The organism is Aeromonas hydrophila subsp. hydrophila ATCC 7966, from assembly GCF_000014805.1.
Lineage (GTDB): Bacteria > Pseudomonadota > Gammaproteobacteria > Enterobacterales > Aeromonadaceae > Aeromonas > Aeromonas hydrophila.
In genome coordinates this window covers 4,567,415-4,625,085 of the sequence record NC_008570.1, presented here as the reverse complement: position 1 = coordinate 4,625,085, position 57,671 = coordinate 4,567,415, and the positions used below count along the sequence as shown (strand labels likewise).

General features: G+C 54.7%; 54 protein-coding genes and 1 tRNA gene (2 of these 55 running past the window's edge). 37 read left to right on the top strand and 18 right to left on the bottom strand.

Features of this window, described 5'->3' with window-relative positions:
- From AHA_RS21080 to AHA_RS20970, 23 genes are all read left to right on the top strand, one after another.
- Positions 1–296, top strand: partial view of an AMP-binding protein gene (locus AHA_RS21080; protein WP_011707831.1) — the final stretch only. The gene continues 1,075 nt to the left of window position 1, outside the view; 296 of the gene's 1,371 nt are visible here — the last part of the coding sequence; the start codon falls outside the window, past its left edge; its stop codon occupies positions 294–296.
- A complete protein-coding gene (locus tag AHA_RS21075; RefSeq protein ID WP_011707830.1) occupies positions 296–1,354 on the top strand; it encodes a LuxE/PaaK family acyltransferase in 1,059 nt (352 codons plus the stop codon). Before AHA_RS21080 ends, AHA_RS21075 begins: the two co-directional genes overlap by 1 nt.
- The gene (locus AHA_RS21070; RefSeq protein WP_011707829.1) at positions 1,351–2,538 is read left to right on the top strand and encodes an acyl-CoA reductase; all 1,188 of its coding nucleotides are present in this window, start codon (positions 1,351–1,353) and stop codon (positions 2,536–2,538) included. The genes AHA_RS21075 and AHA_RS21070 overlap by 4 nt, the downstream gene beginning before the upstream one ends.
- A 170-nt stretch (positions 2,539–2,708) precedes the next feature.
- Positions 2,709–3,653, top strand: coding sequence for a glycosyltransferase family 2 protein (locus tag AHA_RS21065; protein WP_164927770.1), 945 nt, complete (start codon positions 2,709–2,711; stop codon positions 3,651–3,653).
- A 36-nt stretch (positions 3,654–3,689) separates the two neighbouring features.
- Positions 3,690–4,790 (top strand): glycosyltransferase family 8 protein, encoded by a 1,101-nt coding sequence (locus AHA_RS21060; protein WP_011707827.1) that lies wholly within the window; start codon positions 3,690–3,692, stop codon positions 4,788–4,790.
- Positions 4,791–6,096: 1,306 nt separating this feature from the next.
- Positions 6,097–7,143, top strand: coding sequence for a glycosyltransferase (locus tag AHA_RS21055; protein WP_237701933.1), 1,047 nt, complete (start codon positions 6,097–6,099; stop codon positions 7,141–7,143).
- Positions 7,144–7,176: 33 nt separating this feature from the next.
- Positions 7,177–8,481: a nucleotide sugar dehydrogenase gene (locus AHA_RS21050; protein ID WP_011707825.1), complete on the top strand. Its 1,305-nt coding sequence runs from the start codon at positions 7,177–7,179 to the stop codon at positions 8,479–8,481.
- Positions 8,482–8,504: 23 nt separating this feature from the next.
- Positions 8,505–9,338 (top strand): glycosyltransferase family 2 protein, encoded by an 834-nt coding sequence (locus AHA_RS21045; RefSeq protein ID WP_011707824.1) that lies wholly within the window; start codon positions 8,505–8,507, stop codon positions 9,336–9,338.
- Between the two features lie 41 nt (positions 9,339–9,379).
- The gene (rfbF, locus tag AHA_RS21040) at positions 9,380–10,153 is read left to right on the top strand and encodes a glucose-1-phosphate cytidylyltransferase (RefSeq protein ID WP_011707823.1); all 774 of its coding nucleotides are present in this window, start codon (positions 9,380–9,382) and stop codon (positions 10,151–10,153) included.
- The gene (rfbG, locus tag AHA_RS21035) at positions 10,114–11,217 is read left to right on the top strand and encodes a CDP-glucose 4,6-dehydratase (RefSeq protein ID WP_164927769.1); all 1,104 of its coding nucleotides are present in this window, start codon (positions 10,114–10,116) and stop codon (positions 11,215–11,217) included. Before rfbF ends, rfbG begins: the two co-directional genes overlap by 40 nt.
- A complete protein-coding gene (locus tag AHA_RS21030; RefSeq protein WP_011707821.1) occupies positions 11,214–11,777 on the top strand; it encodes a dTDP-4-dehydrorhamnose 3,5-epimerase family protein in 564 nt (187 codons plus the stop codon). Before rfbG ends, AHA_RS21030 begins: the two co-directional genes overlap by 4 nt.
- A complete protein-coding gene (locus AHA_RS21025; protein ID WP_011707820.1) occupies positions 11,774–12,997 on the top strand; it encodes a methyltransferase C-terminal domain-containing protein in 1,224 nt (407 codons plus the stop codon). Before AHA_RS21030 ends, AHA_RS21025 begins: the two co-directional genes overlap by 4 nt.
- Positions 12,994–14,100 (top strand): DegT/DnrJ/EryC1/StrS family aminotransferase, encoded by a 1,107-nt coding sequence (locus AHA_RS21020; protein WP_011707819.1) that lies wholly within the window; start codon positions 12,994–12,996, stop codon positions 14,098–14,100. The genes AHA_RS21025 and AHA_RS21020 overlap by 4 nt, the downstream gene beginning before the upstream one ends.
- 19 nt (positions 14,101–14,119) lie before the next feature.
- Entirely contained in the window at positions 14,120–14,899 is a 780-nt protein-coding gene (locus AHA_RS21015) for a cephalosporin hydroxylase family protein (RefSeq protein ID WP_005306683.1), read from the top strand.
- Between the two features lie 112 nt (positions 14,900–15,011).
- Entirely contained in the window at positions 15,012–16,091 is a 1,080-nt protein-coding gene (locus AHA_RS21010; protein WP_011707818.1) for a class I SAM-dependent methyltransferase, read from the top strand.
- A gap of 137 nt (positions 16,092–16,228) precedes the next feature.
- A complete protein-coding gene (locus AHA_RS21005; RefSeq protein WP_237701928.1) occupies positions 16,229–18,097 on the top strand; it encodes a nucleoside-diphosphate sugar epimerase/dehydratase in 1,869 nt (622 codons plus the stop codon).
- Between the two features lie 101 nt (positions 18,098–18,198).
- Complete coding sequence (locus AHA_RS21000; protein WP_011707816.1) at positions 18,199–19,155, top strand: hypothetical protein; 957 nt, start codon at positions 18,199–18,201, stop codon at positions 19,153–19,155.
- A 47-nt stretch (positions 19,156–19,202) separates the two neighbouring features.
- Entirely contained in the window at positions 19,203–19,724 is a 522-nt protein-coding gene (locus tag AHA_RS20995; RefSeq protein WP_011707815.1) for an adenylyl-sulfate kinase, read from the top strand.
- Positions 19,724–20,299, top strand: a complete 576-nt coding sequence (locus tag AHA_RS20990) for a hypothetical protein (RefSeq protein WP_011707814.1) — start codon at positions 19,724–19,726, stop codon at positions 20,297–20,299. The genes AHA_RS20995 and AHA_RS20990 overlap by 1 nt, the downstream gene beginning before the upstream one ends.
- Entirely contained in the window at positions 20,296–21,018 is a 723-nt protein-coding gene (locus AHA_RS20985) for a formyltransferase family protein (protein WP_011707813.1), read from the top strand. Before AHA_RS20990 ends, AHA_RS20985 begins: the two co-directional genes overlap by 4 nt.
- Positions 21,015–23,411: a PEP-utilizing enzyme gene (locus tag AHA_RS20980; protein WP_011707812.1), complete on the top strand. Its 2,397-nt coding sequence runs from the start codon at positions 21,015–21,017 to the stop codon at positions 23,409–23,411. The genes AHA_RS20985 and AHA_RS20980 overlap by 4 nt, the downstream gene beginning before the upstream one ends.
- Before the next feature lie 5 nt (positions 23,412–23,416).
- Positions 23,417–24,046 (top strand): gamma-glutamyl-gamma-aminobutyrate hydrolase family protein, encoded by a 630-nt coding sequence (locus AHA_RS20975; protein WP_041216839.1) that lies wholly within the window; start codon positions 23,417–23,419, stop codon positions 24,044–24,046.
- A 6-nt stretch (positions 24,047–24,052) separates the two neighbouring features.
- On the top strand, positions 24,053–24,808 hold the full coding sequence (locus tag AHA_RS20970) for a phosphocholine cytidylyltransferase family protein (RefSeq protein WP_011707810.1): 756 nt from the start codon (positions 24,053–24,055) through the stop codon (positions 24,806–24,808).
- Positions 24,809–24,936: 128 nt separating this feature from the next.
- Here AHA_RS20970 and pseC read toward each other — a convergent pair whose 3' ends face one another.
- The 11 genes from pseC to AHA_RS20915 form a co-directional block, all read right to left on the bottom strand.
- Entirely contained in the window at positions 24,937–26,070 is a 1,134-nt protein-coding gene (pseC, locus tag AHA_RS20965; protein WP_011707809.1) for a UDP-4-amino-4,6-dideoxy-N-acetyl-beta-L-altrosamine transaminase, read from the bottom strand.
- Positions 26,067–27,071, bottom strand: a complete 1,005-nt coding sequence (gene pseB / locus AHA_RS20960) for a UDP-N-acetylglucosamine 4,6-dehydratase (inverting) (protein WP_011707808.1) — start codon at positions 27,069–27,071, stop codon at positions 26,067–26,069. The genes pseC and pseB overlap by 4 nt, the downstream gene beginning before the upstream one ends.
- Positions 27,072–27,293: 222 nt before the next feature.
- Complete coding sequence (gene malZ, locus AHA_RS20955) at positions 27,294–29,123, bottom strand: maltodextrin glucosidase (protein ID WP_041216836.1); 1,830 nt, start codon at positions 29,121–29,123, stop codon at positions 27,294–27,296.
- Between the two features lie 5 nt (positions 29,124–29,128).
- Positions 29,129–29,977, bottom strand: a complete 849-nt coding sequence (locus AHA_RS20950) for an HDOD domain-containing protein (RefSeq protein WP_011707806.1) — start codon at positions 29,975–29,977, stop codon at positions 29,129–29,131.
- Positions 29,978–30,047: 70 nt separating this feature from the next.
- Positions 30,048–30,467: an META domain-containing protein gene (locus tag AHA_RS20945; RefSeq protein ID WP_043160193.1), complete on the bottom strand. Its 420-nt coding sequence runs from the start codon at positions 30,465–30,467 to the stop codon at positions 30,048–30,050.
- A 154-nt stretch (positions 30,468–30,621) separates the two neighbouring features.
- The gene (gene yegD, locus AHA_RS20940; RefSeq protein ID WP_011707804.1) at positions 30,622–32,001 is read right to left on the bottom strand and encodes a molecular chaperone; all 1,380 of its coding nucleotides are present in this window, start codon (positions 31,999–32,001) and stop codon (positions 30,622–30,624) included.
- 91 nt (positions 32,002–32,092) lie between these two features.
- A complete protein-coding gene (locus AHA_RS20935; protein WP_011707803.1) occupies positions 32,093–33,082 on the bottom strand; it encodes a 2-hydroxyacid dehydrogenase in 990 nt (329 codons plus the stop codon).
- 77 nt (positions 33,083–33,159) lie between these two features.
- A complete protein-coding gene (locus AHA_RS20930) occupies positions 33,160–33,639 on the bottom strand; it encodes a CreA family protein (protein ID WP_011707802.1) in 480 nt (159 codons plus the stop codon).
- 21 nt (positions 33,640–33,660) lie between these two features.
- Complete coding sequence (locus AHA_RS20925) at positions 33,661–34,107, bottom strand: Mpo1 family 2-hydroxy fatty acid dioxygenase (protein WP_011707801.1); 447 nt, start codon at positions 34,105–34,107, stop codon at positions 33,661–33,663.
- Positions 34,108–34,158: 51 nt separating this feature from the next.
- Positions 34,159–35,016: a type 2 periplasmic-binding domain-containing protein gene (locus AHA_RS20920; protein ID WP_011707800.1), complete on the bottom strand. Its 858-nt coding sequence runs from the start codon at positions 35,014–35,016 to the stop codon at positions 34,159–34,161.
- 170 nt (positions 35,017–35,186) lie between these two features.
- A complete protein-coding gene (locus AHA_RS20915; protein ID WP_010635769.1) occupies positions 35,187–35,573 on the bottom strand; it encodes a TraR/DksA family transcriptional regulator in 387 nt (128 codons plus the stop codon).
- 468 nt (positions 35,574–36,041) lie between these two features.
- Between AHA_RS20915 and AHA_RS20910 the strand changes: the two genes are divergently transcribed.
- From AHA_RS20910 to AHA_RS20870, 9 genes are all read left to right on the top strand, one after another.
- Positions 36,042–37,373 carry a glutamine synthetase family protein gene (locus AHA_RS20910; protein WP_011707799.1) on the top strand — a complete coding sequence of 444 codons (1,332 nt, stop codon included), beginning with the start codon at positions 36,042–36,044 and terminating at the stop codon, positions 37,371–37,373.
- A gap of 187 nt (positions 37,374–37,560) precedes the next feature.
- Positions 37,561–38,922 carry an aspartate aminotransferase family protein gene (locus tag AHA_RS20905; protein ID WP_011707798.1) on the top strand — a complete coding sequence of 454 codons (1,362 nt, stop codon included), beginning with the start codon at positions 37,561–37,563 and terminating at the stop codon, positions 38,920–38,922.
- Positions 38,923–38,976: 54 nt separating this feature from the next.
- Positions 38,977–40,074, top strand: coding sequence for a polyamine ABC transporter substrate-binding protein (locus AHA_RS20900; RefSeq protein ID WP_011707797.1), 1,098 nt, complete (start codon positions 38,977–38,979; stop codon positions 40,072–40,074).
- A gap of 141 nt (positions 40,075–40,215) precedes the next feature.
- Positions 40,216–41,277, top strand: coding sequence for a polyamine ABC transporter substrate-binding protein (locus AHA_RS20895; RefSeq protein WP_219255756.1), 1,062 nt, complete (start codon positions 40,216–40,218; stop codon positions 41,275–41,277).
- A gap of 75 nt (positions 41,278–41,352) precedes the next feature.
- Positions 41,353–42,507, top strand: a complete 1,155-nt coding sequence (potA, locus tag AHA_RS20890; RefSeq protein ID WP_011707795.1) for a polyamine ABC transporter ATP-binding protein — start codon at positions 41,353–41,355, stop codon at positions 42,505–42,507.
- Positions 42,504–43,409 (top strand): ABC transporter permease subunit, encoded by a 906-nt coding sequence (locus tag AHA_RS20885; RefSeq protein WP_017409743.1) that lies wholly within the window; start codon positions 42,504–42,506, stop codon positions 43,407–43,409. The genes potA and AHA_RS20885 overlap by 4 nt, the downstream gene beginning before the upstream one ends.
- A complete protein-coding gene (locus AHA_RS20880; protein ID WP_011707793.1) occupies positions 43,406–44,248 on the top strand; it encodes an ABC transporter permease subunit in 843 nt (280 codons plus the stop codon). Before AHA_RS20885 ends, AHA_RS20880 begins: the two co-directional genes overlap by 4 nt.
- Positions 44,249–44,293: 45 nt before the next feature.
- Entirely contained in the window at positions 44,294–45,004 is a 711-nt protein-coding gene (locus AHA_RS20875) for an MOSC domain-containing protein (RefSeq protein WP_011707792.1), read from the top strand.
- A 147-nt stretch (positions 45,005–45,151) separates the two neighbouring features.
- Positions 45,152–45,228, top strand: a tRNA-Pro gene (locus AHA_RS20870).
- A gap of 329 nt (positions 45,229–45,557) precedes the next feature.
- Here the strand turns inward: AHA_RS20870 and AHA_RS20865 are convergent.
- Positions 45,558–46,085 carry an AbiTii domain-containing protein gene (locus AHA_RS20865; RefSeq protein ID WP_011707791.1) on the bottom strand — a complete coding sequence of 176 codons (528 nt, stop codon included), beginning with the start codon at positions 46,083–46,085 and terminating at the stop codon, positions 45,558–45,560.
- A gap of 124 nt (positions 46,086–46,209) precedes the next feature.
- A complete protein-coding gene (locus tag AHA_RS20860) occupies positions 46,210–46,674 on the bottom strand; it encodes a thioesterase family protein (protein WP_164927768.1) in 465 nt (154 codons plus the stop codon).
- Positions 46,675–46,807: 133 nt separating this feature from the next.
- Between AHA_RS20860 and recQ the strand changes: the two genes are divergently transcribed.
- Positions 46,808–48,643: an ATP-dependent DNA helicase RecQ gene (recQ, locus tag AHA_RS20855; RefSeq protein ID WP_011707789.1), complete on the top strand. Its 1,836-nt coding sequence runs from the start codon at positions 46,808–46,810 to the stop codon at positions 48,641–48,643.
- 68 nt (positions 48,644–48,711) lie between these two features.
- On the opposite strand, the gene AHA_RS20850 is transcribed toward recQ, so the two are convergent.
- The gene (locus AHA_RS20850; protein ID WP_011707788.1) at positions 48,712–49,011 is read right to left on the bottom strand and encodes a c-type cytochrome; all 300 of its coding nucleotides are present in this window, start codon (positions 49,009–49,011) and stop codon (positions 48,712–48,714) included.
- A 103-nt stretch (positions 49,012–49,114) separates the two neighbouring features.
- On the opposite strand from AHA_RS20850, the gene AHA_RS20845 reads away from it, so the two are divergent.
- The 3 genes from AHA_RS20845 to AHA_RS20835 all read left to right on the top strand — a co-directional run bounded on the left by AHA_RS20845 (position 49,115) and on the right by AHA_RS20835 (position 51,647).
- Complete coding sequence (locus AHA_RS20845) at positions 49,115–50,542, top strand: protein adenylyltransferase SelO (protein ID WP_011707787.1); 1,428 nt, start codon at positions 49,115–49,117, stop codon at positions 50,540–50,542.
- A 10-nt stretch (positions 50,543–50,552) separates the two neighbouring features.
- Positions 50,553–50,840, top strand: coding sequence for a DUF3630 family protein (locus tag AHA_RS20840; protein ID WP_164927767.1), 288 nt, complete (start codon positions 50,553–50,555; stop codon positions 50,838–50,840).
- A 132-nt stretch (positions 50,841–50,972) separates the two neighbouring features.
- A complete protein-coding gene (locus AHA_RS20835; RefSeq protein ID WP_011707785.1) occupies positions 50,973–51,647 on the top strand; it encodes a 7-cyano-7-deazaguanine/7-aminomethyl-7-deazaguanine transporter in 675 nt (224 codons plus the stop codon).
- Between the two features lie 268 nt (positions 51,648–51,915).
- On the opposite strand, the gene rraA is transcribed toward AHA_RS20835, so the two are convergent.
- On the bottom strand, positions 51,916–52,401 hold the full coding sequence (rraA, locus tag AHA_RS20830) for a ribonuclease E activity regulator RraA (RefSeq protein WP_005306574.1): 486 nt from the start codon (positions 52,399–52,401) through the stop codon (positions 51,916–51,918).
- Positions 52,402–52,547: 146 nt separating this feature from the next.
- Between rraA and AHA_RS20825 the strand changes: the two genes are divergently transcribed.
- Positions 52,548–54,401: a methyl-accepting chemotaxis protein gene (locus tag AHA_RS20825; protein WP_011707784.1), complete on the top strand. Its 1,854-nt coding sequence runs from the start codon at positions 52,548–52,550 to the stop codon at positions 54,399–54,401.
- 57 nt (positions 54,402–54,458) lie between these two features.
- Here the strand turns inward: AHA_RS20825 and mgtE are convergent, their stop codons facing one another.
- The 3 genes from mgtE to nirC form a co-directional block, all read right to left on the bottom strand.
- Positions 54,459–55,883, bottom strand: coding sequence for a magnesium transporter (gene mgtE / locus AHA_RS20820; protein ID WP_039213006.1), 1,425 nt, complete (start codon positions 55,881–55,883; stop codon positions 54,459–54,461).
- 132 nt (positions 55,884–56,015) lie between these two features.
- Positions 56,016–57,422: a siroheme synthase CysG gene (gene cysG / locus AHA_RS20815; protein ID WP_011707782.1), complete on the bottom strand. Its 1,407-nt coding sequence runs from the start codon at positions 57,420–57,422 to the stop codon at positions 56,016–56,018.
- Between the two features lie 12 nt (positions 57,423–57,434).
- On the bottom strand, positions 57,435–57,671 hold the 3' portion of the coding sequence (gene nirC, locus AHA_RS20810; RefSeq protein ID WP_011707781.1) for a nitrite transporter NirC. 576 nt of this gene lie beyond the right edge of the window; 237 of the gene's 813 nt are visible here — the last part of the coding sequence; its start codon lies off the right edge, out of view — the gene reads right to left on this strand; it ends in the stop codon at positions 57,435–57,437.

Sequence of the window (57,671 nt, the reverse complement as noted above, 5' to 3'; positions counted from 1 at the left end):
GCGGCCGGCTCAGCCGTTTTCTCAAGCTGTTTGGCAAGCGGGTCAGCCTGGCGGAGGTCGAGAGCCAGCTCCATCGTTGGGGCTGGACAGGGGCCTGCGGCGGGCGTGACGACTGCCTGCTGGTGGCTATCGAACCTCGCGGTGACCAGACGGCCGACGGCTTGCAACGCGAGCTGGCGCAGTGGCTGCAGGCCCCGCCGCGCGCGGTGCTGGTGGTGCAGGTGCCACAACTGCCGCGCACAGCGAATCACAAGATTGACTACGCCGCCCTGGCCAGACTGGCGAGGGAGGCGTGATGGAGCACTTGCTGAGCGCGCCGGTCTTCGCGCTGCCCCAGGCTGCCAAACAGGCGCAGCTGCTGGCGCGGCTCAACGCGTTGACTGCGCACCATCAGGCGCACTGCACGGCCTATGACAATGTGCTGCAAGCCTTCGGCTGGACGGCCGCGGCGACCGACTACGATGCGCTGCCCTACCTGGCGGCCCGGCTGTTCAAACTGGCCCAATGGCAGAGCGTGCCGCAGAGCGAGGTGTTCAAGGTGCTCACCTCGTCGGGCACCACGGGCTCGCCATCACGGATCGTGCTGGACAGGGAGACCGCCGCTCTGCAGAGCAAGGTGCTGGTGAAGATCCTGCAGGAGTTTGTCGGCAAGCAGCGCCTGCCCATGCTGCTGGTGGAGCAACCCGCCCTGATCCAGAACCGCAGCGGCTTTTCGGCGCGCGGCGCGGGCGCGCTGGGGCTCTCCTTCCTCGGCCGTGACCATACCTATGCCCTCGACGAGCAGATGCGGCCCAACTGGCCGGTGATAGAGGCCTTTTGTGACAAATATGCCGGCCAGCCGGTGCTGCTGTTCGGCTTCACCTTCATGGTCTGGCAATGCCTGCTGGAGCCGCTGCGTGAGCGCGGCCTGCAACTGCCGCTGACACAGGGCATTTTGTTTCACAGCGGCGGCTGGAAAAAGCTGCAGCATCTGGCAGTGGACAATCCCGCCTTCAAGGCCCGCTGCCGTGAACAGCTGGGGCTGGGTCGGGTGCACAATTTCTACGGCATGGTGGAGCAGGTGGGCTCCATCTTCGTCGAGTGCGAGCAGGGTCACCTGCATGCTCCTGTGTTTGCCGATGTACAGGTGCGCGATCCGCTCACCCATCAGCCGCTCGGGATTGGCAGTCCAGGCCTGCTGCAGGTGCTCTCCGCCATTCCCGGCAGTTATCCCGGCCACAGCCTGCTGAGCGAGGATCTCGGCGTGCTGCTGGGAGAGGATGACTGCCCTTGTGGCCGCCATGGCCGTTATTTTCACGTAGCGGGACGCCAGTACGGCGCCGAGGTAAGGGGATGCAGCGATACCTTCGAATGACCCCGTCCGGGGTGACCACCGGGCACTGGCAGGAGGGGCCGGCGGTCAGCTTCGTGGCGCCGGCTGCGGGCTGGCCAACCTTCTGCCCGCAGCCGCTGCCCTGCTTTGCCCCCGTCATCTGCGACTTCGTGACGGCGCTGTCGGCCCGCCTGCAACAGGAGGGGCGTCGTCATCCCGATCTGGCCGCGTTCGGTTTCTGGCTGCGGCCGCGCCAGCTGGCCAGAGAACAGCAGCGCTTGCAGGGACGGGGGCCGCTGGGGGTCACTTTTCACCTGGTGCCCTCCAACGTGCCGACGGTGGCCTTCTACTCCTGGTTGATGGCTCTGTTGATGGGCAATCCCTGCGTGATGCGGCTGTCGTCACGCCGCGATCCGCAGCAGGAGGCCATGCTGGCGATCCTCAACGAACTGTTCAGCCTCGGTGAATGGCAAGAGATCGCCGCCCGTACCCGCTTCATTCGCTATGACCACGATGAGGGCATTACCGCCTGGCTGTCGGCGCGCTGCCGGCTGCGCATCATCTGGGGCGGCGATGAGACCATTCGCCAGGTGCGGGCCATTCCCCTGGCACCCACGGCGCAGGAGGTGGTGTTTCCGGACCGCCGCTCGATGGCGGTACTCGACAGCCGCTGGCTGGCCGGGCTGGAGCCGCAAGAGTGGCAACGGATGCTGGATGCCTTGCAGCAGGACTGCACCCGTTTCAACCAGCAGGCCTGCGCCTCGCCAACCACCCTCTGCTGGCTGGGTGAGCCCGACGAAGGGCTGCGCCACCGCTTGCTGGAAGCCCTGTTTGCCCCCTTTGCCGCCGATCCCGCCCTGGCGATGGAACGACTGATCCACAGTCAACAAAATGCCGCCGAGCAGGGGGCAATGAAGGTGACCGGCTTGCCCGGCGTCACCTTATTGACTCCGACCAGCACGTTGCGGCTCGCACACGTCGGAGGAGGTACAGTTGCCGAATTTGTGGCCGATACCCTGAATGAGCTGCTGGCACAGCCCTGGGACATGCAGACCTGCGTCTGGGTTGGCGGTGACAGGGGCGGGGTCGAAGCGGCGCTGCCGACTGCCCCCACCTGCCGGATTGACCGGGTGGTGGCGCCGGGACAGGCGCTCGCATTCGAATGGCACTGGGATGGCATCGACATGCTGCAACTGTGCAGCCGTGGCCTCAGCCGACGCGAATAATCGGGTGTGGCTCACATAAATCCAGCAGCTTCAATGGATTAGCTTGGTCAGGCATACCTCTTGCAGTAAAACCTGACAGAGAGGGAGAAGGGTTGACAGGGACCGTGCGGTAGCCTTGCCCATTTTCTCCCATCCGCTTCTTTTCTATTCATTTTCCCTTGGATTTCCCTATGAAAGTCAGCGTATTGGTGCCCGTCTACAATCTGGCGCGCTTCATCGAACCCTGCCTGCTCAGCCTGCTCGAGCAGCAGACGGATTTCGAGTTCGAGGTGATCGCCATCGATGACGGCTCGAGTGATGACTCCTGGTCCATCATGCAACGGCTGGCACGGCAGTGGCCGGGATTGCGTATCTTGCAAAACAAAAAAAACAAAGGGGTGTGCCTGACCATACGTGCTTTGCTGGAACAAGCTCGGGGAATGTACATGGTTTATGTCGATGGAGATGATTTGGCTCTTCCCGGCAAGCTGCAGGCGCTGACCAATCATCTGGATAGGAATCCCGATTGTGGTTTCGTTTATCATGAGGCTGAAGTATTTGATAGCGACTCAAATCGTACCACCTCGCTATTCAGCAGGGATTACTACAACGCGAAATATATCCCTGTGCGAGCGGGTCCGGAACACCTAGTCCAGTACGGACTCTTTTTCAATACCAGTTCCTGTGCTTTCCGTCGGCATGAAAGAATGTTGGATGCAGTGAATCTTGATTGCCATGTAGTGAACGATTACTCCTGGCATATTCTCAATTCATTTTATTTGGGAGGAAGAATAGACCGTATTTCACAGGTGTATGGGCGTTATAGAGTCCATAGCGACAGCATTTGTGGAACTATTCGTGCTTCAGATGAACGTCGTAAGCTTGCCTTGCAAGATATGTTGGCCGCGTGTGACTTGGCATTTGAGGTAGGAATGGATGAGTTGTTGGTGAAAAAGGGGAAAAGCCATCTTTTATTTTCCACTGCGCTGTATTTTTTACGCGCCAGAAACTGGGCGTTGTTTGATTCGCTCATCACGGACTCTGTTCAGTCTCAGTGGTTCTTTGATGAGCGTCATGAATTTGCATGGCAGCATAGGAATGAACCGGAACGGGTGTTTAATAAAGTTTTTGGCTAATTTGACATTGTTTCAATAGCTGAGTTAGGTAATGATATGAGAAAAATAATTCATTCTGCTTTCTGTATTGATGATTCTTTTGCTGTTCACCTAGCGGCCCTAATACATAGTTTAGGAAAACACCTCAGTCATGACCTTCAACTACAATGTCATGTTCTAGCCAGGCTGAGTGAGACAAATAAATTTAAGCTATCAAAGCTAGAGTCAGAAAACTTAGTGATTAAGTTTTATGATAATCTACCAGATTATAAAGATATTCCCATCAGCAACCTCTATAATAATAGGTTGAATGAAGTCACCTATTATAGATTTGCGATTCCACATATTTTGAAAAGCATTGATAAAGTTTTATTTATCGATTCCGACATGATTGCTCTGGGAGATATCAGCCCGCTTTGGTCGATAGATATGGGGGATGCAATCGTTGCCGTTGTATCTGATCACATATTGGGATGTGATAAGAAAAAACAACTGATGCGAGGAATATCCTCAGGAAAGTATTTCAACGCAGGCTTTATGCTAATGAATCTCGATAAATGGAGAGCCAAAAATATCAGTGAACAAGCATTGCGCTTACTGATTGAGAATAATGGCTTTGAGCATAATGATCAGGATGCATTAAATATTGTTTTAGAAAACAAGACGGTTTATATCGATAACAAATGGAATGCCCAGCCCAATCATCTTGCGCAGAATAATTTTCTACCCATTTTGGTTCACTTCTGCGGTCAGGAGAAACCTTGGCATATATATTCTAATCATCCCTTTAAAGGTAGTTATTTGGTGAGTCGCAGAGAGACTGATTATGCTAATGAACCGTTGCAGTCATACCTTGATGATCATGACATTGAAATATTGTCTAGGTTGAGGCTTTCATTCCCTGATGGAGCACGTATAGGTGTTTGGGGAGCTGGGCAAAGAGGGCGTAGGTTGTGTCATGAAATATTAACAAATATGACATCATATTCTATTGAATGCCTTGTCGACAAGGTTGTAGTTGGCGATTTTATGGGGGTAGGAATAAGGGCGTGTCTTGTCGATATAAGTTCAATTGATGTGGTGATAGTAGCATCACTTCCGCATCGTGAAGCAATAATAGAAGAAATTAAATCGAAGTTTGGAATTTTGTATATATGAGAAATTGTCCAATGGCGGGTCAATAAATTAATATTTATCGTTGAGTGTCAGATTGAGCTAATATGACAGTTGTCATCACCTTTGTTTTATTAAGAGTTATTAATTCTCGAAGGAGTTTCAGTGACATATCGTTCAATCCGTTATCTAAGTTTAGGGGAGAGATTCCCTCAGCTATAAACTAGTTTTTGCATGAAGAGCGTTTATCAATGAGTTGTTATTTTTACTTGCCAGTACTCATCTCATGTGGGCCTTGGTGGATCAGAGTAAGAGTAATGAAGGCAGCACCTTTCTATTAGTGTATTACTTTTCTTACGCTCCGCTTCTGTCAGTGCAAGAGGCATATCAACAGTGGGTAAGCTCTGTTAGAGCAGTGAGATGGTTGGAGTTATCTGGTTTTAATTATTGGTCATCATAGCCGTAGGTTACTTTGAGGAATCTGAAATAGATATTAAAAATGAGTCTGCAAGACTATGGAATAATACCTGATTTGTTAGGCTTGGATAGGTGATATTATTATCTACTCTACATTGCTATAATAATATTTATGAGTAGCTGCCACATGTTGTTCATGGTCACCGAAGGCACTACTTATAGAGACTCTGCTATTGAGCAGCTGGGACTATTAGAATCTCAGCTGCATGTAATGAAAAGCTTCATTAATTAATTGCTTCGATGATGGCGTATACCAAGCTCTAAAAGTAACAGCACAAGCAGCAAGGCCGGCGATATTAATTAACGCATATCCAAGTGAGGTTCGACAGCTCACCTCATTATTAATACCAATAGTTATCAAGGCCCATGATGAAGACAAATTAAAAATTCACAAGCATGAGGAGGAGACGAGAGTAGCAGACAACGGTTTCTCAAATCATTGTAACTCATGATAAAATAGGTGAATATTTGATGGTTATAATAACGCCAAGATCTGTCATATGCTACTGTAAAAAGAAGAAGGATCAAGCTATTATCTGCACCATCTCAGTAAAGCATGCTCAATATTTACCACATTGTTCATCATACATATAAGCAAGTTTATGGAACGTTTTTAAGAGCACAGTAAGCTTATTGTTGTGATCCCACTTCGCTTATCGTTTTCTCATGATAAATGTTGGATTCCCTTATATTTTATAAGACAGTCTGCCAAGGATTCAGGGATGTAGCGATTATCTATTCTAGATAAAGCTTTATTTTGTTGTTTGAAAACTTTAGAGGTGTTATGTTAAATATATGCGTAATTGCTTGCGTTAATCTAAAGACAAAAGGTCTAATTGGTGTAAGAAAAAAAGTTTACGCGCAGAGCATTCATATGTCAAAGAATAACGTAAGCATTTCTCTATTGTGTATGGATGGCTCGGACATTATCTTGACTGATTTTGTTGATGGGAGAGAAACAGGGCGGGAAACGCTTTATCGTCATACCCCATATGGGGATGAAATTTTTTTCGAGAAGGTTGTGTATTTAATAAGAAAAGGAAAAATAAACGCCGACAGATGGTATATACGATACTGTGTTCTTAATGATCACTCATTGGCATTGCTTTCAAAAGTTGCAGCCGAAAAAGCTACTGTTTATTTTGAGATCCCAACATACCCATACAATGGTGAGCTGACAGATGAACAATTAGTAGTTGATGTTGAAAATCAAAAGATGATAACACCTTATGTTACGGGTGTATTTTCTCCTTCATGTGAAGATGGAGATGTTTTTCTTGGCAGAAAAATAATAAAAACAGGAAATGGCGTCCAATTTCTTGATTTTAACACAAGCCCAGTAAGAAAAAAAATTGATAAAGAGTTTAATCTTATTGGCGTAGCCTTTCTAGCTTTCTGGCATGGCTATGACAGAATAATTAAGTCACTCAAAGATTTTAAAATTAAAGTGCCAGATGTGCGATGTCGTTATTATGTTATTGGTGAAGGACCAGAAAAAAATGAATTAATCAGAATTGCTGAGAAATATGATGTTATGGACATGGTTGAATTTTGCGGTTCTGTAGATGGTGATGATTTAATTGAACTTTATAACAAAGCTCATTGTGGTGTTGCATGCTTAGGGTTGCACCGGCGACAAGGAAGAAATATTAAAACAGAGCCGCTAAAGGTCAGGGAGTTTATGGCTGCTGGACTACCATTTATTCTAAGTTATCAAGATAGCATCGATTTCTCAAATCTCCCAGGTGTTTATCGTGTAAGTGATGATGATGCTGACGTCGATTTGGTTAATATATTTAATCAATGTAAATCCTTTTATATATCAGATGCAGAACATATATTACGAGACTTTGCAAAAAACAACTTCGACTGGGGGGTTTTCATGAAGAATCAAGTTGATCGGATTGTTAATAACCAATAGAGATCTTGACCAATTATTTTTGGGTGGTTGGAAATGAAATATTCACTGTTGAAAAAAATTTATGATAGAGATGCTATCGTTGCTATTATTGGCCTTGGGTATGTAGGTTTGCCACTGGCGCTTTGTTTCTGTAATAAAGGTTTTAAAGTGATCGGGTTTGATGTTGATCATGAGAAAACTGACATGCTTAAAAATGGGTTTAGCTATATTTCTCATATAAAAAGCTCAGAGGTAGTAGCCGCCGTTTCTGATGGCCTAAGCATATCTAACGACATCAGCGATACTCGTATTGCTGATGTCGTTATAATTTGTGTTCCTACGCCATTAAATAAACATAGAGAACCTGATATATCTTTTGTCATTAATGCGATTGATGGAGTAAAACCTTATCTGCACAGCGGCCAGTTAATATCTTTGGAGTCAACAACATACCCAGGTACTACGGAGGAAGAGCTACAGCCTAGAATAGAGTCGAGGGGGCTAACAATAGGGGAAGATATTTTTTTAGTGTTCTCTCCAGAACGGGAAGACCCTGCCAATCCATTTTATACTACCTCTACGATTCCTAAGGTGTGTGGGGGAATAACAATACATTGCTTAGACGTTGGTGTTGCCCTCTATCAGTCGATAATAGAAACAGTGGTCCCTGTATCAAGTACCCGTGTAGCAGAGATGACAAAACTATTAGAAAATATTCATCGAGCGGTCAATATCGGTTTGGTTAATGAGATGAAAATAGTTTCAGATAAAATGGGTATTGATATATTTGAGGTGGTTAAAGCTGCGGCAACCAAGCCGTTTGGCTATGCTGCATACTACCCTGGCCCTGGTTTGGGAGGGCATTGTATACCTGTAGATCCATTTTATCTTTCATGGAAGTCAAAGGAGTATGGGATACATACAAGATTTATTGAATTAGCTGGGGAAGTGAATGCCGCAATGCCCGATTGGGTTATTAGTAAAATTGTATTTGCATTGAATGAAAAATTTAAGTCCATTAAGGGTAGTAAAATTTTAGTATTGGGCGTTTCTTACAAAAAAAATGTAGATGATATAAGAGAGAGTCCGTCAATCCACCTAATGGATAAGCTATCTCGTCTGGGGGCTTTAATATCATATAGTGATCCTTATGTGCCGAAAATTGAGAATATTAGTGAGTATCAAGTGGCTATGAGTAGTATAAATTTATCGGCTGAATCCATATCAGGCTATGATTGTGTTTTGGTTGCCACTGACCATGATGATTTTAATTATGATATGATAAAAATGTGCTCTCAATTAATCGTTGACACCAGAGGCCGTTTTATTGAAGATGGTGATTTGGTTATACGAGCATAAATATAAAAGATAAGTGGGGCTTTATGTTTAAAGGGAGCGTAAGTGTTGGTCTACCAATTTTCAATGAGTATGAGTATATTGAGGAAACTATACAATCTCTTAAGCGACAGTCATGGAAAGATGTTTGCTTTTTGATATCTGATAATTGTTCAGATGATGGCACATTTGAGTTATGTCAGCAACTAGTTGCTGGTGATGCTCGTTTTAAATTATATAGGCAGGAAAAAAACATTGGTGCAATAGCTAACTTTGAGTTTCTTTTTAGAGAGGCGAATACAGAATTTTTTATGTGGCTTGGTGGACATGATTATATATCAGATGGGTATATTGAGCGTGCAGTCCTTATGCTGATGGAACATGATGAGTTAAGCATGGTTTGTGGTGTACCATGTGCTGTTCGTGATGATGACGAAGTTGATGTAATGAGTGCGGCTATCTATCGTTTCAGCCCCAAAATAATTGGTCGATATCTAGAGTCGGTAAGGTATATCAACAATTGTACTTTTTTTCATTCTGTCTTTAGACGTAATAACCTTGTTAATTTCGAATTTAGAAAAAAAACTGGAGTTGACAATGTTATCATTAGTCACCTTCTATGGTTTGGCAATGTCCATTTTATGGAAAATGAATTCTACTATCGTCGTTATTTTGAGCATAGGGCTGAAACTCAATCAAAAAGAATGTCTGGAGATGATGAGTATCTAAGCAAATATGATTATATTTGCTATTATCTTGATGATTTCGCCACGCTTTACCATGGAGATGAACGGATGAAATCTTATGTTGAGAATGAAATAATACATGCACTCCAGAAAAATCTTGGTGTACAAGCTTTAATGCCAAATGATTTAATCTAACCAGGTTGTAATTTAAATTATCTCATTCTAGGTGGCATTTTATGAAAGCAATCATTCTTGCCGGTGGGTTAGGAACTCGAATCAGTGAGGAGTCACATCTTCGCCCAAAACCCATGATTGATATTGGTGGAAAGCCTCTCCTTTGGCATATTATGAAAATATATTCACATTATGGTGTTAATGATTTCATTATATGCCTTGGCTACAAAGGCTATGTTATCAAAGAATATTTTGCCAATTACTTCTTACATATGTCTGACGTCACCTTTGATATGCAGAATAATCGCATGGAGGTGCACCATAACCACGTAGAGCCCTGGCGCGTTACTCTAGTCGATACAGGTGAAGAAACTCTTACCGGTGGAAGGTTACGACGTGTGGCTGAATACGTAAAAGACGAATCGGCTTTTTGTTTTACCTATGGTGATGGGCTTAGTGATGTTGATATCGGTCAACTAATCGATTTTCACCAACGTCACGGCAAGATGGCGACCGTGACAGCCGTTTCCCCTCCTGGACGTTATGGTGCTCTGACCCGAGCGGGTGACTTGGTGACAGGTTTTTCTGAAAAACCGCGTGGTGATGGGGGGTTGATTAACGGTGGTTTTTTTGTGCTTTCTCCAGAGATATTTCAGTTATTGGATGGTGACCAGTGCAGTTGGGAAGGACAGCCACTGGTAACGTTGGCCAATATGGGGCAGTTGATGGCATTTGAGCATCAAGGTTTTTGGCAACCAATGGATACGTTACGGGAAAAGAATCAACTGGAGGAGTTATGGGCCAATCACAAGGCCGCTTGGAAGGTTTGGGTATGACACGGGGTGTTGATGCATCCTTCTGGAAGGGGAAGCGGGTGCTCGTTACCGGTCATACCGGATTCAAAGGTAGTTGGCTGACTATATGGTTACATCGTCTTGGGGCTGAAGTGACGGGAATTAGCCTAGCACCCCCTTCAACACCAAATTTATTTGAAGCTGCTGAGGTAGCGAAGATCTGTCGGCACCATATCTGTGATATCTGTGTCCCGGGGCAATTTGGGCCTCTGATTTTGGAGTCACAACCCGAAGTGGTATTCCATTTGGCTGCGCAATCTTTGGTACGCGGAGGATATGCTGAACCTGCTCGAACATTCGAAACCAATCTGATGGGCTCCGTCTATCTGTTAGACGCGCTTCGGTCGTCAGATTCGGTCAAGAGTGTTGTCATGGTGACCACGGATAAAGTCTATTCCAACTTGGAATCCATCTGGCCTTATCGTGAGACAGACCGTCTGGGGGGGCATGATCCTTACAGTGCGAGTAAGGCGGCTAGCGAGCTGGTAATCACCAGTTATCGTGATGCGTTTCTGGCGGCCCGAGGTGTTGCGGTTGCAACTGCTCGGGCTGGTAATGTCATCGGTGGGGGCGATTGGTCCGCAGATCGCTTGATCCCAGATGCCGTGCGGGCCTGGCAAGTCGGTCAGACGTTAGCTATCCGAAGCCCCCAGGCGGTCCGTCCATGGCAGCATGTATTAGAGCCTATTGCGGCCTATATGGTCTTGGCACAACGTCTATATCACGAGCCACGGTTGGCCGGGGCTTATAACTTTGGCCCAGATAGCCGGGATGCGGCGAGTGTGGCGCAGGTGGTTAATTTGGCTGCGCTCAGTTTTGGTCTATGCCAGGAGGCTTGGCGCTTGGTGGGGGATCCTGGGCCTCATGAGACTGGTTGGTTAGCTCTGGAAACTGCCAAAGCGCGTCATGCTCTGAATATTTTACCCCGCTGGTCATTGCCGCAAGCCATTGAACAGACTATGTGTTGGTATCGTGATTGGTATCAGGGAACGGACGCTCGGGAGTTGTGTGAGCAACAAATTAGAGCCTATGAGGCTCAGCTATGAGCCGTTTTACCCTATTGTCCGAACCTTTACCTGGTGCCAGATTGTTGCAGCGTGAAGTATGTGGTGACTCACGCGGTACCTTGAGCAGACTGTTCTGTGCCGAAGAGCTGGCAATGTTGGGGTGGAAATCATGTATTGCTCAGGTCAATCTGACATATACGTCGCGCTGTGGCACGATTCGAGGACTGCATTATCAACATCCGCCATATGCCGAGAAAAAGCTGGTGACTTGTATTCAGGGACGTATCTGGGATGTGATCGTCGACATTCGAGCGGATTCTCCGACCTTTCTGCAGTGGTACGCTGAGGAGCTCTCTGATGATAACCACCGTTCTTTGTTGATTCCAGAAGGGTTTGCTCACGGCTTTCAGACGCTGAGTGACGAAGTTGAAATTCTCTATTGTCATTCGGCGGTTCATGTTCCTGCCGCGGAAGGTGGACTCTGTCCACTGGATCCACGACTTCAGATTTCATGGCCGCTGCCGATAACGGAAATATCCGCACGTGATCACCAGCATCCTGTATTAAACGATAATTTTCAGGGAATAGTAATTCAATGAGATGCCGACACTGCGATGCACAGTTGGTTCATAGTTTTCTCGATCTGGGCTTTGCTCCGCCCTCTAATGCATATTTGTCTTCTGATGATCTCTCTCGGCCCGAGGTGACGTTCCCATTACGTTTGCGAGTGTGTGACCAGTGTTGGTTGGTACAAACTGAGGATTTTGCCTCGGCAGATCAAATTTTTCATGCCGATTACGCATATTTTTCAAGTACTTCGAGCAGCTGGTTGGCTCATGCCGCTCTGTATTGCACGCGCATGCTCGATGAGTTATCTCTGACGCCCAAGAGTCATGTTGTTGAGATTGCTGCCAACGATGGTTATTTGCTTAAGAACTTTGTAGTAGCAGGTATACCTTGTCTCGGGGTTGAGCCTACCGCTGGCACTGCTGCCGTCGCAGAATCGCTGGGTATCCCGATCATCCGGGAGTTTTTCTCTGCCGAATTAGCCGAAAAGATGTGCATACATGGTCAAGGTGCAGATCTGCTGATCGGCAACAATGTTCTAGCCCATGTTCCCAATATCAATGACTTCTGCCGTGGTTTGAAGCGATTGTTAAATTCTGGTGGAACCTTGACGCTGGAGTTTCCGCATTTGCTGCAACTATTGTTGCAGGTGCAGTTCGATACAATTTATCACGAGCATTTTTCGTATCTGTCATTGCGAACGGTGCAGCAGATTTTGGCTTCGGTTGGCTTGCTCGTGTTCCATGTCGAGTCTTTAGCGACCCATGGAGGAAGCTTACGCATTTTCGTCTGTCATGCTGATGAACAACGAGCCATTACTACGGCTGTTTCTGAGTGTTTGCGGCAGGAAGCCGTGGCTGGATTGTATCAGTTGGAGAGCTATCAGACATTTCAAGCTCGGGCGGACTGCATCAAAAACGCTCTGCTTTCTTTCTTATTGGCGCAGCAAAAATCTGGAAAAACTGTGGCTGCCTACGGTGCTGCGGCTAAAGGTAATACCTTGTTGAACTATGCGGGTGTTCGTCCTGATCTAATGCCCTATGTTTGCGATGCCGCTAGATCGAAACAAGGGCGCTTCTTACCTGGCAGTCATATTCCAATTATGTCTCCGGATGTGCTGATGGCTAATCCACCAGATTTTGTCCTGATTTTGCCTTGGAATTTGGCGGATGAAATCTGCCGCCAGCTGGCGCCACTGCGTTCTGCAGGTACTCGTTTTGTCGTCGCTGTCCCGAGTTTGGAGATTTTATGAGTGAGCGAATTTTATATACCAAGCCATCTATCACCTCGTTGGAAATTAGTTACGCCACAGATGCGGCTGCCAATGGCTGGGGGGAGCGCTGTTACGAGTATATTGATCGTTTTGAGCTACTGTTCCGTGAATATTTGGGGGTTAAATATGCTATCGCTACCTCAAGTTGTACCGGGGCCTTACATATGGGGATGGCCGCGTTGGGTATCGGTGCTGGCGATGAGGTGATATTAGCGGATAGTAACTGGATTGCCAGTGTCGCACCAGTGGTTCATCTGGGTGCGACACCTGTTTTCGTAGACATATTACCTGATTCTTGGTGTCTGGATCCTGAGTTAGTAGAGGCGGCGATCACTCCACGTACCAAAGCCATTCTTGCTGTACATCTATATGGCAATCTCTGCCACATGAGGCAATTGTTAGCCATTGGTGAGCGCTATGGCATTCCGGTGATTGAAGACGCTGCGGAGGCGATAGGTTCTGTGTTCCACGGACAACGCGCAGGCTCCATGGGACGTTTCGGTGCTTTCTCGTTTCATGGGACAAAAACCCTGACAACGGGTGAGGGCGGAATGTTCGTCACAAACGATGCTGAACTTTACGAACGTGTACTGACTCTGAGTAATCATGGCCGGGTTCGTGGACAGACTCGTCAGTTCTGGCCTGAGACTGTGGGTTATAAATACAAAATGTCGAACATTCAAGCAGCGATCGGTTGCGGTCAGATGGAACGGATTGAAGAGTTAGTTGCTCGCAAGCGACAGATATTGAATTATTATCGGGATGCTTTGTTGTCTTATTCTGGTCTAAGCATGAATCCGGAGCCAGATGATGGAGTTAATGGAGCTTGGATGCCGACGGTGGTATTTGGCTTATGTACAAATATTCCGAGAGTTGATATTGAACATTTATTTCAATCGGAAGGCGTGGATGCCAGACCATTTTTTTGGCCGTTGAGTTCAACGCCGCCATTTGCATCAAAAAATTCCACGCCCAGATCATATTGCATTTCTACACGCGCAATTAATTTACCGTCATATCATGATATGAGTGAGCAAAGCATTGATACAGTAGTTGGTATAGTAAAAAAAATTATGAGTTGAGATTGTGGAGCAATAATATATGAGACAAGACAAAATATTCCAAGAACAATGTGTAGATGAAATTCGCCAAATGGCAGAATCTAAATCTCTTTGTGAGCTAACATCACGATGGATGTCTTTATCTTGTGAAAAAAAATATTCATATCATTTTCGTTGGGCTGGTCGACCAATTATTCAATATCCACAAGATATAGTCGCCATGCAAGAAATAATTTTTGATGTTAAACCAGATTTAATAATTGAAACTGGTATTGCTCATGGCGGGTCTATTATCTTTAGCGCAGCCATGCTTGCCCAGTTGGACTTGTTTGAAGCAATAGAGTCTGGCTCTACGATTGATCCTCGCCATAGTAAAAGGAAAGTAATTGGTATTGATATTGATATACGCGAGCATAATAGAGTACAGATAGAGAGTCATCCTCTATCATCAAGAATACAAATGCTACAAGGTTCTAGTGTCGACGCTGAAGTCATTAAAAAGGTTTATGAAATAGCGGCTGGATATGAAAAAGTCCTACTCTGTTTAGATAGTAACCATACACATGATCATGTGTTAGCTGAATTAGAGGCATATGCAGGCCTTGTCAGCGTAGGTAGCTATTGTGTTGTGTTTGATACTATAGTCGAAGACCTACCAGAATCATTATCCAGTGATCGTCCTTGGGGGCCTGGGAATAATCCTAAAACAGCTGTTCACTCATTTTTAGCTAAAGATACTAGATTTGTAGTGGACGAGTTCATCGAAAATAAACTAATGATAACGGTTGCGCCCGATGGGTACTTGAAACGAATAAAATAATGTGGGGTTACAAATGTCTCTGGCTACCATAATTATACGATGACATTTCTAATAAATGGTATGACTCTAAACATGAAGTCTAATCGCCGAAATATTCAATCGTAGGTGTTTTATGGAATATATATGCCCGCATTGCAGCTCTAATGTTGAATTGTATTTTCATTTGGATAACTCTCCTATTCTTCAAAATGTTTTATATGATTCAGAAAGGGAAGCAATAACATGCAATAGAATTGCGGTGGATTTTTACTACTGTAATTCTTGTTGTTATTTATTTAATCCATCATTTTGTGCGGATGATATTGCTTATGATGCTCGATACAATAACGACCAGATGTCTTCTCCGTATTATAGAGAGTATTTATCTGGGCTGGCTGATAAGTTGATTTCTGAATGTTCTCTGGGTGAATCATCTAGCGTTCTAGAGATAGGATGTGGGAGTGGATATTTTTTAAAGTTATTAATAGATAAGGTAAAGGTTACAAAAGTTTGTGGTTTTGATCCTGCTTATGATGGACAGTACGGGTTGTCTAATATAATCCACAAGGAATACTTTTCCAAAACTGAGACGAAATACAATCTTGTTATTTTAAGACATTGTTTCGACTCATTTATAAATAGTCCGAATCTGATCGACTCCATAAGGGACTCAATTGCTGATGATGGTGTTATTTATATTGAATACCCAGCGCTCGAATATATAATGGATGCTGGCGATTTTAGCATGCTTTATCACGAGTGTCATAGTTATTACTCTCTTTTGTCTATTACTGGTTTGTTAAAAAACTTTAATTTGAAAGTGGATAGTGTATTCCACCTTTTCAATGGTCAATATTCTGGAGTTATCTGCAGCAAACTAAATACTGGGGTGTTTGATTGCTCGGAAATATTAAAAATAATAAATGAATATAAAAGCATATTGATCTGGGGGGTATCTGGCAGAGCGGTGACCTTGATGAATCATTTATGTTTGAATAAGAATATAGTAAAATTCGGTGTCGATGTTAATATAAATAAACAGGGTAGGTATATTCCAGGAACTGGGCAAAGGATAATATCTCCAGCTGATGCGGTTTTATTATCACCAGAATTGGTTATCATATCCAATTATAATTATCTAGATGAGATAATGTCAAATTTTGACTCGAATGTTCATTTTGTAACGTTTGATGGTCAGTTGCATTTTAAATGATTTTAATTGTCAGATGATTTGGCTAAATGTTCTTGTTCTTATGTTAAGAACGCTGTGTAATATAGCAGGAGAATAGCAATCTATATGTTTAAACTTTATGCGGTAACTATATGATTGGACAGCCAGTAGTTCGCTCGGTGACAGAACAGATTGATATTTGGAATCATTTTAATGGGAGTAAATACATTGTTGGTTTCAATTTATTCTTCAATGCTATTGCGAATCAATCGATACAATTTTTGCGCGAGCTGAATACTTACAATACTATTGATTGTGTTGCTATCGTTCATGAGTTGGATTTTAAAGAAAACTATGTTTGGTATATGAAAGAGTGTTGCGAGATTACTCTTGTTATATATAAAGACACCGAGTTTGAAAGGCTATCACTGTTAGATATTATCATTCTTGGTGAATCAAATTATGATCTCTTCTCTCGATTTCCCAGTTCAGTTGTAAAAGTTGGGTGCCAACATGGGATCGACATTGATATAAAGAAAACCATTGACGTATATGGTGGCGGTTTCTGCTTTGATTATATTCTTGGAATACGACATCATGTAGAGTCATCGAGCAACTCTTATATGAACAAGTTTCCAGAATGCATGCGATTTCACAAGCATCCGTTTGTGTGTGAAATCCCTTTTGGTCTTCCAAAGCTGGATGCTTTTTTCAATGCGGTTACATACTGCAAAAAACAAGATGCAATAATTTATCACCTTTCATACCTAGCGATAGAAAAATCGTGGGTGGTTGACTCTATTTTCCCAACATTAAAAAAATTACTTAACAGCTTTTCTAATTATAAAATCATATTCAGACCTTATCATCTAGATCGTGGGCATGAGGTTATTCTCAGATGTATTGAATTAGGTTCTGGATTTGATAATTTCTTATATAGTGATTCAGATAATTATATTAGTGACTACTCTAGAGGTATCCTAATGCTAACTCATAGGGAATATTCAATCCATTTATTCGAGTTAGCAACTGGAAGACCTACGCTTTTGCATTTGCCTGAATCTGAGTGTAGTGACATAAATGATAGAGAGCGACACTACGTATGTCATGAAAATAATTTAATTGCCACCATTAATAAATTGATATCAACTAATGAAGTTCAGTCTGTAGAAAAAAGAGCTGGAGTATGTCAATCAGTTGGAGTACATAACGCTGGAAACTCAGTAGGTTATTTTGTTGAAAATATTGATTATATACTCACTGGAAAACCACATCCTGACTGGAATTATTATAACATAACGTTTTCAGAAAAAATTGACCTGAGGGTATTCATTGGTTTGCATGTTTTATCGTGTAGGCCAGCGAATATATTTTTTATAGCTCTATCGTCTTGTGGAATGAATTATAAACAGGCACTTTTGTTCGCCGCTGATTCATATTCTCGAGTCACTCAGCTAAAGTTTTATTATTATAGGCATGCGCTAAAGTTTTTTTATCAGTTTGTTATAGATGAATGTTTGAGTCTTGAGCTTTCAGATAAAGCTATCGATTGGTGGTTGAGCAAAGGTCGGGGTATTTTAGAGTTTATTCAAAATGAAATGATAGATAATCATGATTCACTCAATGATAGTGAATCATGGCTAAAAAATACCTATGACAAAAATCTTATTGTTACTACATCAAATATGTCAAGAGATTTAAAAGTAGTTAATCTCGCAACATTAAAACCTATATATTCAATCCGTAATGTGATTCTATTCGGTGCCGGGCAGTTTGCTGTAGACTTTATTGAGTGGAATTTAGAAGAAAAACGGGTAATTATAGTTGGTATTGTCGATTCTGACCCCCAAAAGCAAGGCTCATTTTTTTTAGGGAAGAAAGTCGGAGCGCCTCATGATTTAAATAATGCTTCGGCAGATGTGCTAATTTGCTCTCAGGCATATTTGCCGGAAATTTATTGTGACTTGGTTGATAAATATAAGTTTAAAAATGACATATTCACTTTTTCTGGTGATATATTTGCATTGTCATTTATGGATGTTTTGTGATGAAAGATTTTTTGTATACACTAATGCTTCAGATATTATTGTGTCTTGGATTTTTGGTCTGACAGTCTGACAATAGTTGATTTTAGTTATGAAGGATTATCATGAATACTGATTCTTTAAAGTCAAAAAGCATTGCATTTAGTTATCTTGAGTTTGGCTCGATTGATCCAGAACTTGGGAAAAAGACAGTATATGATTTCCGAACTAATGCTAAAGCATATGATTGGCTAATGCATGCTCGCTACTCGAATGATTTATTTTCGTATCATCGGATGATCCGACTTTTATGTAGCAATGAATTCAATGATATTGCCAATATATATGCCGATGAAATTCATCATGCTGACGATTTTGTTTTTAATCTAAATAAATTGATGGCGCTGGAGTTGATTGGATCCTCTTTCTTTGAGCTTGGCCAGACTTTATTTGGGTGCATCGATGGGATGGAGTTTATTCAGCAATTACAACTAACTCTGGAATTGCCATCTATACAGGTCGATTTGTCTAGTATTAATTGGTTTGGTTATGATATTTCACCATTTTTTAATTTAATGGCGAAGTTGATGCACGAAAAATACCAAGTAATTACAACTGATGCTTCCTCTGGAATACCCATTGGTTATGATGTTTTTTTTGCCAAAGGCGTCACTTTACTTTATGCAATTCGGAGTGGCTCCGAGCTATTTGATTATATAAAAAACTCGAAAATTACTGTTTTTGACTATTCATTTAGTCTTGGCACTGCAAAAGAAAGTTATATTGGGACAGGGAAGTTTGTTCGTTATTTAAGTAAAGATGAATTTACTGAGGTTTATCAACAAATACTGCAAAGTGGAAAAGATATATGGGTTCGAGGTAATTCAAAGGCTGATCTTGATAGAGGACTATTTTACATGGAAGGTATTGTCGCTTGTGATGATTTGGCCTCGCAATTTATTCATCGGCAGAATAAATGGATGGCATCATTCAGCGCTAACAATCACGATTTGTATTCAACCTTGATTCATAATAAGAATGAAGAATATTGGCGCTGGGTACGCTTGAGTAGCTTACTATAAGCTTTTTGTTTGCATTTATAGTTGTTTATAGTTGATTGAGGGCTGTTATGGTTATTTGGATTGTCGGATTGTCTGGTGCAGGTAAAACAACCATTGGCCATGCTTTATATGAAAATCTGAAGATCGATCAGAAAAACTTAGTATTTGTTGATGGTGATGAAATACGGGCTCTGTTCTGTCACGATCAGATTGCCGACGCTTATTCTATCGCTGGGCGACGAATTAATGCAGAACGCATTCAATCACTTTGTCGTTGGCTGGATGGTCAGGGGATCGATGTAGTCTGCTGTAATCTAGCGATGTTTCCTGACATAAGGAACAATAATCGGCATCTTTTCTCTGATTACCGAGAGATTTTTGTGGATGTTCCTCTGTCTGCGTTGATGCAGCGTGATGACAAGGGGCTATATCAAGCTGCTCTTTGTGGTCGGCTGCACAATGTCGTTGGGGTTGATATTGAATATTGTCATCCTGTTGCTCCCGATCTAGTGATACACAATAGTTTTGATGCATCATTGTTGCCTGAATATATTAGCCGTATTCGGCAGGTCTGTGGGCGAGGTCTCTAATGCGTTATCCCTACTCAGAAGGTGATTTACTACAAACACCCCAGCGTTATCACTATACCCCATTCATGGGGGATGAATTTATGCACGCGTGGCGACTATCGCGAAGGTTGGCCTGTCAGCGTTTGCCTGCCCCTGCGTTGCCTCCGGTGACCTCATGCATTTTGGCAAGTGCTGATGACACTCTGTCGTTGCTGCAGGTGATGTGTCGAGCCTTACGGGAGGCTGTTGCGGAAACCGATGATCAGGAGGTTGTTGATTACTGGTTACTCCGGTTATTGAAAAAATTTGAAGTTAGTAAACATCTGTATGTTGGCTATCAGGCCCAGCCCCCGCATCCACCACTGGCTGGAAGCAGCTATTTCGCTATAGAACCTTATTTGTGGCTGTCTGAGAGTCTCTCTCGTGCCTGGCAGCGTCAATCTGTCGGTTATTTTCTGAGTGGATTTCTCAAGTTGAATGACACTCTCATTTCACAAATTCAGCATCTTGATGCAGAACAGGGGGCTTATTTGGCTTGGCTCTTGAATATGGAACAGCAACTATTGAGTGAGTTGAGTTCGGAGATGGGTCTATGAGTGCACAACGTCTAGTACTGCTTTGTGGCCGTACGGTTCGTTCCTCCGTCTATGTACAGGCGTTAGCAAACTTGAACATAGTTCCAGATGCTATTTTGGTATATGGCGATGGAGGGGGGAAGGTCCAGTCTACTCGGCAGGTACAGGGTGTAATGGTCGACGATCTATTCACTCCAGATCCATGTTGGGAGCTTGCAGATTGTCTCGATGAGCTGGGTTGGCCCTATCAGGTGTGTTCGGCACACTCCCTCTCGGATCCAGCATTGCTTGTGATGCTGGACTCTCTGAGTCCTGAATTGGTGGTCTACTCAGGCTACGCGGGGCAATTGGTTCCGGCGGAATTACTACGTTGTTATTCGGTGTTGCACGTTCACTCTGGCTGGCTTCCGGAGTATCGGGGTAGCACAACCCTGTATTACCAGATCATTGAGCAGGGCGGTTGTGCAGCCAGTGCCTTGCTGCTTGATGAACGTATCGATACCGGTCCGATTTTGGCGCGGAAGCACTATCCATTGCCGCCTGCTGGAACGGATGTCGATTACCTTTATGACAATATGATTCGTGCCGATCTGTTGGTGACTGTGCTGGCTCAGTGGCGGTCAGGGTTGCCGTGGGATCGGATGTCTCAGCAAATGGACTCTCCGCCTTATTTCATCATTCATCCTCTACTCAAACATATGGCCCTGCTCGCCATCGATAAGCAGGTGAGGCCCTCATGAGTCTCCATGCTCCCGATTTTAATTTTGGAACTAAATCTGAAACTCTGGCCCGCTTACAAACGAGGGTTAGCCGTTCGCAAATTCTCCCTCTTTATTACTTTACTGTCACTCAGTGGCTATACCAAAAAGCTGTAATTCTTGCGGCCATCGCCGGTATGGATCATGGTGGCTGCGTAATCATCCGGAGCAGTGCTCAAAATGAAGACAGCCAATGTGATTCCATGGCTGGAGCTTTTACCAGCTGTTTGAACGTGCCTGCAGATAGTCAATTGGATCTGGATAGGGCGATCGAGCATGTGATTACCTCATTCGGGCAGCATCAACATGGAGAGAATCAGATACTAGTGCAACCCATGCTCAGAGATATTCAGATGAGCGGGGTCGTGATGACTCACGATCTGGAGCATGGCGCCCCCTACTATGTGATTAATTATGATGATGAAAGTGGTTTGACAGATACAATTACGGGTGGGGTTGGAATCCAGAAAACAGTACTGATATACCGTGATACTGATCATCGTCTCGTGCGTTCAACACGTATTCAGGCACTGTTGGCGGCATGCCGAGAGCTGGAGGCACTTTGTGGACGGGTTCCTTTGGACATCGAATTTGCTATCGATCGCCAAGAGTGCGTTTACATTCTACAAGTTCGTCGCATCACTCTTTGTAATACTTGGCATCCGGTCACTGAGCGGCGAGTTGCTCGACAACTGGCCCATATTCGGCATTACCTTGAGCAAACCCTTCCTCCTCAGCGTGATCTATTTGGTGGTAACTCACTACTGGGGGTGATGCCGGATTGGAATCCTGCCGAGATCATCGGGACTATGCCACGCCCACTGGCTTCATCTCTCTATCGTCTGCTGGTAACCGACTCGGCATGGCGGGAGGCTCGATCCAGGATGGGGTATTACCATCCCCGCCATCAAGTGCTGATGGTGATGCTGGGGCATCATCCCTATATCGATGTACGCAGCAGCTTCAACTCTTTTTTGCCAGCAGGTCTTGATGATGCAACGGGCGATCGTTTGGTCACAGTCTGGCTGGAACGTTTACGCGAGCACCCGGAATGGCATGACAAGGTTGAGTTTGAGGTTGTGCAAACTTGTCTGGATTTTACCTTCGAAGCCGATTTTGAAGTTCGTTATGCCGGGTGTCTGACTTCCGATGCGTTTCAAACCTATCGACAGGAGCTGGGTACATTAACGTGCCGCGCCATCGTCGGCGAGGGAGAGGGCTCGCTAGCGTCCGCAATGTTGGGTATCCACGCATGTGCAGTCGATCAAGAGCGAAGGGGGCCGATTAACAACTGGCGAGCAGATCTGGCATCCGTCAAACGTCTTTTGATGGCGTGCCGTGAGTTCGGTACCGTTAACTTTGCGATCCTCGCCCGTCATGCCTTCATTGCCGAAGCGTTGTTGCGTTCTGCATGCCGTCGCGGAGCAATTTCTACGGAACGATTGCAGCTTTGGAAACGGTCCTTACATACGGTGACAACCGATCTCACCACGGATTACGCGGCTGTTTTTGCGGGGACACAACCCGCGGATCATTTTCTTGCCCGATTTGGTCATCTGCGTCCAGGGACTTATGACATTACGTCGCTGCGCTATGATGAGCGTCACGACCTGTTTGCGACCGCATCTGGGTCGAATGAGCTGGAGTCGGTTCATGCGACGAGAGGTTTTGAGCTACAGCCCGACGAGGAACAGGCGTTGCAGCGATTGCTGGATGAACGAAGCTGGCCTGTTACTGCCGCAGGTTTGCTGGCCTATGCTGGCCAGGCCGTCCAAGGGAGAGAGTACGCCAAGCTGGTGTTCACTCGAGACTTATCGGATGCACTGGCTTTGCTCAACCGTTGGGGAGGAGAGGTTGGTCTGGCGCGGGAGGATCTTTCCTACCTGGATATATTCCAACTGTTGGATACTCTGGCTTCTCCACTGCTGGATGATATCGATCGGGTTGTGTTGAATTGGGTAGACAAAGCTCGACATGAGTATCAGCAGGCCATTTCTTTGAAACTGGGCCATTTGATTTCGGGGGCGGATGATGTGTTCGTTGTACCAATACATCGCAGCTTGCCTAATTTTATTACGCAAAAGCGAGTGGAAGCCGAGGGAATATTGCTACAGCAAGACACACCGGTCACCACGGCATTGCAGGGACGGATTGTCTGCATCGAGAATGCAGACCCTGGCTATGACTGGGTCTTTACGCGGGATATCGCTGGTCTGGTTACGCAATATGGCGGAGCCAATTCCCACATGGCCATTCGTTGTGCTGAATTTGGTATCCCGGCGGCTATTGGTTGTGGTGAGCAGCTATTCAGCCGCCTGTTGCGTTGTCGGGGTATCGTCCTGAACTGTCAGGATAAGACAATTAATTTGGTGTGATACATATGAAGAGGATAGGCATCACGTTACGGGCATGTCAGGCGGTGGGTTATCAAGAGGCTCGTGATGGGCTCGCTCGGGATTGGTATCGTTTTTTGCTGCAATTAGATTGGGGGTGGGAGTGGGTATTGTTACCCAATCTTGGTTCACAGAGCGTGGCTTACGCCCAGGCTCAGAGGGTCGAGGGGCTCATCTTAACTGGCGGTGAGGATTTTGGTTCGGATCCCCTACGGGATGAGAGTGAGTTTGCTCTGCTGGAACATGCCGTGAACCACCAGTGGTCGGTGCTGGGCATCTGCCGGGGAATGCAGTTGATTCAACGTTTCTTTGGTGGTGAGCTGGTTATTGCGGGTGGTGACCATCATGTGGCAACTCGGCATTCAGTCTCAAAGCAACGGGCATTGCCATGGGGTGGTATGAGCGAAACATTGTGTTGTGAGGTCAACTCCTATCACGCCAACCGGATACCCTTACCGCTACCTGCCAGTTTGCAGACGCTGGTCGTCGATGCTGATGGTTATTGCGAAGCTTTTACCCATCAGCACATGAAGCTGGCTGGTGTCATGTGGCACCCTGAGCGTGAGGCATTTTGCCATGAATTTGATCGGAAACTATGTCGATGGCTTTTTGAGTGAGGTGATATGCAAGCCATAATTTTAGCTGCCGGGCGAGGTTCCCGGCTTGGTTCCATGACCGAGAACCAACCCAAACCGTTGGCGAAGTTGGCTGGTAAATCGTTGATTGAATGGCAGTTGGCATCGCTAGCCGCAGCGGGTGTCGATAGTGTTCACGTTGTTTGCGGATATTGCAGTGAAGCCCTCCAAGGATACGGTGACAGCCGAATCATGAATACCAACTGGGCTAGTTCTAACATGGTCCGCAGCCTAATGTGCGCGGATGCTGTACTGTCGGCGGCGCCAACTCTTGTTTGCTATGGGGATATTGTCTATCGTCCTGGGATCATCAGAACCTTGATATCATCTGATGCGCCATTAGCCATTAGCTATGACAAGGAGTGGTGGTCACTCTGGTCGGCACGGTTTGAGGATCCCTTATCAGATGCTGAAAGCTTCCGACAGCAGGGGGGGCAATTGCTCACCATCGGTGAACAGGTTCAGACTCGAGAGGAGATCGAAGGGCAATATATGGGGTTGTTGAAGTTCACCCCCGAGGGTTGGCAACGAGTGTCTGCGGTGTTAGCAGGACTCAGCGCCGAACAAATCAACAAGCTGGATATGACTAGCCTTCTGCGCCTATTGTTGTCTCATGGTGTTCCCATTGCGTCCATTGCTATATCCGGTGGTTGGGTTGAAGTGGATAATCCTTCGGATATAACCTTGTACGAACAACGGGTTGCTGATCTTGGCTGGAGTCATAATTGGCGAACTGATACTTAGGTAAGCTCCTGACAAATCTTGTTTGTTCTTGGTCGAATGTACTGTATGCGATTGGCTCATGAGGCAACTGCAGTCTCACAATTAACCAATAGCGCCTAATTAAACCAGCTGTTCTAATTCGTGCTTGATTAAGCCCTCCTGAGGACCTCTATAACCTTGTTTTGTTGATCGCCAGATAGCATTGGGTAGAGAGGAATACTCGTTATAGCTTGATAAAATTGATGGGCTGAGTCTGTATCTGCTGGCGACTTTCGCCGATGGGCTGGTTGGGCTGAGATTGGCATGTAGTGTACGTTGGCAACGATACCAGCTTCTTTCAACTGTACAAAAAGTGTCTTGCGGTGTTCCGCAGGTACTTTGATAACAAACAGATGCCAAGCAGAAATCCGTCCATTGCGATGGGCTAATATTTTCAGACCGGGACGTGGTAATTCAGCCTGATAACGCGCAGCGATTTTCCGTCGTTTAACCAAGAACTCCTCGAGCCGAGCCATCTGGCTCAATCCCAGTGCAGCCTGAATATCTGTCATGCGGTAGTTGAAGCCCAGCATCTGCTGCTCATAGTACCAGGGGCCATCGGGCTCATTGATGAAGTCGGCCGGATCCCGGGTGATGCCGTGGCTGCGCAACATGCTCATGGTTTTGGCAAGCGCAGGGTCATTGGTCATCGCCATGCCGCCCTCGCCGGTGGTGATGATCTTCACCGGGTGGAAGCTGAAGACGGTGATGTCACTGTAGCGGCAGTTGCCGGTGGGTTCATCGTGATAGCGGGCGCCGAGGGCATGACAGGCATCTTCGATGATCCGAAAACCGTACTCTTGCCCCAGGCGGTGGATCTCTTGCATGTCGCAGGGCAGGCCCGCGAAGTGTACCGGGATGACCACCTTGGGCAGGCATCCTTGAGCCTTGGCGGCTACCAGCTTGCGCTCCAGCTCCATGGCGCACATGTTGCCGGTATCGGGCTCGATGTCGACGAAGTCGACCTGGGCTCCGCAATAGAGTGCGCAGTTGGCAGAGGCGACAAAGCTGATGGGGGAGGTCCAGACCCAGTCACCCGGGCCGACACCCAGTGCCAGACAGGCAATATGCAGAGCGGCTGTACCTGAGTTGACCGCCACCCCGAAGCGGGCACCACAGTAATCCGCCACTGCCTGCTCGAAGCGCGGCACCACTGGCCCCTGGGTCAGAAAATCGGACTTCAATACTTCGACCACGGCTTCGATATCCGCTTCGCTGATCGACTGTCTGCCGTACGGGATCATTCCATTACCACCTTGCTGTTCAATGCTTTCAGCTGTTCAACCGTCAGGAAATCATCGTTGTCACGGGAGTTGTACTCGAATCCCTGGACCACCATGGTTCCCTTTTCACCTGAGGCGGTGACGGAGAAGTCATTGTTGCGATTGTTGAAGTTGATGGTCGGTCCGATGATGAAGAAGTCGTCGAACTCGAAGGTGTGGTAGGAGTCGTCACACGGGCACATCACTTCATGCAGTTTCTCACCCGGGCGGATGCCGATGATCTCCTGGTCCAGCTGAGGGGCCATGGCGGTAGCCAGGTCGGTAATCCGCACCGAGGGCAGCTTGGGCACGAAAATCTCACCCCCCTTCATACGCGGGAAGTTGTTCATCACGAAGTCCACCCCCTGCTGCAGAGTGATCCAGAAGCGGGTCATCTCGGCGTGAGTGATAGGCAGGGTGGTGGCGCCCTGATCGATTCGTTTCTGGAAGAAGGGCACCACAGAACCGCGCGAGCCCACCACGTTGCCGTAGCGCACCACCGCAAAACGGGTTGGATCCTGGCCGGCGATGTTGTTGGCGGCGACGAACAGTTTGTCGGAGGCCAGCTTGGTGGCGCCATACAGGTTGATGGGGTTGGCAGCCTTGTCGGTGGAGAGGGCGATCACCTTCTTGACCTGATTGAGCAGGGCGGCCTGGATGACGTTCTCGGCCCCGTGGATATTGGTCTTGATGCACTCCATGGGGTTGTATTCGGCGGCCGGCACCTGTTTGAGGGCCGCCGCGTGCACCACATAGTCAACCCCGCGCATTGCCATGGTGAGCCGGTTGGCGTCCCGCACGTCGCCGATGAAATATCGCATGCAGGGGGCGTTGAAGACCTGCTGCATCTCGAACTGTTTCAGCTCGTCGCGGGAGTAGATGATCAGCCGTTTCGGCTTGTAGCGTTCCAGCACTGTCTTGACCAGCATCTTGCCAAACGAGCCAGTGCCGCCGGTAATCAATAGGGTTTTATTGTCGAACATGACGGATTCTCGCTAGTGATGCCAAGTGACAAGCAATTTATGTGCCTTGGGCCAGTTTAGCCGAAAAGGGGCTGATGCGGTCCTGTATGATGCCAGTTTTATTCCACTCTGAGTGAACTAACTAGATGATTCATAGAGAAATCCAACCCAGCTCAAACAACTTTATGCGATCTCGGGGGCTTTAACAAAAAGCGGAACACCGGGGTTCCGCTTTTTTGACGCCTAGCTGGAGAGCAGCACTCTGGCCGAGTTGGCGGGGATGGTGAGCTGTACCTCGCCCTGCACCACTTCGAATTTGTCGCCGTTGAAGGCATCGGTGAAGCGGCTGGCGGGGCTCGCGGTCTGCCACAGGGGCAGGCTGATGGTGCGCGGCTCGCTGGGGTGACGGTTGCAGGCCACCACCACCTGATCGCTTTGCAGGGTGCGGGCAAACACATAGCTGTGCGGGCCGGCATAGAGGGTCTGGATGTCGCCGCGACGCAGGGCCGGACGCTGCCGGCGGATCTGGATCAACCGGCGGTAGTGGTCGTGCAGCACGTGATCCCAGGCGGTGGTCTCCCACGGGAAGCAACGGCGGCAGTCCGGGTCATTGCCGCCAGAGAGCCCCACTTCATCGCCGTAGTAGATGGACGGCACGCCGATATAGGTGAGCAACAGGGTGGCCGCGAGCCGCATCCGTTGTTTGTCCTCCCCCAGCAGGTGGAGGAAGCGGGCAGTATCGTGGCTGTCCAGCAGGTTGAACTGGGCCAGCTGGTTCTTGAACGGAATGTGGGCCCGCGCCAGCTTGAGCCAGCGATCCAGCTCTTCGGCGCTGATCTTGATGGGGTGGTAGGCGATGTCCTGGCCCGCCAGGAAGGCGCGAATAGGGTGGGCGAAGCCGTAGTAGTTCATGGCGCCGTCCTCCTGATCCCCCTGCAGCCACTGGCTGGCCTCGAAGAAGTGCTCGCCGAGAACATAGGCGTCCGGGTTCTCCTGCTTCACGGCACCGCGAATGGCGCGCACGTGGCCGCGGTTGCCCTCGGCAGTGCCGCGCTCTCCCAGCATGTGGATGACGTCGAAGCGCCAGCCGTCGATCTGGTAGGGGGCACGCATCCAGTAACGCAGGATGGCGTCGTCGGCGCGGTAGACGGCGTCCTGCACCTGTTCGCTGGAGAAGTCGAGCTTGGGCAGGCTGCGGATGCCCTTCCAGCTGACATAATCCCCTTCGTTGTCAAAGGTGTAGAAGCTGCGCCACGGTGAGTCCGGGTTGCTCTGGGCGCCCAGCGGCGGGCAGAACCAGGGGTGCTCGGTCGAGGTGTGGTTGACCACCGCATCCAGGATGATCTTCATGCCGCGCTGGTGCAGGTTGCGGGTCAGCTCGGCAAACTGGGCGTTGGTGCCGAGGTGCGCATCCACCTTGAAGTAATCCTGGGTGTCGTACTTGTGGTTGCTCGGCGAATCGAAGATGGGGTTGAGATAGAGCGCCGTCACCCCGAGAGATTGCAGATAGTGCAGCTTGGCATCGATGCCCGCCAGGTCGCCACCGTAGAATTCGCAGGCGCCATGGCCCTCTTCGTGGCGGCTGACCGGCTCGCCCCACGCCTTGCTGATCACCGCCTTGCCGCGGTATTCGTACTCGTGATGCTTGACGCTGAGCGACGGATCGCCGTTGCAGAAGCGATCGGGGAAGATCTGGTAGAACACCTGGTCCTGCACCCAGGCCGGTGGCTGGTGCAGGCTGTTGAAGCGAAAATGCTGCTCGCGCGGCGGCATGGCGGCGCTGACGCCGGCCCCGTGCAGCCACCACTGCTCCTCATCGGTGAGGCACTTGAAGCAGTAGAGGTGGATGTCCTGCCCTTTGATGAGCGGCAGGGTCGCCTGCCATACCTGCAGCCGGTCACGGGTGGAGACCGCCGTCATCGGGATCAGGTACTCCTCGTTGTCCGGCTCGTGGCGCAGCCACACCTCGCGGATCGGGGCATCCAGCTCGCTGAACAGGGTCAGTTGCAGGGCATCGGCGCTCTCTTTGAACCAGGGCGCCACCTGGGGATGAAACAGAAATGGATGGGTCATGATGCTTATTGAGTCAGAAGATCGGCGAGGGCATTGCCCTGTTCATGCAAGGTTTCGAGCTGGCCGGCGAGCGACTTGGGATCCAGCCCCAGCTGGTCGGCCAGTGGCTTGGGGAAACGGGCGATGATGGCCTGGGCCGGTACTCCCGCGTTCCAGGCGAAGGAGATGAAGACCGCCAGGCGGATCAGCACCGCCTCCTTGCTGACCGGGTTGTGGGAGAGGGGATCCAGCTGCTGGGAGATGGCATCGACGAAGGCCTCGGAGAGGTTCCAGCGCCGTGCCAGCTCGGCGCCGAGCTGGGCGTAGTCGTAACCCAGCATCTCGCGCTGGGCCTCGACCCGGCTGCTCCCCTTCTGGATCGCCAGACTGATGAGCTCCGCCTCCTCCGGCAAGGTGCTCTGGATCAGCAGTTCGCCTATGTTGTGGATGAGGGCGCAGGTAAAGGCGGTCTCGGGGTCGAGCACCTTGGCCTCCTGGGCCAGGGTCTTGGCGATGGTGGCGACCTGGAAGGTCTCGGTCCAGAACTTGTTCTTGTCGAAGCTGGGAGGCGCCTTGAAGCTGCCGATGATGCCGGAGGCGACCACCACAGAGCGCAGCCGGTTGAAACCGAGGCGGATCACCGCCTGTTCGATGGAGGTGACTTCGTTGCCGCGGCGCAGGGCGGCCGAGTTGGCCATTCGCAGCACCTTGACGCTGATCACCTGGTCCATGGCGATCTTGGCCGCAATCTCGTCGATGCGGGCATTTTCATCGCTGAAGCTCTGCATCAACTCATGCAGCAGTTGCGGGATAGTGGGGAGTTGTTTGATCTTGTCAAACAGACGGTCCATCGACATGGCTGAGGCAGCCTCCATTGCGAGCACTGCCTCATATTGTGCCACAGGCGGGGCACATGTTCCTGTTTGTGATGCCGGTTTGTGAGCCCTAGAGCACCCAGTCGCGCAGGGTGTATTCCAAACGATGCCGTTTGCCCTGCAGGATCAGGGTCTGGGTAGTGCCATCCAGGGTGGCACCTTCGGTGAGGGTGGTCAGCACCGCCTGCTCCACCGCATCGAGCGGGGCCAGACAGGCCATCTCGGTGCTGCCCAGACTGGTCACCCAGAACTTGTTCCCCTCGAGGTGGCCCTGACCGAAGTAGCGGTTGCAACCGGCGATGCCGTTGACGGTGAAGTGCTCACCTATCTCGAAATCGGGCGGATTGTCTTGCGGCGCGGCAACGGGCTGGCCATCCAGCTTGTCGAGCACCCAGTGGTGGTGCTGCAGGTCTTGCGAGGCGAAGCGGGGAGTACTGCTGCAGGCGCTGAGCAGAAGCAGGGCGAGCAGCAGTAGCAAGAATCTGGGCATGAAAGGGCTCCGGTAGTGGGAGTGACAAGCATACCCTCTGTGCGCGCCCTCAGGCAGGGCGAGGGGGAGTGCCCCCGACTGCTTCTGTCGCCCTGTGGGCGGGGCCTGTGTCGTTAAATGGCAACACAGCCCCCCATGCTTGGCTGCAGTTGGGTCAGATTGGGGTGGGTTGACCGCTGCCAAACAGCCGCTCGGCGTAACGGGCCAGACCGGAGGCGACCGAGCCGAAGTCATCGCCCCCTTCCAGCGGCACCTGGGGCAACTTCTGGCGGATGAAGGCCTGGATCAGCGGGGAGCGGGCGCTGCCGCCGGTGATGAAGACCCGATCCGGCTGCACGCCGGCGGCGGCGATGGCTTCATCCATCAGCTCGCCAATTTTCTCCAGCAGCAGGGCAGAGGCATTGGCCAGCTGTTCGCGGGTCAGCTCCGCCTCCAGCCCTTTTTCCAGCTCGCTCAGCGATTGGTGATTGGACTCCTGCGTCGAGAGGGCGATCTTGCCCTGCTCGGCGCGCCACACCAGCTGGTGGCTCAGCTTGTGGGCGCGCAGGCTGGCGAGGCGGCCCAGCTTGCTGCCGGGCTGGCTGTCGAGTTGCAGATCCTGCAGCTGGCGGGCGGTATCCAGGCTGTAGAAGCGGCTCTGGGCGCTGACGTCGTTGATGGCGGCGGCATCCCAGAACAGCGGGTGGGGCAGCGGCTTGCCGGTCTTGAGGGTCTCGTGCATGCCGAGCAGCGGCATCATGCCCTCCACCGTCAGCCGGATGTCAAAGTCGTTGCCGCCGATGCGCTGGCCGCTGTGGCCGAGCAGATCGCCGTCGCGATCGAGCCGGTCGCGGTGACTCGGGCCCATCCGCAGCACGGAGCAGTCGGTGGTGCCGCCGCCGATGTCCACCACCAGCACCACCGCATCCTCGGTCAGGCGGGCCTCGAATTCGAAGCCGGCCGCCACCGGCTCATAGAGAAACTCCACCTGCTCGAACCCGGCGAGGCGGGCCGCTTCGCTCAGGATGGCGATGGCCTGACGGTTGCTCTCTTCCCCCGCCAGCCCCTGGAAGTTGACCGGGCGGCCGACCACGGCCCGGCGGATCGGTGCGCCGAGCTGCTGCTCCGCCTCGCGCCGCACGTGCAGCATCATGGCGCAGACGATGTCTTCGAACAGGGCGATCTGCGGTGCCTTGAGGCCGTAGGCGCCGAGGAAGGATTTGGGCGACTTGAGGTAGTAGCCGTCGTCCGGCTCTTCCAGATAGCGCTCCAGCGCCGCGGCGCCAAAGCTGAGCTCGTCGATCAGCCCCTCTTCGCGCATCTGGCGGCGTACCGCCTGGGCTCGGGTGACCACGGGGCCGCGCAGCTTGAGGTACTCGCTCTGCTGGGCGGGGGCCAGCCCTTCGGCCAGCAGGCCGGCAATGGCATCCCGGTGGGGCGCGTGCAGGGTGGAGGGAAGGTAGTGGGCACCGCTCAGGTTCAGCAGCCTGGGGCTGCCTTGTTCCATCACGGCGACGGCACAGTTGGAGGTACCGTAATCAAATCCGATAAACATGGGCAGCCAGACTCCTTAGCAAAAAAGGGCTGGTAGCCTACCCGAAGGCGCCGGGTCTCACAACCCGGCGCCTCGCTTATTGCGCGGTGGTTTACTCCACCTCGTTGTCGCAGCGACCCTGGCTGTCGATGGCGCGGATGTTGCTGAGGGTGGTGTCGGCGATGGCGTGCAGCGCCTCGCGGGTCAGGAAGGCCTGGTGACCAGTGAACAGCACGTTGTGGCAGGCCGACAGGCGGCGGAACACGTCATCGGTGATCACTTCGTTGGACTTGTCGGCGAAGAAGAGATCTTCTTCTTCCTCGTAGACGTCCAGCCCCAGCGCGCCGATGCGGGCGGTCTTGAGCGCCTCGATGGCGGCGTTGGAGTCGAGCAGGCCGCCCCGGCTGGTGTTGATGATCATCACCCCGTCCTTCATCTTGGCGAACGCTTCCTTGTTCAGTAGGTGGTAGTTCTCCTTGAACAGCGGGCAGTGCAGGCTGATGACGTCGGACTGGCGGAACAGGGTATCGAGATCCACGTACTCGGCGCCGAGATCGATGGCCGCCTGGTTCGGATAGGGATCGCTCACCAGCAGGCGCATGCCGAAGCCCTTGAGGATGCGCAGGGTGGCGATGCCGATCTTGCCGGTACCGATGATGCCGGCGGTGCGGCCGTGCATGTTGAAGCCGACCAGCCCCTCCAGCGAGAAGTTGGCGTCACGGGTGCGTTGATAGGCTTTGTGGATGCGACGGTTGAGGGTCATCATCAGGCCCACCGCGTGTTCGGCGACCGCTTCCGGGGAGTAGGCGGGCACTCGCACCACCTTCAGCCCCAGCTCCTTGGCGGCGGCCAGATCCACGTTGTTGTAGCCGGCGCAGCGCAGGGCGATCACCCTGGTGCCATTGGTGGCCAGCTCGGTCAGCACCTCGCGGTCGGCATCGTCGTTGACGAACAGGCACACCACGGGGAAGCCGTGGGCTAGCCGGGCAGTCTTGGCCTCCAGCCGCACGTCGAAGAACTCCAGTTCATAACCGTACTGGCTGTTGGCCTGATTGAAGTGTTCTTTGTCGTAGCTCTTGGTACTGAAAACGGCGACTCTCATGGTGTGCTCTCCGCAGATAATGATGTAGTTAAATTACAACAAATATGGGGCGTCATCACGGGATAAATGGTGGGCATTCAGCCCCACGGCATGATGGGCACGGCGCTGACCGCGCTCTTGTAAGAACCATCCACCAGCTTGGTGCTGTAAGTCAGATAGACCAGCGCGTTGCGCTTTTGATCGTAAAAGCGCACCACTTTCTGCTCCTTGAACACCAGCGAGGTGCTGACGTCGAACACCTCTTCCCCCGCCTTCAGCTTGGCGGGCAGGGTGATGGGGCCGATCTGGTGGCACGAGAGGGAGGCGTGAGAGGGGTCTTCCGCCAGCCCGAGTCCGCCCTTGACGCCGCCGGTCTTGGGACGCGCCAGATAGCAGGCGACGCCGTCGATGCGGGGATCGTCGAACGCCTCCACCAGGATCTTGTGGTTGGGGCCAAACAGCTTGAAGGCGGTGCTCACCTCGCCGACCGGGTCGGCCTTGTCGGCCAGCGCCGGGCCGGCAATCAGTGCGCCCAGCAACAGCGGCAGGGCGCGAGCAAGGATCTGAGGATGTCTCATGGTCTCTCCTGTTGGCTTCCCTCAGTAGGGAATGCCCAAACGACGATAGAGGCTGGCCAGCACCCAGGCGGGGCCGATCAGCAAAAACTGCAGGTCGGCGAGGAAGGAGGGGCGCTTGCCCTCGATCTTGTGACCGACGAACTGGGTTATCCAGAGCAGCACGAACCCGGCCAGCGCCGGCCACAGCAATGGGCCTTGCCAGCTGTGGCAAATGACCAGCCCCAGCGCGGTCAGCACCGTCATGCCCACAAACAGCGCAAACGACAGCCGCAGGTAGAAGGCCAGCACCGGGATGGCGACCAGCGCGGCCCAGTTGAGCGACGGCGGCAGCGGCCCGGCCGGCAGGCACCAGAACAGGGCCAACGAGCAGAGATAGATACCGGGCACCGCCAGCTTGTGGATCGCCACATTGACCGGGTGCCGGTGGCTCTGGCCGTACAGTTCAAACCACTCCTCGATTCCCTTCATGGCACCTCCCTGGCGCGCTGTGGGTGCCACCCCGGTTGAGGTGGCCGACTCTTATCCCTGCGGGGGATACTCCCAATATTGGGCCGGAATGGATTTTAGCAACGGTGTCATGTCGGGATTGGGCAGGGAGATGGTGACCCGCCGCTCGAGATTGGCGCTGGCCAGGGCCTCGCGGATCTTGGGGTTCTCCCGGAAGAATTTCATGAAGCTGCCGTCGGCATAGGCCCGCTCAAGCCCGGTCTGGATCGCCTTGGCCAGCTTGGGGGATTCCGGGCTGACGAAGAAGAACTCGGCGAAGGGGTAGCGGATCAGCAGGTGCTGATCGATGACCAGGTTGGGATATTGCGCCACCAGCTCGCTGCGCTCGGCGAAGATCTCCACCAGATTGCGCGGGAAGAAGTCCAGCTTGTCACCGTCGTTGATCAGCCGAAACAGGTTGCTGTAGCGCCCCGAATAGGTGGGGATGCCGGCGTTTTCGAGGATCTTGTTGTCGGCCCAGCCCACCCCTTGCGCCGCCTTCAGTTTCTTGAGATCGGCCAGCGAGTTGATCTGGTTGAACTTCTCCTGGGCATCGGCGTGGATGAAGGAGAGCCGCAGCCCTTCCAGACCGCGAAACAGCGGGATCGGCACGGCGATGAGCGAGGATTCGAGGGCGCTGGAGGTGCCCATCCAGAACACATTAATGGTTTGGCCCTTGCTCAGCTGTTGCTGCAGGCTGTACTGGTTGAGGTTGAGTTCGACCTGCTTGATGCGAAACGGCTGGCCGGCATGGGTCAGCGCCAGTTCCAGCAGCTTGAGCTGGTACTCTTTGTCGAGGTCGTTGATCGGTCGGCTGGGAACCTTGACCGTGAGGGTCTGTGCTTGTGCCAGCAACGGCAGACACAAGCACAGTTTGAGGAACCATTTCACTCTCTGCTCTCCTGTAGATTCCGGGCTTGCCCGGAGTCTAACAGAACTTGTCACTCTCTTGCTGCGTAGCCGTGATCCGCCAGGGTGAGCAGCCTGGTGTCCTCATTGTCACCTGCATGCCCACCCCGCTGGCGACGCTCGCCGCACGAATGTGAGCAGGCAGCGAGGCGTCAGGCGACGCGACGATACACGTGGGTATCGTTGAACTCCTTGGTGCTCTGGCATTCAACGCAGAAGCGGGACTCGGGACGAGCCTGCAGCCGCTTGAGGGAGATCTCGTCACCGCAGGATTCGCAGTAACCGAAATCCCCTTCGCTGATGCGCTTGAGGGCACCACGCAGCTTGCGCAGATGCAGCTTGTCATGCTCGATGCGGTTCAGCTCCAGACGACGGGCTTCCTCGATGCTGGCACGGTCAATTTCATCAGCCATCTCGTTGGTATCGGTGGCGATGGCCTGGCTGGCCTGGGAGTTGAGACGATCTTCGAGTTCGAGGATCTGGCGCTCGATCTGTCCCTTGTAAAAGGCCAGTTGGTCTTCAGTCATGAAATCACACATACGATTTACTACCAGTCAGTTTACTAACCCAATTATCCCTGTTTATGGGGGCTGTCTGCCTGCAGACCAAGCCCTGTGTCCTGAATTTGCACCAAATCCAAGCAGGAGAGTGCAAATCAGGGCGGGCCTTGTACCAAAAAAATGCAGGCATGCAAAGCAAAGAGGACAAGTATTGTGCGCCCTTGCAAAAAAATGACCCGATTCAGACAGGGTCTGACTGAGAACATGGGGGATCCGGCAAGCTTGTTGGCACCGGGCTTGCAGTGGGTCGTTACCACGCCAGGGTGTTTAGTATTTGTCCCCGCGATGGTCATTATATGCGCCGTTATTTATAGTTTTTTAAACACCACCGCTTGACATTGCCCCTGATGGCGGGCTTTTATGGTGGTGTTGATTACAATTTGATAACAAGGGTGTTCCATATATTAGACACCCTTGCCAATGGCAACCGTAGAGTCGGGGTTTAACATGGACAGTATCAAGGGCTGGATGGAGAGCAATCGCATCACGGAAGTGGAGTGCCTGTTTCCGGATTTCACCGGCAATGCCCGAGGCAAGATCATTCCAGCCAACAAGTTTCTGCGCGAGGGGGGCATGCGCCTGCCCGAGGTCATCTTCACCCAGACGGTGACCGGCGAGTATCCGGATGACGACAGCATGATCGACCCGCTGGAGCGGGACATGCAGCTCTATCCCGATCCCAACACCATTCGTTTCGTACCCTGGGCGCTGGAGCCGACCGCCCAAGTGATCCACGACTGTTTCGACATCAATGGCAAGCTGATCGACATCGCGCCGCGCTCCGTGCTGCGTCGGGTCCTGTCATTTTACGAGAAGCAGGGCTGGAAGCCGGTGGTGGCCCCCGAGCTGGAATTCTATCTGGTCAAGCGCAACGAAGACCCCGACTATCCGCTGGTGCCGCCGGTAGGGCGCAACGGCCGCCCCGAGACGGCCCGCCAATCGTTCAGCATCGACGCGGTCAACGAATTCGACCCCATCTTTGAAGACATGTACGACTACTGCGAGGCGCAGGAGCTGGAGGTGGACACCCTGATCCACGAGTCCGGCGCCGCCCAGATGGAGATCAACTTCCTGCACGGCGACGCCGTCGATCTGGCGGATCAGGTGTTCCTGTTCAAGCGCACCATGCGGGAAGCGGCCCACCGCCACGGGATTTACGCCACCTTCATGGCCAAGCCGATGAGCGACGAGCCCGGCTCCGCCATGCACATCCACCAGAGTCTGGAAGATGTGAACGGTCGCAACCTGTTCGGCACCGAGAACGGCGGCCACTCCGAGTTGTTCATGCACTTCATCGCCGGCCTGCAGAAATACACGCCGGCGGTGACCGCGCTGCTGGCCCCCAACGTCAACTCCTACCGCCGCCTCACCTTTGGCGAGAGCGCACCGCGCAACGTGCAGTGGGGGGTGGAGAACCGCACCTGCGGGCTGCGGGTGCCCTTCTCCGAGGCCAGTGCCCGCCGGGTGGAGAACCGCTTCGCCGGCGCCGATGCCAATCCGTATCTGGCGCTGGCCGCCACCTTGGCCTGCGGCTACCTCGGCATGATGGAGAAGCTGGAGCCGCTGCCGGAGATGAAGTCGAGCGCCTATGAGCTGCCCTACAGCCTGCCCCGCTCGCTGGAGGAGGCATTGAGCCACCTGGAGCAGTGTGACCCCATCAAGGAGATGCTGGGCGAGCGCTTTACCCGGGCCTTCGTGGCGGTCAAACGCAAGGAGTATGAGACCTACTTCGGGGTGATCAGCCGCTGGGAACGGGAGTTCCTGCTGCTGAACGTGTGACCCGGATGCGCGCCGGTCGCGCATCACCCTGCCCGGAGGGGCCGCCGGCCCCTCCCGCGTGAATCGAGACAGTTGGGGTGCAGGCACTGCACGACACCCGGTGAATCACCGTGACCGGGGGAGTTGTCTGCACCTCATCAACTGACCAACAAACATCGCTTAAATCGAAGGAACCGAGGAGCAAGCAATGCAGCATACCACCCGTGAGTGGCAGCAACTGGAAGCCAGCCATCACCTGCATCCGTTTACCGATTTTCAGGCGCTGAACAAGAAAGGCAGCCGCATCATCACCCGGGCCGAGGGCGTCTATCTGGAAGACTCCGAAGGCAAGCGCATTCTGGACGGCATGGCCGGCCTGTGGTGCGTCAACCTGGGCTATGGCCGCCAGGAGCTGGTGGACGCCGCCACCCGCCAGATGCAGCAACTGCCCTATTACAACCTCTTCTTCCAGACCAGCCACCCGCCCGCTGCCGAGCTGGCGACCCTGCTGGCCGAGATCACGCCGCCGCACCTCAACCACGTCTTCTTCACCGGCTCGGGCTCCGAGTGCAACGATACCGTGCTGCGGATGGTGCGCCACTACTGGGCCAGCAAGGGGCAGCCGGACAAGCAGGTGATCATCAGCCGTCACAACGCCTACCACGGCTCTACCGTGGCCGGGGCGAGCCTGGGCGGCATGAAGGGGATGCACGCCCAGGGCGGGCTGCCGATCCCCGGTATCGTGCACATCGACCAGCCCTATCACTTCGGCGAGGGGCAGGGGATGAGCGCCCACGAATTCGGGCTGGCCCGTGCCCGTCAGCTGGAGGAGAAGATTCTGGCGCTGGGGGTGGACCAGGTGGCCGCCTTTATCGGTGAGCCGATCCAGGGCGCCGGCGGCGTCATCATTCCGCCCGACAGCTACTGGCCGGAGATCCAGCGTATCTGCGACAAGTACGGCATCCTGCTGATCGCCGACGAGGTGATCTGCGGCTTTGGTCGCACCGGTCACTGGTTCGCCAGCGAAGGCTTCGGCATCAAGCCGGATCTCATGTGCCTGGCCAAGGGCATCACCTCCGGCTATCTGCCGATGGGGGCCGTGATGGTGGGGGACCGGGTCGCCAAGGTGCTGGTGGAAGAGGGGGGCGAGTTCAACCACGGCTTCACCTACTCCGGTCATCCGGTGGCCTGCGCCGTGGCGATTGCCAACATTACGCTTATGCAAAACGAAAGCATAGTTAAGCGAGTTCATGATACCATCGGCCCCTATTTGCAGCGCCGCTGGGCGGAGCTGGCGGACCATCCGCTGGTGGGCGAAACCCGTGGCAAAGGCCTGGTGGCCGCGCTGGAAATAGTGCAGGACAAGCAGACCAACAGCCGCTTCCCGGCTGGGCTGCAGGCCGGTATGACCTGTCGGGAGTTCTGCTTTAACAATGGCTTGGTGATGAGGGCGGTCGGCGATACCATGATCATATCGCCCCCCTTGGTGATCACTGAGGAACAGGTGGATGAATTGGTCAATCTGGCCAGGCTCAGTCTCGATCTGACGGCGGCAAAGCTGCGGGGATAGGCGGGCGCCGGGCAGGTTGGCTTGCGCATACAATTTGCTTAGGAGACAAGGACGATGTCTTTCAAAACGGGAATGATTGCAGCCTCTGTGGCACTGATCATGATGAGTACCGGGGCGATGGCCGAGGACAAGGTGTTGCACGTCTACAACTGGAGCGACTATATCGCGCCAAACACGCTGGAAGACTTCCAGAAAGAGACGGGCATCAAGGTGGTCTACGACGTGTTCGACAGCAACGAGGTGCTGGAAGCCAAGTTGCTGGCCGGCAGTTCGGGCTATGACATCGTCGTGCCGTCCAACCCCTTCCTGGCCAAGCAGATCAAGGCGGGCGTGTTCCAGAAGCTGGACAAGTCCAAGCTCTCCAACTGGCAAAACCTGGATACCTCGTTGCTCAAGGCGCTCGAACCGAGCGACCCGGGTAACCAGTACTCCATTCCTTACCTGTGGGGCACCATCGGTTATGCCTACAACCCGGAGAAGGTGAAAGCCGTGCTGGGTGACAAGGCGCCGGTGGATTCCTGGGATCTGGTGTTCAAACCGGAAAACATGGCCAAGTTGAAGGAGTGCGGTGTCTCCTTCCTCGACTCGCCGACCGAAATGCTGCCGGCCGCCCTGCAATACTTGGGCTTCAAGCCGGACAGCCAGAAGCCGGACGAGCTGAAGAAGGCGGAGGAGCTGTTCCTCTCCATCCGTCCCTATACCGCCTACTTCCACTCCTCCAAATACATTTCGGATCTGGCCAACGGCAACCTGTGCGTGGCGGTCGGTTACTCCGGTGACTTGCAGCAGTCCAAGTCACGGGCGATAGAGGCCAAGAACGGCGTCAACCTGACCTACGTGATCCCGAAAGAGGGGGCAGGCAGCTTTTTCGACATGCTGGCCATCCCGGCCGATGCCAAGAACGTGGAGGCGGCCCATGTGTTCCTGAACTACCTGATGAAGCCGGAGGTGATCGCCAAGATCTCCGACGCCGTCAGCTACCCGAGCGGCAACAAGGCTTCCGTGCCGCTGGTGTCCGAGAAGATCCGCAACGATCCGGGCATCTACCCGAGCGACGAGACGCTGGCCAAGATCTACACCTTCCCGGATCTGCCGGCCAAGGTGCAGCGTCTGATGACGCGTAGCTGGACCAAGATCAAGTCAGGCAAGTAAGTGACGAGTGCCCCTCTCGGTCCGCAGTTCGGCCGGGAGGGAGGTGACCCACCCGACAGGTTGGACGGCGCGTAAGGATGCGCGACTGGCAAATCACACATTAAGAGGACTGAGTAAGTGCACACAACCAAGATAGTGACGATGGCCCTGGCTTTGGGGTTGGCAAATGTGGCTCAGGCAGCCCCTGTGGTCCACTTTTACAACTGGTCCGACTATATCGGCGAGACCACCCTCAGCGACTTTCAGCGGGCGACCGGGATCCAGACCGTCTATGACGTGTTTGATTCCAACGAAACCCTCGAAGGCAAGCTGCTGACCGGACGCACCGGTTACGATCTGGTGGTGCCCTCCAACAATTTCCTGGCCAAACAGATCAAGGCGGGGGCCTTCCAGAAGCTGGATCCCGCCCTGCTGCCCAATCTGGCCAACCTGGATCCCGTGCTGCTCAAGCAGCTCGACAAGGTGGATCCGGGTCATCAGTACGCCGTGCCCTATCTGTGGGGCACCAACGGCATCGGTTACAACATCGACAAGGTCAAGGCCGTGCTGGGGGTCGACAAGATTGACTCCTGGGCCGTGATCTTCGAACCGGAAAACATGCAGAAACTGGCCCGTTGCGGGGTCGCCTTCCTCGACTCGGCAGACGAGATGATTCCGGCGGCGCTCAACTATCTGGGGCTCAACCCCAACAGCCAGGATCCGGCGGATCTCAAGCGTGCCGAGGAGCAGCTGCTCAAGGTGCGTCCCTACGTGGCCTATTTCCACTCCTCCAAGTACATCGGCGATCTCGCCAATGGCGACATCTGCGTGGCGGCCGGTTTCTCCGGCGACATCCTGCAGGCGGCGGCTCGTGCCGACGAAGCCGGCAAGGGGATCAAGATCGCCTACAGCATACCGAAGGAGGGGGGCAACCTCTGGTTCGACATGATGGCGATCCCGGCCGATGCCACCAACGTGAAAGAGGCGCACGCCCTCATCAACTATGTGCTGCAGCCCGAGGTGATTGCCCAGATCAGCAATCATGTGGGCTACGCGAACCCCAACGCCAAGGCGGGGGAGTTCATGGAGGAGCACGTGCGCAATGACGAGTCCGTCTATCCACCCCAGGCGGTGCTGGAGCGGCTGTATGTGCAGCAGGCACATCCCCGCGCGGTGCAGCGCCTGATCACCCGGAGTTGGACCAAGATCAAGTCCGGAACCTAACCTTGGCGCCCATCCCGGGGCGCCAGACTGTTTTATGGATCGGCCCCGGCCGGTATTACCTTTGGGAGTTTGGTAATGGCGATAGCCTCCAGTGCCTACAAGAAAGCCCTCGAGGGCAGCCAGCAACGCAAAGAAGTGCTGGTCAAGATAGACAGGGTAAGCAAGCAGTTCGATGAAACGCTGGCGGTCGACAACGTGTCCCTCAACATCCACAAGGGCGAGATCTTCGCCCTGCTGGGCGGGTCCGGCTCCGGCAAGTCGACCCTGCTGCGGATGCTGGCGGGGTTCGAGCGTCCTACCGAGGGGCGCTTGTTCCTCGACGGAGTCGACATCACCGACATGCCGCCCTATGAACGCCCCATCAACATGATGTTCCAGTCCTACGCCCTGTTCCCCCACATGACGGTGGCGCAGAACATCGCCTTCGGCCTCAAGCAGGATGGCCTGCCCAAGGCGGAGGTCGATGCCCGGGTGGAGGAGATGCTCAAGCTGGTACAGATGACCCAGTATGCCCGTCGCAAGCCCCATCAGCTCTCCGGCGGCCAGCGCCAGCGGGTGGCGCTGGCGCGCTCGCTGGCCAAGCGCCCCAAGCTGCTGCTGCTGGATGAGCCCATGGGGGCGCTGGACAAGAAGCTGCGCTCCCAGATGCAGCTCGAGCTGGTCGAGATCATTGAGCGGGTCGGGGTAACCTGCGTCATGGTGACCCACGATCAGGAAGAGGCTATGACCATGGCCGAACGGATCGCCATCATGCACCTGGGCTGCATCGAGCAGATCGGCAGCCCGATGGACATCTATGAAACCCCGGCCAGCCGGCTGGTGTGCGAGTTCATCGGCAACGTCAACCTGTTCGACGGCCTGCTGGTGGAGGATGAGCAGGACCACGCCACCATCGCCTGCGCCGATCTGGAGCAGCCCATTTATGTGGGCCACGGCATCAGCTCCCGCGCCGAGAACAAGAAGGTCACCTACGCCCTGCGGCCGGAAAAACTGCTGATGAGCCTGCAAAAGCCGGTGGAGATCGAGCATCCGGACTTCAACTGGACCAAGGGCGAAGTTTATGACATCGCCTATCTGGGCGGTCATTCGGTTTATCACATCCAGTTGCCTTCGGGCAAAATCGTTCAGGCTTTCATCGCCAATGCCGAACGCCACGGCAAGCGGCCGACCTGGGATGACCAGGTGTTCCTCTACTGGGAAGATGACAGCGGCGTGGTGCTGCAATCATGATGGCATTGAGACGACTGAAGGCACTGGGGGGGCGGCAGCTGGTGATCGGCATCCCGTTCTTCTGGCTGTTCCTGTTCTTCCTGCTGCCCTTCATCATAGTGGTGAAGATCAGTTTCGCCGAAGCGGACGTGGCGATCCCGCCCTACACCGACGTGGTGAGCTGGGCCGACGATCAGCTCACCATCTTGCTGCACATGGGCAACTACCTGCTGCTGCAGGAAGATGAGCTCTACATCGCGGCCTATCTCGGCTCCCTCAAGATGGCCTTCATCAGCACAGTGCTCTGTCTGCTGATCGGCTATCCGATGGCCTACTCCATCGCCCGGGCCAACAAGGAGACCCAGACCGTTCTGCTGCTGCTCATCATGATGCCGACCTGGACCGCGATCCTGATCCGGGTCTACGCCTGGATGGGCATTCTCAGCAACAACGGCCTGCTCAACAGCCTGTTGATGGGCATCGGCCTCATCAACGAGCCGCTGCAGATCCTCAACACCAACCTGGCGGTCTACATCGGCATCGTTTACTCCTACCTGCCGTTCATGGTGCTGCCGCTCTACGCCAACCTGGTCAAGCACGATCAGAGCCTGTTGGAGGCGGCCTCCGACCTCGGCGCCCGCAACCTGACTCGGTTCTGGCAGATCACGGTGCCGCTCTCCAAGAACGGCATCATCGCTGGCTGCATGCTGGTGTTCATCCCGGTGGTGGGCGAGTTCGTCATTCCGGAGCTGTTGGGCGGCCCCGAGACCCTGATGATCGGCAAGGTGCTGTGGCAGGAGTTCTTCAACAACCGTGACTGGCCGGTGGCGTCCGCCCTGGCGGTGGTGATGCTGGCGGTGCTGATCATTCCGATCATCCTGTTCAACCGCAACCAGGCTAAAGAGCTGGAGGGGAAAGTATGAGGCGCTTTGGTTTTGCCAAGCTGATGCTGTGGCTGGGGCTGCTGTTCATCTACCTGCCGATGATCATCATGGTGATCTACTCCTTCAACGCCTCCAAGCTGGTGACGGTATGGGGTGGCTGGTCGCTGAAGTGGTATTTCGGCCTGCTCGACAACAAGCAGTTGATAGGTTCGGTACTGCGTTCGCTGGAGATCGCCTTCTATACCGCCATCGCGGCGGTGGCGTTGGGGACGGTGGCAGCCTTCGTGCTGACCCGGATCCCGCACTTCCGTGGCCGGACGCTGTTCGGCGGCATGGTGACGGCGCCGCTGGTGATGCCCGAGGTGATCACCGGTCTCTCCTTGCTGCTGCTGTTCGTGGCCATGGCCCAGCTGGTGGGTTGGCCCGCCGAGCGGGGCATGGTGACCATCTGGATTGCGCACACCACCTTCTGTACCGCCTATGTGGCGATCGTGGTGTCGGCCCGCCTGCGGGAACTGGATCTCTCCATCGAGGAGGCAGCCATGGATCTGGGGGCCAAGCCCTGGAAGGTGTTCTTCCTGATCACCATCCCGATGATCGCCCCCTCGCTGGCGGCGGGCGGCATGATGTCGTTTGCCCTGTCGCTGGATGACCTGGTGCTGGCGAGCTTCGTCTCCGGCCCGGGCTCGACCACCCTGCCGATGGAGGTCTTCTCGGCGGTGCGACTCGGGGTGAAACCCGAGATAAACGCGGTGGCCAGCCTGATCCTGCTGTCGGTGTCGTTGTTCACCTTCGGCAGCTGGTATCTGATGGCCAAGGCGGAGAAACGTCGCCGCGCCGAGATCGCCATGACCACCCAGATGCAGGCAGTCGCCTGACCTCGTGTTAAGATCCGCATTCTCTCGTCAATCCGGAGGATGAGAATGCGGATCTCCATCTTTAGCGGCCAGGGTACCGAACTGGTTCCCGGCCTTGTCAGTGCCATCCACAAACAAGCCACCTCCATACCGCTCTGGTGCGGTGCCAATGGTCTGGCTGGCGACGAACAGTGCGACCAGCGCCACCATGGCGGCCCGGATCGGGCGCTGCACTACTATCCTGCCGATCACTACCCCTGGTGGCACAACTGGCAGACGGCGCTGGGCCTGCCGACCCCGCGTACCCCCTGGCAACCGGCCGCCTTCGGCGAGAACCTCTCCGGGGTCGGGCTGACCGAGGCGCAGGCCTGTATCGGCGATGTCTATCGTCTCGGCGAGGCGCTGATCCAGATAAGCCAGCCCAGATCCCCCTGCTTCAAGCTCAACCAGCGTTTCGGCTATGGCCAGATGTCGCAGGTGATGCAGCTCAGCGGCCGCTGCGGCTGGCTGTTGCGGGTGCTGGAGGAGGGGATGGTGATGCCGCAGGAGCGGCTGGAGCTGGTGGACAGGCCCTACCCTGAACTCACGGTAAAGCGCACCGCCGACATCCTGTTCAACCAGCTGCGCAACGAAGCGGACCTGCTGTTGCTGCTGGAAAATCCGGCCCTCTCGCCCAACTGGCGCAAGCATGCGGCAGACTGGCTGGAGCATGGTGTGGTCGCTGACTGGCGTCGCCGCTTGCTTGGCCCGGCCGAATTCCAGCTCGCTTCCTCATAAACGTTGCCAGACCATTTTTTGGCCGCTGACGGCTCAGGATGGATGGAACTGACGAATAGTTGAGCGAACAGCCATTTTTTTGCTTACAAACGTAAAAAAGGCTTGTGTCGAGTCGGGGCTTTCGGTAAATTCCCGTCCCGCAGACATCGGTGTGTAGCGCAGCTTGGTAGCGCACTTCGTTCGGGACGAAGGGGTCGGAGGTTCGAATCCTCTCACACCGACCACATTAGAAAAGGCCGCTCAATAGAGCGGCCTTTTCGCATTTGGCATTCGCGCAAGCGGAGGGCGATATTCATGCTGGCGGCTTGCTAGGGTAACTGCAATGCTCCTCTGTCTCTCTGTCTCTCTGTCTCTCTGTCTCTCTGTCTCTCTGTCTCTCTGTCTCTCTGTCTGTTTAATCCGTCTCGTCAGTTCCGTTGCCCGGCGCTGGGCAATAAAAGGGCCACCGCTCGGTGGCCCAGGGTGGAGTCTGATCCTGACTCCGGCACTTTAGATTGTGGCAATCTCTGGTTGGGTTCTGTCTATGGTGCCCTCCTTGCGCGCCAGGCGCCTGTTAGATATGCCAGTGCTGATGCCGCAATGCCTTGAAGCCGTGCTGAGGTTGCAAGGCCGCGTGCTTGGGGTACTCACTAATGAAATGTTCGATTCCCTCCATCAGTTGTTCACGTAATGAAGACACGGGCTCATGCCAGGCTTGCAGGCATAGATGGCCGGGGATCAGCTGCTCCTGATAATCTTCCAGCAGCTGTTCTGGCCAGGGCTCAATACCGGAATTGCGTTGCAGCAAATAGTGGGCGGCGGGTTCACGGGCATAGATGAACTGAATTTGGGCCAGATCGCGTTGGCTTAGCGTTTGACTGTTGATATGACAAGTCAGGTATTTTCCCGTCTTCAGGTCCAAGAAGTGACCGCGTTGCCGACAGGCTATGATGCGATACCAAGGCAGGGGCGAACAGAGAGAGTATCCCTCAAGCTCCTGTTCCAGCCAGTGGCGACACTCGGGTGTCTGCACCTCGTCGAGCATGGACTCGAGCTGCCTCAACAAGGCTCTGGATGGTTTGGTGGCCAGTTTCGCACTCATCGCCTGCAATCCTCCCTCTGCACACAATCCCGACTTTCAGTATGAACCTGGTGGCGACAGAGGGGGTAAGGTTTCTAATGATTAAAATCAGATTAGCAGCGTGGTTTTTATGCAATAGGCTGGCTCAGCCCACCAGATAGGTGCCGGTACCGAAGGCGATATGAGTCCCTTCTTCGTTGTGCAGTTCCATGCGGGCAACCGCGACCTTGCTGCCGGCCCGGATGATGTGGGCGGTGGCGATGAACTCGTTGCCGCGCCCCGGCCGCAGGTAGTCCACCCGCAGATCGATGGTGCCGAGGCGGGAGAAGCGCTCCTTGAGGTAGCTGGGGGAGAAGTCTTCCAGCTCGTCGATGCAGGAGGCAGCGACTATCATGCCGCCGGCCACATCGAGCAGAGTGGCGGTGACGCCGCCGTGCAGGATGTTGTGGAAGGGGTTGCCGATCAGCTTTTCCTCCATCTTGATGCGCAGCTCGACCTTGTCGAAGTCGTAGTGCGTCACCTGCATGCCGATCAACTTGTTGAACGGCATCCTCTCGGCGAACAGGTTGGCAATGCCACTGAGCGCCATCTTCTTGAGCATCTGTTTCATTCCTTGAGTCCGATCCCTGGCAGTACGACCGAGTAAAAACTCCAGCCAGTCTGCAACACTTCCTTAACAGTCGCAATGGCAGGTTTATTGTGGGCGGCGGCTGCTTTAGAATGGCGACCCCAAAGGAGAGCCCATGACCGCCATTGCCGAAACCCTGCCTGACCCCCAGCCAGAGAATCCGCTTGCCCTGCTGCAGGCGGTGTTCGGCTATCAGCAATTCCGGCCGGGCCAGCTCGAAATCATCGAGCAGATAGTGGCGGGGCGCGATGCGCTGGTGCTCAAGCCCACCGGTGGCGGCAAGTCGCTCTGCTACCAGATCCCGGCGCTGCTGCGGCCCGGGCTCGGGGTGGTGGTCTCTCCCCTCATTTCGCTGATGAAGGATCAGGTGGACAGCCTGCGCGCCAACGGCGTGGCGGCGGTCTACATCAACTCGGCCCTGAGCCGGGAGGAGATGATCCAGAACTTCGCCGCCATGCGGCGCGGCGAGATAAAAATCGTCTATGTCTCCCCCGAACGCCTGCTGCAGCACGAGTTCATGGATCGGCTGGCGGAGCTGCCGCTCGGTCTGTTTGCCATCGACGAGGCACACTGTGTCTCCCAGTGGGGGCACGATTTTCGACCGGAATACGCGGCGCTGGGCCGGCTCAAGCAGTGGTTCCCGCAGGTGCCGGTGGTGGCGCTCACCGCCACCGCCGACGAGGCGACCCGCAGCGACATGCTGCATCGGCTGGAACTCCACGACCCCTTTATCCACACCGCCAGCTTTGACAGACCCAATATCCGCTACAGCCTGGTGGAGAAGTTCAAGGCGGCGGAGCAGCTGCTGCGCTACGTGCAGAGTCAGAAGGGCAACTGCGGCATCGTCTACTGCTCCAGCCGCAATCGGGTGGAGGAGGTGGCCGAGCGGCTCTCCCGCCACGGCTGCAAGGCGGCGCCCTATCACGCCGGCCTGCCGCTCGAGCTGCGCCAGCGCACTCAGGAGTCCTTCCTCAAGGACGACATCGAGATAGTGGTGGCGACGGTGGCGTTCGGCATGGGCATCGACAAGCCCAACGTGCGCTTCGTGGTGCACTACGACATTCCGAAGAACATCGAATCCTACTATCAGGAGACCGGCCGGGCTGGCCGTGACGGCACCCCGGCCGAGGCGCTGTTGCTGTACGATCCCGCCGACATCGGCCGGGTGCGCCGGCTGCTCGACAACATCGAAAACCCCCAGCAGTTGCAGGTGGAGCAGTACAAGCTCAACGTGATGGCGGCCTTCGCCGAGGCGCAGACCTGCCGCCGGCAGGTGCTGCTCAACTACTTCGGCGAGTACAACGACAAGCCGTGCGGCAACTGCGACATCTGCCTCGACCCCCCCCAGAGCTATGACGGCACCGAAGATGCCCAGAAGGCGCTCTCCTGTGTCTGGCGGGTGGGGCAGAACTTCGGGGTGGGTTATGTGGTGGAGGTGCTGCGCGGGTCGCTGAACCAGCGCATCAAGGATCACGGCCACGACAAGCTGTCGACCTACGGCATCGGCAAGGATCAGAGCCACGAGTACTGGATGAGCGTCATCCGCCAGCTGATCCACAAGGGATTGCTGACCCAGAACATCACCCGCAATCTGGTGCTGCAGTTGACCGAGGCAGCCCGTCCCGTGCTGCGCGGCGAGGTGAAGCTGGATCTGGCGGTGCCGCGCCTGCAGCCCATCTCCAGCCGCAAGGAGAAGCGCAACGGCCTGCTCGACAACGCCAACTACGACAAGCGGCTGTTCAAGGAACTGCGCGCCCTGCGCAAGCAGATCGCCGAGGATGAAGAGGTGCCGCCCTACGTGGTGTTCAACGACGCCACCCTGGTAGAGATGGCGCAGCTGATGCCGATGACCGAAGCGGAAATGCTGGCGGTTAACGGCGTGGGTCACCGTAAGCTGGAACGCTTCGGCGAAGCCTTTATGGACCTGATCATCGACTACTGCCGTCGATAAAAGGTTGGTGAAGTCGCGCCGGGCGGGTGCGTCGCCAACGGGCGGCACCTGTCTGCCGGGCGCGCCGGTTATTTGAGGCTGGCGTAATAGGCCGCCAGGTTCTCTATGTCCGCATCGGTGAGCGGCGCCATGAAGGGCACCATCAAAGGCTCCTTGCGGCTGCCATCCTTGAAGGCCTTCAGCTGTTTCACCAGATAGGCGGCGTTTTGCCCAGCCAGATGGGGATAGTTGGGAATAAGAGCCTTGCCTTCAGCCCCGTGACAGGCGGCGCAGACGGCGGCTTTGACCTTGCCGGCCTCGACATCGGCCGCCTGGGCCGGCCCCCACAACAACAGCAACAGGGGCAGGGCGCCCAACCATCTTTGCATCTTCTTCTCCTTGAAATGAAATAGCGCATCGTCCGTTAGCCAGTGCTGGCCGACGGCGGTATAAAGAGTGACACGAGCATACGCAGGGACGAACCGCACCACCATGAAGCTGATCAACACTTTTGCCACCGAACTGCCCTGGGCCTGTGAGCCCGTCGCACCCCAGCCACTGCATGCCCCCGCCCTGCTGCACCTCAACTGTGCGCTGCTCGGCGAGCTGGGGCTGGTGGCGGTGAGCGAGGCCGACTGGCTGGCCTGCTGTGGCCATGGGCAGCCCTTGCCCGGCATGCAGCCGGTAGCCCAGGTCTATGCGGGCCACCAGTTCGGCGGCTACAGCCCGCGTCTTGGCGATGGCCGCGCCCTGCTGCTGGGGGAGCAGCAGGCGCCGGATGGCAGCCGCTGGGACCTGCACCTGAAAGGGGCGGGTAAGACCCCCTTCTCCCGTTTCGGCGATGGCCGCGCTGTGCTCCGTTCCAGCATTCGCGAGTATTTGGCCTCCGAGGCGCTGCATGCCCTCGGCATCCCCACCACCCGGGCACTGGTGCTGGTGGGCAGCCAGGAGCCGGTCTACCGCGAGCAGGTGGAGACAGGCGCGACCGTGCTGCGTACCGCCCCGAGTCATCTGCGCTTCGGCCACGTCGAGTATTTCGCCTGGAGCGGGCAGGGGGAGCGGATCCCGGCCCTTATCGACTATCTGCTGCGCCACCATTTCCCCGAGCTGGCCGATGGTGCCGAGCTGTTTGCCGAAGTGGTGCGCCGCACCGCGCGGCTCATCGCCAAGTGGCAGGCGGCAGGCTTCTGCCACGGGGTGATGAACACCGACAACATGTCGCTGCTCGGGCTGACGCTGGATTACGGTCCCTACGGCTTCATCGATGCCTATGTGCCGGACTTTGTCTGCAACCACTCGGATCCGGGCGGTCGCTATGCGCTGGATCAGCAGCCGGCAGTCGGTTACTGGAATTTGCAAAAGCTGGCACAGGCGCTGGCCGGCCATGTGGATGGCGACGCGCTGGCAGAGGCCCTGGCCCAGTACGAACACCAGTTGATGCTGCACTACTCCGAGCTGATGCGCGCCAAACTGGGGCTGGCGGTGTGGGAAGAGGACGATCCGGTGCTGTTCCGCGAGTTGTTCCAGCTGCTGGCGGCGCACGGGGTGGATTACCACCTATTTCTGCGCCGTCTCGGTGAGGTGACGCGAGAGGGGGCGTGGCCCGCCAGCCTGCTGGCCCTGCTGCCGGAGCCTGCCGCCTGGCAAGGGTGGCTTGAGGCCTATCGGGCGCGCCTGGCCCGGGAAGGGAGCGAGGATGGCGTACGCAAGGGGCTGATGGATGCGGTCAACCCCAAGTATGTGCTGCGCAACGCGCTGGCCCAGCGGGTGATCGAGGCTGCCGAGCAGGGTGACATGGCGCCGTTCGAGCGGCTGTTTACGGCTTTGCAGCACCCCTATGATGAGCAACCCGAATACGAGGAACTCGCTACTCCGCAACCGGCATGGTATTGCGGTGGCGAGCTCTCTTGCAGCAGTTGAGGAACCACAGATGAACTGGCGTATCGCGCAGACAGACAGGGACGCCGAGGTGGTGATGCTGGTGAACCCCGCGCTCGACTGGGACAGTTTTCCGACCCTGGCCGAGGCTCTGTTGCAGGAGTGGGAGCTGGTGGCACTCGAGCGGGAGTGTAGCGCCGATCGTCACAGCTGGCTGCTGGAGTTCGAGGGGAGCCGCTTTCGGCTCGAGTACGAACACTACAGCGGCTGCTGGTTGGCGGTGGAGCAGCCGGCCGATGCCGAGGTGTTGCTCTGGCTGGCCCGTCAGCATCAAGGGTGAGGATGGTACGGCAGCCTTAGCAACCGCATAAAGATTGAACTATCAGTGTGGGGGCGTATAATCTCGCCCCTCAATTATCGCCAATGGTGGCGGTATGGGTTCCCTAACCCCATTAACCAAAAAGGTCACAATATGAATCTGACCCCTGCTCAGCACCAGACGGCGCTGGTGCGCCTCTCGTTGTTCCACATCCTGATCATTGCCAGCAGCAACTACCTGGTGCAGCTGCCGATCACCATTTTCGGTTTCCACACTACCTGGGGTGCCTTCAGCTTCCCGTTCATCTTTCTGGCCACCGACCTGACGGTGCGGATCTTCGGTGCCGGTCTGGCGCGCAAGATCATCCAGACCGTGATGTTGCCGGCGCTGGCCATCTCCTATGCCCTGTCGGTACTGTTCTTCGAGGGCAGCTTCCAGGGCGTCGGCAACCTGGCCGAATTCAACCTGTTTGTTGCCCGGATTGCGTTGGCCAGCTTTATGGCCTATCTGGTGGGCCAGTTCATGGACGTAGTGGTGTTCAACCGGCTGCGGTTGTTGAAAGCTTGGTGGGTGGCACCGGCTGCCTCCACCCTGTTCGGCAACCTGGTGGACACCATCGCTTTCTTTACCATCGCCTTCTGGCGCAGCACGGATCCCTTCATGGCCGAGCACTGGGTCGAGATTGCCACCGTGGACTACGTGTTCAAGCTGCTGATAAGCCTGGGATTGTTTGTGCCGCTCTACGGCGTGCTGCTGCGTTATCTCAGCCGCAAGCTGGTGGGCGAGGCCGGATTGGCCGGCCTGCAAACGGCCACGCGACAAGCCTGACGAGATTGACCACCCCAGGGGTGGTCAATTTTTTTGCATTTTTGGCAAATAAGGGTTGCCAAGTTAAATGAGAATGATTATTGTTACCTTGTTTTCCGGGAAAGACTTCATTCGTTCCAACGTGATGGACTTCTTGTGAAGGCACGACATTGCTCACATTGCTTCCAGTTAAGGGGCCAGTTTTTACTGGCCCTCTTTTTTGCGTGTTTTCGGCCAGCGACGGGCATAAAAAATGGGAGCTTTGGCTCCCATTTTCACTCTGCTCTGCTTACTCGATGTCGAGTGCATCGGGGGAGAGGATCACCCCTGTGGTATCGGCGTAGAGGTGGTCGTCCGGCAGGAAGGTGACGCCGCCGAAGTTGACCGGCAGATCGGTCTCGCCCACGTCCTTGCTGTCGGCACCCACCGGAATGGCTGCCAGCGCCTGAATGCCGATATCCAAGTCTTCCAGAATGTCGACCTCGCGCACGCAGCCGTAGCAGACGATCCCTTCCCACTCGTTTTCGGCCGCCGTGGTGGCGATCTCGCTGTCGATCAGGGCGCGGCGCATGGAGCCACCGCCATCGATCAGCAACACCCGACCGACGCCGTTCTCTTTGACGAGTTCACGGATCAGGCCGTTTGATTCGAAGCATTTGACTGTGGTGATGACGCCGCCGAACGAGGCGCGGCCGCCGAAGGAGCAGAGCATGGGTTCGAGCACATCCACCATGTCCTGATAGATATCGCACAGTTCTGAAGTGTTGTATTCCATTGTGTCAAATCCACCGCTGGAAACAGGTGGGATCCAGTATAAGGAGTGGGACCGGCATTTCAATGAATATTCCTTGAACAACAACGGGGATAACGTTTTCCGCATAAGCTCAATGCAGTCCATCCCGTGCTTGTGAGAGGTTCATCGTGCTGATCCGTCATAAATTGATCCTGAATACCGCGCTGGTCGCCGTTGCCATGCTGGTATTGAGCGGCCTGTTTCTCTACTCCAACCAGGTGAGTCGTCATCTGACCGAGGCCCAGCGCAACGTGGACGGGCTCGAGATCGCCATGCTCAACCTGCGACGGGCCGAGAAGGATTTCCTGATCCGCAAGGATCCGGCCTTCGTGACCCGCTTCAACGAGGTGCTAGCCAATTTTCACCAGCTCAACCAGACCCTGGGTCAGGATGACAACCTCAGCGCTGTGCAGGGCGAGCTGACCCGGCTGGATCAGCAGATGGGGGCCTATGGCAAGGCCTTCAACGATCTGGTGGCCCAGCAGCAGATCATCGGGCTGGGGCCGGAAGACGGCCTCTACGGTCGTTTGAGAACGGCGGTGCATCAGGTGGAAGAGGGGCTCAAGCAGCTGGATGAGCAGGGGCTGCTCATCACCATGTTGCAGCTGCGGCGGGCGGAGAAAGACTTCATGCTGCGCTCCGACATCCAGTATCTGGAGCGCTTCCAGACCCTGCACAAGGACTTCCAGCAGCGATTGGCAACCTTGCCGGAGGCTGATCGCGGCAAGCTGGAGCAGGCCAGCGAGCAGTACCGGCAGGACTTTGTCGCGCTGGTGCAGGGTATGCAAGTGCTGGGACTGAGTGAAGAGGAGGGGCTGCGCAATGAGATGCGGGGGCTGGTGCATCAGACCGAGCAGGGCTTTACCGCCGTCGGCAAGCACATCGCCGACGAGCTGGTACGGCAGACCTCGCGCCTCAATACCCTGATGCTGGTCTGCGGCGGCATCATCATAGTGCTGATCGGCATCATGAGCATGCTGCTGGGGCGCAGCATTGACCGCCCCATCTCGCGGGTGAACGACACCGTCAACCGCATCCGGCAAGACAACGACCTGCGCCTCAAGATAGAGCTGCAGGGGGCGGACGAGATGGCGCAGCTGGCAGGCAATCTGGACGTGATGCTGGGGGGCTTTCGCCACCTCATCGGCGACGTGAAGCAGAGCGTGCACACCCTGACCGAGGCGGCGGATCACCTCTCCGGCAACGTGCGCCGCACCAGTGAGGGGGCCGCTCGCCAGCTGCAGGAGACCGACATGGTGGCGACCGCCTCCACCGAGATGGGCTCCACCATAGAGGAGATCGCCCGCAACACCGAGCAGGCCGCCAACAATGCCCAGACCACCAACAACAAGGCGATGGAGGGGCGCAGTGCGGTGGAGAACACCGTCAGCCAGATCCGCTCGCTGGCCGACAATCTGGAAAACTCCTCCCGCGAAGTGGCGCAGTTGCAGCAGGAGAGCGAAACCATAGGCTCCGTGCTGGACGTGATCCGCGGCATCGCCGAGCAGACCAACCTGCTGGCCCTCAACGCAGCCATCGAGGCGGCGCGGGCGGGGGATCAGGGGCGCGGTTTTGCGGTGGTGGCGGACGAGGTGCGCAGCCTCGCCATCCGCACCCAGAAGTCGACCCAGGAGATCGCTGGCATCATCAGCTCGCTGCAGAAGCAGACCGGCAACATAGTGGGCATGATGGCGACCTGCCGCGAGCAGGGCAACAGCAGCTCGGAGCAAGCCAGCATGGCGGGCGAACTGCTGGAGCAGATCACCCAGGACGTCACCCACATCATGGACATGAGCACCCAGATTGCCGCCGCCATCGAACAGCAGAGCCTGGTTGCCAACGAGGTGAACCGCAACGTCAACAACATCCGCGACATTGCCCAGGAGTCGAGCCTGATGGCGGAGGAGAACGCCAAGTCGAGTCACGGTCTGACCGAGCAGGCCAAGTTGCTCAACCAAGCGGTGGCCAAATACCGGGTGTAGCGGCCGCGCCGAATGAACAAGGGAGCCATAAAGGCTCCCTTTCTATTGCCAAGCGGATCAAAGCAGGAACAGGGTGGCCAGCCCCAGGAAGATGAAGAAACCGCCGGTGTCGGTGATGGCGGTGATCATCACGCTGGCCCCCACCGCCGGGTCGCGGCCCAGCCGGCTCATGGTCATGGGGATGATGACCCCCATCAGCGCCGCCACCAGCAGGTTGAGCATCATGGCGAGCGTCATCACCGCGCCCAGCGCCGCGTCCTGATAGAGGATGTAGGTGGCCACCCCCATGGTGCCGCCCCACACCAGGCCGTTGATCAGGGCCACCCCCAGCTCGCGCCACAGCAGGAAGGAGACGTTGCCGGTCTGGATATGCTGCAGCGCCAGTGCCCGCACTATCATGGTGATGGTCTGGTTGCCGGTGTTGCCGCCGATGCCGGCGACGATGGGCATCAGCGCCGCCAGTGCCACCAGCTGGGAGATGGTGTGTTCGAACAGACCGATTACCCGCGATGCCACGAAGGCGGTGCAGAGGTTGATGGCGAGCCAGGCCCAGCGGGTCTTGACCGCCTTGGAGACGGGCGCGAACACGTCCTCCTCTTCACTGATCCCCCCCATCCGGCGCAGGTCGGTGTCGCTCTCCTCATAGACCAGATCCACCACCTCGGCGACGGTGAGCCGGCCCATCAGCTTGCCGCGGCCGTCGATGACGGCGGCGGAGACCAGGTCGTCCCGCTCGAAGGTACGGGCGGCGGCTTCATCGTTGTCTTCCGGATCGAAGGTGACCGGATCCTTCTCCATCACGTCGCGCACCAGGGTCTCGGGTCTGTGCAGCAGCACTGTGGTGAGCGGCAGCTCCCCCTGCAGCCGGTTGCGCCGGTCGGTGACGAACAGCTTGTCGGTGTTGGCGGGGATCTTGCCGCGCAGGCGCAGGTAGCGCTGCACCGTGGCCAGGCTCACCTCGGCTCGCACCGTGATGAGCTCGAAGTCCATCATGGCGCCGACCGTGTGCTTGCCGTAGCGGATCACCTCCCGCACCCGGTCGCGCTGGGCCGGGGCCATGGAGGTGAGCAGCCGCCCCATCAGGTTGCGGGGCAGGTATTGGCCCAGATAGATCTGATCGTCGATGTCGAGGGTGCGCAGGGCGTGCAGCAGCTCCTTGTCGCTCATGCCGCTGATCAGGCTGTCCCACACCGTCTCCGACGCCTCCACCAGGATCTGGCCGTGCTTCTCCTCGTCCACCTGCTGCCACAGCACGTGACGCTCGTCCGGCGGCAGGGATTCCAGTGCATCGGCGATATCGGCGGCGGGCAGGCTGTTGACCAGCCGGGTGAGCTCGCTGGTCTGATCCCGCAGGGTGGCATCCTGCACCCCTTGCGGGTCGAGCAGGCTGTCGGTGAGGGCATCATCGGCCAGCAGCAGGGTGAGAATGCGCGATCTGTCTTGTTCACGCTGTTTGGCGCTGTTCTTGGCGGGGAGGGACATGAAGCAGAATTCCTGAATTCGGTGGTCCGGCTGACACACCCCATAGGATACCAGACTCAAAACAAGAGGTTATGACAGTAAATGCAGAAAAAGAAACGCCACCCGAGGGTGGCGTTGGAATGGATATCGCGATCAGGCCGAGGCCAGGGCCGCGTCTGCGGCGCCTCCTTGCCCGAACCAGGCAAGCTGGTCCGCCAGGGTTACCACGGATCCCACCATGATGAGGGCCGGACTCTCGACGCCCAGCGCCAGCTCGGGCAACTGAGCGAGGGTGCCGCGAATGACCCGCTGGCTTGGCTGGGTGCCACGCTCGATCAGCGCCACCGGGGTGTCGCCCGCCTTGCCGTGGGTCAGCAGCTGCTCGCGGATGGTGGTACAGGAGGAGAGCCCCATGTAGAACACCAGGGTCTGTTTGTCTTTGGCCAGCAGCGGCCAGTCGAGATCCTGGGCCCCACCCTTGCCGTGGGCGGTGACGAAGCGCACGCTCTGGGCGTGATCGCGGTGGGTCAGCGGAATGCCGGCGTAGGCGGCGCAGCCGCTGGCCGCGGTGATCCCCGGCACCACCTGAAAACCGATGCCGCTGCCCACCAGCGTCTCCAGCTCCTCGCCGCCACGGCCGAAGATGAAGGGGTCACCCCCCTTCAGCCGCACCACCCGCTGGCCTTTCTTCGCTTCGTCCAGCAAGAGCTGGTTGATCCCCTCCTGCGGCACGCAGTGATTGCCCGCCTGCTTGCCGACGAAGATACGCCTGGCGTCGCGGCGCACCAGCGCCATCACCTCGTCGGAGACCAGGCGGTCATAGACCACCACGTCCGCCTGCTGCATCTGGCGCAGGGCGTGCAGGGTGAGCAGGCCCGGATCGCCGGGGCCTGCTCCCACCAGTACCACCTCGCCACCGCTCTGGCTTTCGTCGGCAAACAGGCTGTCGGCCAGCTGATTGGCAGAGGCGCTATCGCCCCGTGCTAGCGCCTGCCCGAGCCGATCCGCCCCGAGTAGCCGTTCCCAGAAGCGGCGCCGCTCGCCCATGCTGGCGAAGCGGGCCTTGACCCGCTCCCGCAGGCTGCCGGCGAAGGCCGCAACGGCGCCCAGATGCTGGGGCAGCAGGGCTTCGAGTTTTTCCCGCAGCAAGCGGGCCAGCACCGGGGCCTTGCCGCCGGAGGAGATGGCCACCATCAGCGGCGAGCGGTCGATGATCGACGGCATGATGAAGCTGGAGCGTTTCGGGTCATCCACCACGTTGGCGAAGATCCGCGCCTGATTGGCGCTCTGGTAGACCAGCGCGTTCACCTCGCGCCGATCGGTGGCGGCCACCACCAGCCACTTGCCCGTCAGTTGCTGCGGCGCGAATTCACCGGCCAGCCACTCGATGCTGCCGTTGGCAGCCAGTTCCGCCAGCTCGGGGTCGAGCTCGGGCGCGACCACGGTGAGCTGAGCACCGGCATCCAGCAGCAGACGCGCCTTGCGCTCCGCTACCTCGCCGCCGCCGACCAGCAGCACGGGTTTGTTGTCGAGTCGGCAAAAGATGGGCAAGTAGTCCATGGGGCCTCCTGATCAGGCGGTTTGGGTCTGGCTGGCAGTGGTGGTGGTCTCGCTCACCGCGACCGGGCGCTCAGCCTTGGGGGTGGCATACCAGTAGCCGAGGCCCATGAAGAGGGCGCCGGAGACGGTGTTGCCCAGGGTCACCCACAGCAGGTTGTGGCCGATGCCACCCAGGGTGTAGGCCTCGGAATGGGCACCGAACCAGGAGAGGGCGAACAGGGTCATGTTGGCGACCGAGTGCTCGTAGCC

What these genes read in the sequence shown, in the direction of transcription:
- AHA_RS21075 (WP_011707830.1), top strand. Translation starts at nt 296, where the DNA reads ATGGAGCACTTGCTGAGCGCGCCGGTCTTCGCGCTGCCCCAGGCTGCC.
- AHA_RS21070 (WP_011707829.1), top strand. Translation starts at nt 1,351, where the DNA reads ATGACCCCGTCCGGGGTGACCACCGGGCACTGGCAGGAGGGGCCGGCG.
- AHA_RS21065 (WP_164927770.1), top strand. Translation starts at nt 2,709, where the DNA reads ATGAAAGTCAGCGTATTGGTGCCCGTCTACAATCTGGCGCGCTTCATC.
- AHA_RS21060 (WP_011707827.1), top strand. Translation starts at nt 3,690, where the DNA reads ATGAGAAAAATAATTCATTCTGCTTTCTGTATTGATGATTCTTTTGCT.
- AHA_RS21055 (WP_237701933.1), top strand. Translation starts at nt 6,097, where the DNA reads ATGTCAAAGAATAACGTAAGCATTTCTCTATTGTGTATGGATGGCTCG.
- AHA_RS21050 (WP_011707825.1), top strand. Translation starts at nt 7,177, where the DNA reads ATGAAATATTCACTGTTGAAAAAAATTTATGATAGAGATGCTATCGTT.
- AHA_RS21045 (WP_011707824.1), top strand. Translation starts at nt 8,505, where the DNA reads ATGTTTAAAGGGAGCGTAAGTGTTGGTCTACCAATTTTCAATGAGTAT.
- rfbF (WP_011707823.1), top strand. Translation starts at nt 9,380, where the DNA reads ATGAAAGCAATCATTCTTGCCGGTGGGTTAGGAACTCGAATCAGTGAG.
- rfbG (WP_164927769.1), top strand. Translation starts at nt 10,114, where the DNA reads ATGGGCCAATCACAAGGCCGCTTGGAAGGTTTGGGTATGACACGGGGT.
- AHA_RS21030 (WP_011707821.1), top strand. Translation starts at nt 11,214, where the DNA reads ATGAGCCGTTTTACCCTATTGTCCGAACCTTTACCTGGTGCCAGATTG.
- AHA_RS21025 (WP_011707820.1), top strand. Translation starts at nt 11,774, where the DNA reads ATGAGATGCCGACACTGCGATGCACAGTTGGTTCATAGTTTTCTCGAT.
- AHA_RS21020 (WP_011707819.1), top strand. Translation starts at nt 12,994, where the DNA reads ATGAGTGAGCGAATTTTATATACCAAGCCATCTATCACCTCGTTGGAA.
- AHA_RS21015 (WP_005306683.1), top strand. Translation starts at nt 14,120, where the DNA reads ATGAGACAAGACAAAATATTCCAAGAACAATGTGTAGATGAAATTCGC.
- AHA_RS21010 (WP_011707818.1), top strand. Translation starts at nt 15,012, where the DNA reads ATGGAATATATATGCCCGCATTGCAGCTCTAATGTTGAATTGTATTTT.
- AHA_RS21000 (WP_011707816.1), top strand. Translation starts at nt 18,199, where the DNA reads ATGAATACTGATTCTTTAAAGTCAAAAAGCATTGCATTTAGTTATCTT.
- AHA_RS20995 (WP_011707815.1), top strand. Translation starts at nt 19,203, where the DNA reads ATGGTTATTTGGATTGTCGGATTGTCTGGTGCAGGTAAAACAACCATT.
- AHA_RS20990 (WP_011707814.1), top strand. Translation starts at nt 19,724, where the DNA reads ATGCGTTATCCCTACTCAGAAGGTGATTTACTACAAACACCCCAGCGT.
- AHA_RS20985 (WP_011707813.1), top strand. Translation starts at nt 20,296, where the DNA reads ATGAGTGCACAACGTCTAGTACTGCTTTGTGGCCGTACGGTTCGTTCC.
- AHA_RS20980 (WP_011707812.1), top strand. Translation starts at nt 21,015, where the DNA reads ATGAGTCTCCATGCTCCCGATTTTAATTTTGGAACTAAATCTGAAACT.
- AHA_RS20975 (WP_041216839.1), top strand. Translation starts at nt 23,417, where the DNA reads ATGAAGAGGATAGGCATCACGTTACGGGCATGTCAGGCGGTGGGTTAT.
- AHA_RS20970 (WP_011707810.1), top strand. Translation starts at nt 24,053, where the DNA reads ATGCAAGCCATAATTTTAGCTGCCGGGCGAGGTTCCCGGCTTGGTTCC.
- pseC (WP_011707809.1), bottom strand. Translation starts at nt 26,070, where the DNA reads ATGATCCCGTACGGCAGACAGTCGATCAGCGAAGCGGATATCGAAGCC.
- pseB (WP_011707808.1), bottom strand. Translation starts at nt 27,071, where the DNA reads ATGTTCGACAATAAAACCCTATTGATTACCGGCGGCACTGGCTCGTTT.
- malZ (WP_041216836.1), bottom strand. Translation starts at nt 29,123, where the DNA reads ATGACCCATCCATTTCTGTTTCATCCCCAGGTGGCGCCCTGGTTCAAA.
- AHA_RS20950 (WP_011707806.1), bottom strand. Translation starts at nt 29,977, where the DNA reads ATGGAGGCTGCCTCAGCCATGTCGATGGACCGTCTGTTTGACAAGATC.
- AHA_RS20945 (WP_043160193.1), bottom strand. Translation starts at nt 30,467, where the DNA reads ATGCCCAGATTCTTGCTACTGCTGCTCGCCCTGCTTCTGCTCAGCGCC.
- yegD (WP_011707804.1), bottom strand. Translation starts at nt 32,001, where the DNA reads ATGTTTATCGGATTTGATTACGGTACCTCCAACTGTGCCGTCGCCGTG.
- AHA_RS20935 (WP_011707803.1), bottom strand. Translation starts at nt 33,082, where the DNA reads ATGAGAGTCGCCGTTTTCAGTACCAAGAGCTACGACAAAGAACACTTC.
- AHA_RS20930 (WP_011707802.1), bottom strand. Translation starts at nt 33,639, where the DNA reads ATGAGACATCCTCAGATCCTTGCTCGCGCCCTGCCGCTGTTGCTGGGC.
- AHA_RS20925 (WP_011707801.1), bottom strand. Translation starts at nt 34,107, where the DNA reads ATGAAGGGAATCGAGGAGTGGTTTGAACTGTACGGCCAGAGCCACCGG.
- AHA_RS20915 (WP_010635769.1), bottom strand. Translation starts at nt 35,573, where the DNA reads ATGTGTGATTTCATGACTGAAGACCAACTGGCCTTTTACAAGGGACAG.
- AHA_RS20910 (WP_011707799.1), top strand. Translation starts at nt 36,042, where the DNA reads ATGGACAGTATCAAGGGCTGGATGGAGAGCAATCGCATCACGGAAGTG.
- AHA_RS20905 (WP_011707798.1), top strand. Translation starts at nt 37,561, where the DNA reads ATGCAGCATACCACCCGTGAGTGGCAGCAACTGGAAGCCAGCCATCAC.
- AHA_RS20900 (WP_011707797.1), top strand. Translation starts at nt 38,977, where the DNA reads ATGTCTTTCAAAACGGGAATGATTGCAGCCTCTGTGGCACTGATCATG.
- AHA_RS20895 (WP_219255756.1), top strand. Translation starts at nt 40,216, where the DNA reads ATGGCCCTGGCTTTGGGGTTGGCAAATGTGGCTCAGGCAGCCCCTGTG.
- potA (WP_011707795.1), top strand. Translation starts at nt 41,353, where the DNA reads ATGGCGATAGCCTCCAGTGCCTACAAGAAAGCCCTCGAGGGCAGCCAG.
- AHA_RS20885 (WP_017409743.1), top strand. Translation starts at nt 42,504, where the DNA reads ATGATGGCATTGAGACGACTGAAGGCACTGGGGGGGCGGCAGCTGGTG.
- AHA_RS20880 (WP_011707793.1), top strand. Translation starts at nt 43,406, where the DNA reads ATGAGGCGCTTTGGTTTTGCCAAGCTGATGCTGTGGCTGGGGCTGCTG.
- AHA_RS20875 (WP_011707792.1), top strand. Translation starts at nt 44,294, where the DNA reads ATGCGGATCTCCATCTTTAGCGGCCAGGGTACCGAACTGGTTCCCGGC.
- AHA_RS20865 (WP_011707791.1), bottom strand. Translation starts at nt 46,085, where the DNA reads ATGAGTGCGAAACTGGCCACCAAACCATCCAGAGCCTTGTTGAGGCAG.
- AHA_RS20860 (WP_164927768.1), bottom strand. Translation starts at nt 46,674, where the DNA reads ATGAAACAGATGCTCAAGAAGATGGCGCTCAGTGGCATTGCCAACCTG.
- recQ (WP_011707789.1), top strand. Translation starts at nt 46,808, where the DNA reads ATGACCGCCATTGCCGAAACCCTGCCTGACCCCCAGCCAGAGAATCCG.
- AHA_RS20850 (WP_011707788.1), bottom strand. Translation starts at nt 49,011, where the DNA reads ATGCAAAGATGGTTGGGCGCCCTGCCCCTGTTGCTGTTGTTGTGGGGG.
- AHA_RS20845 (WP_011707787.1), top strand. Translation starts at nt 49,115, where the DNA reads ATGAAGCTGATCAACACTTTTGCCACCGAACTGCCCTGGGCCTGTGAG.
- AHA_RS20840 (WP_164927767.1), top strand. Translation starts at nt 50,553, where the DNA reads ATGAACTGGCGTATCGCGCAGACAGACAGGGACGCCGAGGTGGTGATG.
- AHA_RS20835 (WP_011707785.1), top strand. Translation starts at nt 50,973, where the DNA reads ATGAATCTGACCCCTGCTCAGCACCAGACGGCGCTGGTGCGCCTCTCG.
- rraA (WP_005306574.1), bottom strand. Translation starts at nt 52,401, where the DNA reads ATGGAATACAACACTTCAGAACTGTGCGATATCTATCAGGACATGGTG.
- mgtE (WP_039213006.1), bottom strand. Translation starts at nt 55,883, where the DNA reads ATGTCCCTCCCCGCCAAGAACAGCGCCAAACAGCGTGAACAAGACAGA.
- cysG (WP_011707782.1), bottom strand. Translation starts at nt 57,422, where the DNA reads ATGGACTACTTGCCCATCTTTTGCCGACTCGACAACAAACCCGTGCTG.